This window comes from Phytohabitans sp. LJ34, assembly GCF_052068095.1.
In the GTDB taxonomy this organism is placed as follows: Bacteria; Actinomycetota; Actinomycetes; order Mycobacteriales; family Micromonosporaceae; genus Phytohabitans.
The window spans coordinates 564,099-620,739 of sequence record NZ_JBQHDG010000001.1 but is presented as its reverse complement, the minus strand read 5'-3'; the positions used below and the strand labels follow the sequence as shown (position 1 = coordinate 620,739).

Annotated in this window: 51 protein-coding genes (2 of these 51 only partly in view); 26 read left to right on the top strand and 25 right to left on the bottom strand. The window is 71.0% G+C overall.

The genetic code is table 11. The features are described from left to right. The 3 genes from ACTMTJ_RS02975 to ACTMTJ_RS02965 all read right to left on the bottom strand — a co-directional run. A protein-coding gene (locus tag ACTMTJ_RS02975; protein ID WP_441214439.1) for a DUF4097 family beta strand repeat-containing protein crosses the window boundary here: on the bottom strand, positions 1–605 show its 5' portion. The gene continues 241 nt to the left of window position 1, outside the view; 605 of the gene's 846 nt are visible here — the first part of the coding sequence; it begins with the start codon at positions 603–605; its stop codon lies off the left edge, out of view. A 99-nt stretch (positions 606–704) separates the two neighbouring features. Then, positions 705–1,532 (bottom strand): lysophospholipid acyltransferase family protein, encoded by an 828-nt coding sequence (locus tag ACTMTJ_RS02970; protein WP_441214438.1) that lies wholly within the window; start codon positions 1,530–1,532, stop codon positions 705–707. Then, entirely contained in the window at positions 1,529–2,314 is a 786-nt protein-coding gene (locus ACTMTJ_RS02965) for a GNAT family N-acetyltransferase (RefSeq protein ID WP_441214437.1), read from the bottom strand. Before ACTMTJ_RS02965 ends, ACTMTJ_RS02970 begins: the two co-directional genes overlap by 4 nt. A gap of 89 nt (positions 2,315–2,403) precedes the next feature. Here ACTMTJ_RS02965 and ACTMTJ_RS02960 point away from each other — a divergent pair, with 89 nt between their 5' ends. The 6 genes from ACTMTJ_RS02960 to ACTMTJ_RS02935 all read left to right on the top strand — a co-directional run bounded on the left by ACTMTJ_RS02960 (position 2,404) and on the right by ACTMTJ_RS02935 (position 9,744). Next, on the top strand, positions 2,404–2,793 hold the full coding sequence (locus ACTMTJ_RS02960) for a DUF3052 domain-containing protein (protein ID WP_441214436.1): 390 nt from the start codon (positions 2,404–2,406) through the stop codon (positions 2,791–2,793). A 194-nt stretch (positions 2,794–2,987) separates the two neighbouring features. After that, positions 2,988–3,899, top strand: coding sequence for an ABC transporter ATP-binding protein (locus ACTMTJ_RS02955; RefSeq protein ID WP_441214435.1), 912 nt, complete (start codon positions 2,988–2,990; stop codon positions 3,897–3,899). Next, positions 3,896–4,738, top strand: coding sequence for an ABC transporter permease subunit (locus tag ACTMTJ_RS02950; RefSeq protein ID WP_441214434.1), 843 nt, complete (start codon positions 3,896–3,898; stop codon positions 4,736–4,738). Before ACTMTJ_RS02955 ends, ACTMTJ_RS02950 begins: the two co-directional genes overlap by 4 nt. A gap of 174 nt (positions 4,739–4,912) precedes the next feature. Then, positions 4,913–8,587, top strand: coding sequence for a multifunctional oxoglutarate decarboxylase/oxoglutarate dehydrogenase thiamine pyrophosphate-binding subunit/dihydrolipoyllysine-residue succinyltransferase subunit (locus tag ACTMTJ_RS02945; RefSeq protein ID WP_441214433.1), 3,675 nt, complete (start codon positions 4,913–4,915; stop codon positions 8,585–8,587). Then, positions 8,574–8,759, top strand: coding sequence for a DUF6104 family protein (locus ACTMTJ_RS02940; protein ID WP_441214432.1), 186 nt, complete (start codon positions 8,574–8,576; stop codon positions 8,757–8,759). Before ACTMTJ_RS02945 ends, ACTMTJ_RS02940 begins: the two co-directional genes overlap by 14 nt. Before the next feature lie 7 nt (positions 8,760–8,766). After that, positions 8,767–9,744 (top strand): pirin family protein, encoded by a 978-nt coding sequence (locus ACTMTJ_RS02935; RefSeq protein WP_441214431.1) that lies wholly within the window; start codon positions 8,767–8,769, stop codon positions 9,742–9,744. Between the two features lie 1,047 nt (positions 9,745–10,791). Here the strand turns inward: ACTMTJ_RS02935 and mctP are convergent. From mctP to ACTMTJ_RS02920, 3 genes are all read right to left on the bottom strand, one after another. Then, entirely contained in the window at positions 10,792–12,477 is a 1,686-nt protein-coding gene (mctP, locus tag ACTMTJ_RS02930) for a monocarboxylate uptake permease MctP (protein ID WP_441214430.1), read from the bottom strand. 1 nt (position 12,478) lies between these two features. Next, positions 12,479–12,691, bottom strand: a complete 213-nt coding sequence (locus ACTMTJ_RS02925) for a DUF3311 domain-containing protein (protein ID WP_441214429.1) — start codon at positions 12,689–12,691, stop codon at positions 12,479–12,481. Between the two features lie 454 nt (positions 12,692–13,145). Continuing rightward, on the bottom strand, positions 13,146–14,093 hold the full coding sequence (locus ACTMTJ_RS02920; protein WP_441214428.1) for an SDR family NAD(P)-dependent oxidoreductase: 948 nt from the start codon (positions 14,091–14,093) through the stop codon (positions 13,146–13,148). A gap of 109 nt (positions 14,094–14,202) precedes the next feature. Here ACTMTJ_RS02920 and ACTMTJ_RS02915 point away from each other — a divergent pair, with 109 nt between their 5' ends. Then, positions 14,203–14,745, top strand: a complete 543-nt coding sequence (locus tag ACTMTJ_RS02915; protein WP_441214427.1) for a TetR/AcrR family transcriptional regulator — start codon at positions 14,203–14,205, stop codon at positions 14,743–14,745. Positions 14,746–14,748: 3 nt separating this feature from the next. Here ACTMTJ_RS02915 and ACTMTJ_RS02910 read toward each other — a convergent pair whose 3' ends face one another. From ACTMTJ_RS02910 to fxsA, 4 genes are read right to left on the bottom strand one after another with little or no spacing between them, the layout of a single operon-like run. Continuing rightward, a complete protein-coding gene (locus ACTMTJ_RS02910; protein ID WP_441214426.1) occupies positions 14,749–15,954 on the bottom strand; it encodes a hypothetical protein in 1,206 nt (401 codons plus the stop codon). A gap of 10 nt (positions 15,955–15,964) precedes the next feature. After that, entirely contained in the window at positions 15,965–17,692 is a 1,728-nt protein-coding gene (locus tag ACTMTJ_RS02905; RefSeq protein ID WP_441214425.1) for an HEXXH motif domain-containing protein, read from the bottom strand. Beyond that, positions 17,689–18,840: an FxsB family cyclophane-forming radical SAM/SPASM peptide maturase gene (locus ACTMTJ_RS02900; RefSeq protein ID WP_441214424.1), complete on the bottom strand. Its 1,152-nt coding sequence runs from the start codon at positions 18,838–18,840 to the stop codon at positions 17,689–17,691. Before ACTMTJ_RS02900 ends, ACTMTJ_RS02905 begins: the two co-directional genes overlap by 4 nt. Positions 18,841–18,844: 4 nt before the next feature. Then, positions 18,845–19,018, bottom strand: coding sequence for an FxSxx-COOH cyclophane-containing RiPP peptide (gene fxsA, locus ACTMTJ_RS02895; RefSeq protein ID WP_441214423.1), 174 nt, complete (start codon positions 19,016–19,018; stop codon positions 18,845–18,847). A gap of 138 nt (positions 19,019–19,156) precedes the next feature. Between fxsA and ACTMTJ_RS02890 the strand changes: the two genes are divergently transcribed. Next, a complete protein-coding gene (locus ACTMTJ_RS02890) occupies positions 19,157–20,326 on the top strand; it encodes a threonine synthase (RefSeq protein WP_441214422.1) in 1,170 nt (389 codons plus the stop codon). Continuing rightward, positions 20,323–21,108: an SDR family NAD(P)-dependent oxidoreductase gene (locus tag ACTMTJ_RS02885; RefSeq protein ID WP_441214421.1), complete on the top strand. Its 786-nt coding sequence runs from the start codon at positions 20,323–20,325 to the stop codon at positions 21,106–21,108. Before ACTMTJ_RS02890 ends, ACTMTJ_RS02885 begins: the two co-directional genes overlap by 4 nt. Here the strand turns inward: ACTMTJ_RS02885 and ACTMTJ_RS02880 are convergent. The 3 genes from ACTMTJ_RS02880 to ACTMTJ_RS02870 form a co-directional block, all read right to left on the bottom strand. Further along, positions 21,077–21,964: a hypothetical protein gene (locus ACTMTJ_RS02880; RefSeq protein ID WP_441214420.1), complete on the bottom strand. Its 888-nt coding sequence runs from the start codon at positions 21,962–21,964 to the stop codon at positions 21,077–21,079. The genes ACTMTJ_RS02885 and ACTMTJ_RS02880 overlap by 32 nt on opposite strands. A gap of 149 nt (positions 21,965–22,113) precedes the next feature. After that, on the bottom strand, positions 22,114–23,304 hold the full coding sequence (locus ACTMTJ_RS02875) for a hypothetical protein (RefSeq protein ID WP_441214419.1): 1,191 nt from the start codon (positions 23,302–23,304) through the stop codon (positions 22,114–22,116). Then, positions 23,280–25,211 (bottom strand): phosphotransferase, encoded by a 1,932-nt coding sequence (locus ACTMTJ_RS02870; RefSeq protein ID WP_441214418.1) that lies wholly within the window; start codon positions 25,209–25,211, stop codon positions 23,280–23,282. Before ACTMTJ_RS02870 ends, ACTMTJ_RS02875 begins: the two co-directional genes overlap by 25 nt. Positions 25,212–25,339: 128 nt before the next feature. On the opposite strand from ACTMTJ_RS02870, the gene ACTMTJ_RS02865 reads away from it, so the two are divergent. Next, the gene (locus ACTMTJ_RS02865) at positions 25,340–25,789 is read left to right on the top strand and encodes a hypothetical protein (protein ID WP_441214417.1); all 450 of its coding nucleotides are present in this window, start codon (positions 25,340–25,342) and stop codon (positions 25,787–25,789) included. Between the two features lie 5 nt (positions 25,790–25,794). Here ACTMTJ_RS02865 and ACTMTJ_RS02860 read toward each other — a convergent pair whose 3' ends face one another. Next, entirely contained in the window at positions 25,795–26,187 is a 393-nt protein-coding gene (locus ACTMTJ_RS02860; protein ID WP_441214416.1) for a cupin domain-containing protein, read from the bottom strand. Between the two features lie 86 nt (positions 26,188–26,273). On the opposite strand from ACTMTJ_RS02860, the gene ACTMTJ_RS02855 reads away from it, so the two are divergent. Further along, positions 26,274–27,305: a potassium channel family protein gene (locus ACTMTJ_RS02855; protein ID WP_441214415.1), complete on the top strand. Its 1,032-nt coding sequence runs from the start codon at positions 26,274–26,276 to the stop codon at positions 27,303–27,305. A gap of 683 nt (positions 27,306–27,988) precedes the next feature. Here ACTMTJ_RS02855 and ACTMTJ_RS02850 read toward each other — a convergent pair. Together ACTMTJ_RS02850 and ACTMTJ_RS02845 are read right to left on the bottom strand one after the other, a co-directional pair. Beyond that, positions 27,989–29,944, bottom strand: coding sequence for a VWA domain-containing protein (locus tag ACTMTJ_RS02850; protein WP_441214414.1), 1,956 nt, complete (start codon positions 29,942–29,944; stop codon positions 27,989–27,991). Further along, entirely contained in the window at positions 29,941–31,344 is a 1,404-nt protein-coding gene (locus ACTMTJ_RS02845; protein ID WP_441214413.1) for a sigma 54-interacting transcriptional regulator, read from the bottom strand. The genes ACTMTJ_RS02850 and ACTMTJ_RS02845 overlap by 4 nt, the downstream gene beginning before the upstream one ends. A gap of 443 nt (positions 31,345–31,787) precedes the next feature. On the opposite strand from ACTMTJ_RS02845, the gene ACTMTJ_RS02840 reads away from it, so the two are divergent. Genes ACTMTJ_RS02840 through ACTMTJ_RS02810 form a run of 7 tightly spaced genes read left to right on the top strand, consistent with a single transcriptional unit; the run spans position 31,788 to position 38,338 of the window. Beyond that, positions 31,788–32,891 carry a hypothetical protein gene (locus ACTMTJ_RS02840; protein WP_441214412.1) on the top strand — a complete coding sequence of 368 codons (1,104 nt, stop codon included), beginning with the start codon at positions 31,788–31,790 and terminating at the stop codon, positions 32,889–32,891. After that, positions 32,878–35,463, top strand: coding sequence for a sensor histidine kinase (locus tag ACTMTJ_RS02835; protein WP_441214411.1), 2,586 nt, complete (start codon positions 32,878–32,880; stop codon positions 35,461–35,463). The genes ACTMTJ_RS02840 and ACTMTJ_RS02835 overlap by 14 nt, the downstream gene beginning before the upstream one ends. After that, entirely contained in the window at positions 35,460–35,891 is a 432-nt protein-coding gene (locus tag ACTMTJ_RS02830; RefSeq protein ID WP_441214410.1) for a roadblock/LC7 domain-containing protein, read from the top strand. The genes ACTMTJ_RS02835 and ACTMTJ_RS02830 overlap by 4 nt, the downstream gene beginning before the upstream one ends. Continuing rightward, on the top strand, positions 35,888–36,328 hold the full coding sequence (locus ACTMTJ_RS02825; protein WP_441214409.1) for a DUF742 domain-containing protein: 441 nt from the start codon (positions 35,888–35,890) through the stop codon (positions 36,326–36,328). Before ACTMTJ_RS02830 ends, ACTMTJ_RS02825 begins: the two co-directional genes overlap by 4 nt. Further along, on the top strand, positions 36,306–36,893 hold the full coding sequence (locus ACTMTJ_RS02820; protein ID WP_441214408.1) for a GTP-binding protein: 588 nt from the start codon (positions 36,306–36,308) through the stop codon (positions 36,891–36,893). Before ACTMTJ_RS02825 ends, ACTMTJ_RS02820 begins: the two co-directional genes overlap by 23 nt. Before the next feature lie 52 nt (positions 36,894–36,945). Beyond that, positions 36,946–37,572, top strand: coding sequence for a hypothetical protein (locus ACTMTJ_RS02815; RefSeq protein ID WP_441214407.1), 627 nt, complete (start codon positions 36,946–36,948; stop codon positions 37,570–37,572). A 10-nt stretch (positions 37,573–37,582) separates the two neighbouring features. Then, on the top strand, positions 37,583–38,338 hold the full coding sequence (locus ACTMTJ_RS02810) for an aminoglycoside adenylyltransferase domain-containing protein (RefSeq protein ID WP_441214406.1): 756 nt from the start codon (positions 37,583–37,585) through the stop codon (positions 38,336–38,338). On the opposite strand, the gene ACTMTJ_RS02805 is transcribed toward ACTMTJ_RS02810, so the two are convergent. Further along, a complete protein-coding gene (locus ACTMTJ_RS02805; RefSeq protein WP_441214405.1) occupies positions 38,322–38,957 on the bottom strand; it encodes a hypothetical protein in 636 nt (211 codons plus the stop codon). The two genes, ACTMTJ_RS02810 and ACTMTJ_RS02805, sit on opposite strands and share 17 nt — an antisense overlap. Positions 38,958–39,075: 118 nt before the next feature. Between ACTMTJ_RS02805 and ACTMTJ_RS02800 the strand changes: the two genes are divergently transcribed. Continuing rightward, entirely contained in the window at positions 39,076–39,792 is a 717-nt protein-coding gene (locus tag ACTMTJ_RS02800; RefSeq protein WP_441214404.1) for a cellulose binding domain-containing protein, read from the top strand. Here ACTMTJ_RS02800 and ACTMTJ_RS02795 read toward each other — a convergent pair. The 7 genes from ACTMTJ_RS02795 to ACTMTJ_RS02765 are packed head-to-tail and all read right to left on the bottom strand — an operon-like array spanning position 39,764 to position 46,666. Beyond that, a complete protein-coding gene (locus ACTMTJ_RS02795; RefSeq protein ID WP_441214403.1) occupies positions 39,764–40,672 on the bottom strand; it encodes an N-acetylglucosamine kinase in 909 nt (302 codons plus the stop codon). The genes ACTMTJ_RS02800 and ACTMTJ_RS02795 overlap by 29 nt on opposite strands. Before the next feature lie 7 nt (positions 40,673–40,679). Then, complete coding sequence (locus tag ACTMTJ_RS02790; protein WP_441214402.1) at positions 40,680–41,867, bottom strand: family 16 glycosylhydrolase; 1,188 nt, start codon at positions 41,865–41,867, stop codon at positions 40,680–40,682. 19 nt (positions 41,868–41,886) lie between these two features. Next, the gene (locus tag ACTMTJ_RS02785) at positions 41,887–42,705 is read right to left on the bottom strand and encodes a carbohydrate ABC transporter permease (protein WP_441214401.1); all 819 of its coding nucleotides are present in this window, start codon (positions 42,703–42,705) and stop codon (positions 41,887–41,889) included. Beyond that, complete coding sequence (locus ACTMTJ_RS02780) at positions 42,702–43,586, bottom strand: carbohydrate ABC transporter permease (protein ID WP_441214400.1); 885 nt, start codon at positions 43,584–43,586, stop codon at positions 42,702–42,704. The genes ACTMTJ_RS02785 and ACTMTJ_RS02780 overlap by 4 nt, the downstream gene beginning before the upstream one ends. Positions 43,587–43,602: 16 nt before the next feature. Next, a complete protein-coding gene (ngcE, locus tag ACTMTJ_RS02775; RefSeq protein ID WP_441214399.1) occupies positions 43,603–44,991 on the bottom strand; it encodes an N-acetylglucosamine/diacetylchitobiose ABC transporter substrate-binding protein in 1,389 nt (462 codons plus the stop codon). Between the two features lie 22 nt (positions 44,992–45,013). Then, on the bottom strand, positions 45,014–45,748 hold the full coding sequence (locus tag ACTMTJ_RS02770) for a sugar isomerase domain-containing protein (protein WP_441214398.1): 735 nt from the start codon (positions 45,746–45,748) through the stop codon (positions 45,014–45,016). Positions 45,749–45,763: 15 nt separating this feature from the next. Beyond that, positions 45,764–46,666 carry a MurR/RpiR family transcriptional regulator gene (locus ACTMTJ_RS02765; RefSeq protein ID WP_441214397.1) on the bottom strand — a complete coding sequence of 301 codons (903 nt, stop codon included), beginning with the start codon at positions 46,664–46,666 and terminating at the stop codon, positions 45,764–45,766. Between the two features lie 395 nt (positions 46,667–47,061). On the opposite strand from ACTMTJ_RS02765, the gene ACTMTJ_RS02760 reads away from it, so the two are divergent. The 4 genes from ACTMTJ_RS02760 (at position 47,062) to ACTMTJ_RS02745 (ending at position 52,862) form a co-directional block, all read left to right on the top strand. Further along, positions 47,062–47,619, top strand: coding sequence for an RNA polymerase sigma factor (locus tag ACTMTJ_RS02760; protein WP_441214396.1), 558 nt, complete (start codon positions 47,062–47,064; stop codon positions 47,617–47,619). 2 nt (positions 47,620–47,621) lie between these two features. Next, complete coding sequence (locus ACTMTJ_RS02755; protein WP_441214395.1) at positions 47,622–49,481, top strand: EAL domain-containing protein; 1,860 nt, start codon at positions 47,622–47,624, stop codon at positions 49,479–49,481. Positions 49,482–49,710: 229 nt separating this feature from the next. Then, positions 49,711–51,756 carry a phosphate acetyltransferase gene (gene pta / locus ACTMTJ_RS02750; RefSeq protein WP_441214394.1) on the top strand — a complete coding sequence of 682 codons (2,046 nt, stop codon included), beginning with the start codon at positions 49,711–49,713 and terminating at the stop codon, positions 51,754–51,756. Further along, positions 51,753–52,862 (top strand): acetate/propionate family kinase, encoded by a 1,110-nt coding sequence (locus ACTMTJ_RS02745; RefSeq protein WP_441214393.1) that lies wholly within the window; start codon positions 51,753–51,755, stop codon positions 52,860–52,862. The genes pta and ACTMTJ_RS02745 overlap by 4 nt, the downstream gene beginning before the upstream one ends. Here ACTMTJ_RS02745 and ACTMTJ_RS02740 read toward each other — a convergent pair. Then, positions 52,836–53,003 carry a hypothetical protein gene (locus ACTMTJ_RS02740; RefSeq protein WP_441214392.1) on the bottom strand — a complete coding sequence of 56 codons (168 nt, stop codon included), beginning with the start codon at positions 53,001–53,003 and terminating at the stop codon, positions 52,836–52,838. The two genes, ACTMTJ_RS02745 and ACTMTJ_RS02740, sit on opposite strands and share 27 nt — an antisense overlap. A 38-nt stretch (positions 53,004–53,041) precedes the next feature. Between ACTMTJ_RS02740 and ACTMTJ_RS02735 the strand changes: the two genes are divergently transcribed. The 3 genes from ACTMTJ_RS02735 to ACTMTJ_RS02725 form a co-directional block, all read left to right on the top strand. Further along, positions 53,042–55,318: an MMPL family transporter gene (locus tag ACTMTJ_RS02735; RefSeq protein WP_441214391.1), complete on the top strand. Its 2,277-nt coding sequence runs from the start codon at positions 53,042–53,044 to the stop codon at positions 55,316–55,318. An 80-nt stretch (positions 55,319–55,398) separates the two neighbouring features. Then, a complete protein-coding gene (locus ACTMTJ_RS02730; RefSeq protein ID WP_441214390.1) occupies positions 55,399–56,247 on the top strand; it encodes an alpha/beta hydrolase family protein in 849 nt (282 codons plus the stop codon). Between the two features lie 31 nt (positions 56,248–56,278). Then, positions 56,279–56,641 carry the 5' portion of an Hsp70 family protein gene (locus tag ACTMTJ_RS02725; RefSeq protein WP_441214389.1) on the top strand. 990 nt of this gene lie beyond the right edge of the window, so only the first 363 of its 1,353 coding nucleotides appear in the window; the start codon lies at positions 56,279–56,281; its stop codon lies beyond the right edge, outside the window.

Genomic DNA, 56,641 nt, shown 5'->3' with positions numbered 1-56,641 from the left:
GTCACGCTGCCCGACGTGCTGCCGAGCCGGATCTCGCTGCGCCGCGGGTTGTCGAGGTCGCACGTGATCGAGCCGGAGACGGTGCGGGCGTGCACGCGCTCGGCCGGGCTGTCGGCCAGGATCAGCTCGCCGGAGACCGTCTCCATGGTCAGGTCGTCGGCGACGCCGAGCGCCTCGACCGGCCCCGAGACGAGCTTGGCGACGGTGCGACCGCCGAGGCCCATCAGCGTGATGCGGCCCGAGGTCACGTCGACGTGCGTTTCCCGGCGCAGGCCCGAGGCGATCACCGTGCCGTCGACGAGGTGGAGGGCGGCGCGGACGTCGACCGGGACGGCGACCGAGACGTCGACCCGGTGCTCCCGGCGGAAGTAGAACAGCCAGCGGAGGAAGCCGGGCCACTTGAACATCCGCTCGTGCCGCACCGAGAGCCGGCCGCCAACCTCCTCCACGATGATCGGCTTGCGGCCCGCGTCGGCGATCTCCACACGCGCGGGACCGTCGGTGCCGACCACGTTGAGCCGGCCGGATACAAGATGTACGTCGAGGCGCGAGACCGGCTCGTCGAAGGTGAGCCGCTGCGGAGCTTCGACAGTCCAGGTGGGCATGGCGCCGAGCCTAACGCGATACATCGCGATATGCCAGAGCCCTGTCGCGACACAAGCAGGGCGCCCCTTCCACCGGAAGAGGCGCCCTGATCAGGGAAGCTATGCCGCCAGGCCCATCGCACCCTGGTAGACCGGGCCCTCGGTGCGCACCGCGGCCTCGGCCACGCGGGCCAGCTGCCGCCGGGTCGCCACCGCCTCCGGGTGCAGCGCGGGCGTCGCGGTCACCGACACGACAAGCCGCCGCACGGCCAGCACCCGGCGCAGCGACACCCAGAGGCTGTCCTCACCGAGGAAGGCGACCGTGGTAGGCCGCTCGCCGTAGTTGATCGCCACCGGCACCACCTGGGCGCCGGCGTCGAGCGCCGCCTGGAACATCGCCGGCCGGAAGTGCCCGGCCATCGCGCCGCACCAGGTCGTACCCTCCGGAAAGACCGCGACCACCCCGCCACCGCGCAGCGCCGCGGTCACCTCGGCCACCGTGCCAGGCAGGGCCCGCGGCCGCGTGCGGTCCACGAAGATCGTGCCGGCCGACGCGGCCAGCCGGCCGATCACCGGCCAGGCCCGCACGTCGTGCTTGGCCAGCATCTGGGCCGGCGCCACCGCGAGCACCGCGATGATGTCCAGCCACGAGATGTGGTTGGCCACCAGCAGCGCCTTCTCCGCGGGCAGCCGGCCCTTGGTGACCAGCCGGACCTCCAGGGCCGCCAGGATCGACCGGGCCCAGGCCCGTCCGGCGGCGCGGCGTCCACGCGAATTCATCAGAGGGAGTACCGGCAGCAAGGCCACCCCGCCGACCAGTGCCCCGATGAGCGCGAAGAAGCGGGCCACCTGTCGCACGCGCGAGACGCGCGCGCTCGCCTCCGGGCCGGGCAGGCACTCCGGCCCGCAGTCCGATCGCGGCTGCCAAAGCGTGCTCATGGTGGTCATGCGCTGTCCCCAAGGAAATGCTTCAGGTAGCGGGGGTCGACCCGGTCGAGCGAGAGCAGCACGTACAGGTCGGCGACCGCGAAGTCCGGGTCGTACGCCGGCTCGCCGCAGATCCACGCGCCCAGCCGCAGGTAGCCGCGGAGCAGGGGCGGGACGGCGGCCCGACCGGTGTGTGCGGCGACCGCCTCGGCGGCACCCGGCTCGGCCAGCCACGGGCGGCGCGGCCGGACCCGCAGCGCGGGCGGCGACATGTGCTTGGCGCGGGCCAGGTCCCATACGCCGGCGACTGTCTGCGGCCCTTCCGCGAGCGGCACCGAGGCGCAGCCGCCCAGCCAGCGCAGGTTCTTGAGGTGCAGGTACCGGGCGATGCCGGCCCACATCAGGTTGATCACGGCGCCGCTGCGGTGGTCCGGGTGCACGCACGAGCGCCCGGTCTCCACAAGGTGGTCGCGCAGCGGGCTGAGCGCGCTCATCTCGAACTCGGTGTCGGAGTACCGGCGGCCGGCGCGGGCGGCGGCCTGGGGCGGGAGCATCCGGTACGTGCCGACCACCGCGCCGGTCGAGTCCTCGCGCACGATGAGGTGGTCACAGAACTCGTCGAACTCGTCGGCGTCGAGCCCTGAGTCAGCGGTGGGCAGGTTGGCGCCCAGTTCCGCGGCGAAGACGTCGTAGCGCAGCCGCTGTGCGGCGGCGACCTCCGCTCCGTCATCGGCGATCAGCAGCGAGTATCCGCTGGTGCCGGTGGACCCCGCGGATGCGGCGCTGGTGAGGAGTACAGCCATGCTTTCTGTGTAGGCATCCACGGTGATCAGCGAGTATCCCGAGTGTGTCTCGCGCGTGGCGCTTATCTGGAATGTGAGACCGTGTGCGTGTGGCCGGCTACTCAGCGACCCCACTGGCCCGCAAGCTGGGGATCAACGCCGACTCGCGGGTGCTGTTCGACGGCGCGCCAGACGGGTTCGTGATCGAGGGGGTCGACCCCGACGAAAAGCCCGGCGCCGGGCCGTACGACGTGATCCTCTGTTTCTGCCTCGACCACGCGCGCCTGGCCGCCCGCTGGCCGGTGCTGCACCCGCTCACGACGCCGGCCGGCGCGCTCTGGATCGCCTGGCCCAAGCGCTCCTCGGGCGTGCCCACCGACCTGGGCGAAAACGCGATCCGCGACTACGCGCTGAGCAACGGGCGGGTCGACGTCAAGGTGTGCGCGATCGACGACACCTGGTCCGGGCTGAAGCACGTCATCCGCACCGCTGACCGCTAGCCTCGAGGTTCTTTTAGGCAGATTTACCCGCGTCCGCGGAAAATCCTCCAAATCCCTTCAAGAAGGCGTCGCGACAGGTGAACACGACGTGGACGGATCTCCAGACGACGCGGCGGGATTGAAAATCCTCTTCACACCCGTCACCCTGTGTGCGCGCGGCGCGGGCTTCGTGCCGTGTCCACGGGAGGAGAGAGATGTCTAACGGACAGATTGTCGTGTCCGGGCTGACGAAACATTACAAAAACGTCAGAGCGGTCGACAACTTGTCGTTTACCGTCCAGCCCGGCCGGGTGACGGGCTTCCTCGGCCCCAACGGCGCGGGCAAGACGACGACGCTGCGCATGCTGCTCAACCTTGTCACGCCCACCGCCGGCACGGCCACGATCGGCGGTCAGCGGTACGCCGACTTGAAGGACCCGCTCCGCACCGTGGGCGCGGTGCTGGAGGCGTCCAGCGCGCACAAAGGACGCACAGGCATAAACCACCTACGGATGATCTGCGCCGCCGCCGGACTCCCCCGCAAGCGGGCGGACGAGGCGCTGGCCATGGTCGGCCTCACGCCGGCCGCCAAGCGCAAGTTCAAGGGTTACTCCCTCGGCATGCGCCAGCGGCTGGGCATCGCGGCGGCGTTGCTCGGCGACCCGCAGGTGCTGGTGCTCGACGAGCCGGCGAACGGGCTCGACCCCGAGGGCATCCGGTGGATGCGTGACCTGCTCAAGGCGCTCGCGTCCAACGGCCGCACCGTCCTGGTCTCCAGCCACCTGCTCTCCGAGATGCAGCTGCTCGCCGACGACCTGGTGATCATCGCGGCCGGCAAGCTGGTCCGCCAGGGCACGGTCGACCAGGTGATGGACTCGATGTCGCACAGTGCTCAGGTGCGTGTGCGCACGCCGCAGGCGGAGGAGCTGACCGCCGCGCTCACCGCGCTCAACGCCACCGTCACTCCGAACGGCGAGGGCGCCCTGCTGGTCGCCGGCATCGACGCGCCGGGTGTGGGGCGGGCCGCCCTCAAGGCCGGCGTCGAGCTGCACGAGCTCACCCTCGAGCGACCCGACCTGGAACGCGTGTTCCTAGAGCTCACCGCGGGAAAGGCGGCCATCCGATGAGCCACGCTCTCAACCTGGTGCGGAGCGAGTTCATCAAGCTCCGGACGACGAACGCGTGGTGGCTTTTCGGCCTCGGCGCGTTCGGCATGCTGGCGCTCGCCTTCTTCTTCAACGCGCTGGGCGCGCACTTCACGCTCTCCGAGACCTCGACGGAAGGGCTCTCGGCCGAGGAGGCGGCCCAGTTCGAAGCGACCCGCGACGTGGTCTACCAGGCCGCCAACCTGTACACCTCGGGCCAGTTCTTCGGTCTGCTCTTCGTCATGCTCGTCGGGATCGTGCTGATCACGAACGAGTTCCACCACCAGACGGTGACCACGACGTTCCTGACCACACCGCACCGCACCTCGGTCATCCTGGCCAAGCTGGCGGTCGCGGCGCTGACCGGTGCCTTCTTCTGGCTGATCACCACGGCGATCAACATCCCGGCCACGATGATCTTCCTGAGCACCGAGCACGTCTCCAACCACTTCGGCGACTGGCCGGTCACCAGGGCGATCCTGCTCAACCTCGTGGCGTACCTCCTGTGGGGGACCCTGGGTGTCGGCTTCGGCGTGCTGATCCGCAGCCAGATCGGCGCCACGGTCACGGCCGTGGTGCTCTATGTGATCGGCACGCTCGCCGTCGGCATCTTCTTCCAGCTGATCGCCAACTGGCTCGACTGGGACTGGTTCGACGACCTTCAGTACGGCCTGCCCTCGATCGCGTCCGGCCTGATGGTCGCCGGCAGAAACATCCCGGGCCAGCCGGAGTTCTGGGTCGGCGCCGTCGTCCTGGTCGCCTGGGCCGTCGTCACGGGCACGATCGGCACGCTCATCACCCGTACGCGGGACATCTCGTAGTTACGATCGGGGCGCTCCGTGATCGGCGGGGCGCCCCGCGCCTCTTGTGGCATTTGTGAATCACGACACGGGCAGACCGCACTCACACAGCTGGTATACGCACGGCGTAGCCTTGATGCCGTCTTCTGACTTCCGCCCCAGGCGTCCACCGCGTGAAAGAGGCGATTACCGGCCGTGTCGACCCAACAGGCATCGCAGGACAACCCGCTGGCGGGCTTCGGCCCCAACGAGTGGATCGTCGAGGAGATGTACCAGCGCTACCTCGCCGATCCGGCCAGCGTAGACCCCGCCTGGCACGACTTCTTCGCCGACTACAAGCCGGAGACCCCGGCGCAGGCGACCGCCCCCGAGTCCACCGCCCCCGCCAAGCCCGCCGCCGACGGCGCGAAGCCGAGCGCGGAGGCCAAGGCCGCCGTGGGCACCGCGGCGAAGACGACCGCGAAGGCCGCCCCCAAGGAGACGCCGAAGCAGCCGGCCAAGCAGGCCACCGCCGTGCCCGCCGACGCGAAGACCACCACGCTGCGCGGCGTCGCCGCCCGCATCGTGCAAAACATGGATGCCTCGCTCGCCGTCCCCACCGCCACGAGCGTCCGGGCCGTCCCCGCCAAGCTGCTCGTCGACAACCGCATCGTGATCAACAATCACCTCGCGCGCGGTCGCGGCGGCAAGGTCAGCTTCACCCACCTGATCGGGTACGCGCTGGTGAAGGCACTCGGCACGCACCCGGAGATGAACAACTCGTACGCCGAGGTCGGCGGCAAGCCGGCGCTCGTCGAGCCGGCCCACGTCAACCTGGGCATCGCGATCGACCTCGCCAAAGCCGACGGCTCGCGCACGCTCGTCGTGCCGAGCATCAAGGGCTGCGAGCAGATGGACTTCCGCGGGTTCTGGCAGGCGTACGAGGACGTGGTCCGGCGGGCCCGCCGCAACGAGCTGACCATGGAGGACTACTCCGGCACCACGATCTCGCTGACCAACCCGGGTGGCATCGGCACCGTGCACTCGATGCCGCGGCTGATGACCGGGCAGGGCGCGATCATCGGCGTCGGCGCGATGGAGTACCCCGCGCCGTACTCGGGCATGTCCGAGGAGACGCTCGCCGACCTCGCGGTCAGCAAGATCATCACGCTGACCAGCACGTACGACCACCGGATCATCCAGGGCGCGCAGTCCGGCGAGTTCCTCAAGCTCGTACACGAGCTGCTGCTCGGCGAGCACGGCTTCTACGACGAGATCTTCACCTCGCTCCGCCTGCCGTACGAGCCGGTGCGCTGGGTGCGCGACGTGCAGGCGACCTCCGAGGGCCAGATCAACAAGACCGCCCGGGTGCACGAGCTGATCCACGCGTACCGGGTGCGCGGCCACCTCATGGCCGACACCGACCCGCTGGAGTTCCAGATCCGCAAGCACCCGGATCTCGACGTGCTGGAGCACGGCCTCACCCTGTGGGACCTCGACCGCTCGTTCCCGGTCGCCGGCTTCGCCGGCAAGCAGCGGATGAAGCTGCGCGAGATCCTCGGCGTGCTGCGCGACTCCTACTGCCGCCGCGTCGGCGTCGAGTACATGCACATCCAGGACCCGGAGGAGCGGCGCTGGATCCAGGAGCGGATCGAGCTCAAGTACGAGAAGCCGGACGCGGACGAACAAAAGCACATCCTCAACCGCCTCAACGCGGCCGAGGCGTTCGAGACCTTCCTCCAGACCAAGTACGTCGGGCAGAAGCGCTTCTCGCTGGAGGGCGCCGAGTCGCTGATCCCGCTGCTCGACGAGGTGCTGCAAGCGTCGGCCGAGGCCGAGCTCGACGAGGTCGTCATCGGCATGGCCCACCGCGGCCGGCTCAACGTGCTGGCCAACATCGTCGGCAAGCCGTACGAGAAGATCTTCTCCGAGTTCGAGGGGCACATCGACCCCAAGAGTGCGCACGGCTCCGGCGACGTGAAGTACCACCTGGGCCAGGTCGGCAAGTTCACCACGCCCGACGGCGAGCACGCGATCACGGTTTCGGTGACCGCCAACCCGTCACACCTCGAGGCCGTCGACCCGGTGATGGAGGGCATCGTCCGGGCCAAACAGGACCGGATCGACCTCAAGCTGGAGGGCTACACCGTGCTGCCGCTGGCGGTGCACGGCGACGCCGCGTTCGCCGGCCAGGGTGTGGTGGCCGAGACGCTCAACCTCTCCCAGCTGCGCGGCTACCGCACGGGTGGCTCGGTGCACGTGGTGGTCAACAACCAGGTCGGCTTCACCACCGCCCCCGAGTACAGCCGCTCCTCGCTCTACTCCACCGACGTGGCCCGGATGATCCAGGCGCCGATCTTCCACGTCAACGGCGACGACCCCGAGGCCGTCGTGCGGGTGGCCCGGCTCGCGTTCGAGTACCGCCAGGCGTTCAACAAGGACGTCGTGATCGACCTTGTCTGCTACCGGCGGCGCGGCCACAACGAGGGCGACGACCCCTCGATGACCAACCCGCTCATGTACGCGATCATCGACAAGAAGCGCTCGGTGCGAAAGCTCTACACCGAGGAGCTGATCGGCCGCGGCGACATCACGGTGACCGACGCCGAAGAGCTGCTCCGCGACTACCAGTCCCAGCTGGAGCAGGTCTTCAAGGCGACCCGCGACGCGGCCATGACCGAGACCCGCCCGAGCCGCAGCCGGCAGCCCGAGCCGGAGCCCAAGGTCGACACGGCGGTCGACGCCGCGATGGTCAAGGCGGTCGGCGACGCACACGTCGAGCTGCCCGAGGGCTTCACGCCGCACAAGCGGATCCAGCAGCTGCTCGACCGCCGGGCCAAGATGTCCGTCGAGGGCACGATCGACTGGGGCTTCGGCGAGATCATCGCGTTCGGCGCGCTGCTACACGACGGCGTGACCGTCCGCCTCGCCGGCCAGGACAGCCGCCGGGGCACGTTCGTGCAGCGGCACGCGTCCATTGTGGACGCCCGCACCGGCAAGGACTACCTGCCGCTCTCCGCGCTGGCCCAGGATCGCGCCCGGTTCTTCGTGCACGACTCGCTGCTGTCCGAGTTCGCCGCGATGGGCTTCGAGTACGGCTACTCGGTGGAAAACACCGAGGCGCTCGTGCTGTGGGAGGCGCAGTTCGGCGACTTCGCCAACGGCGCGCAGTCGGTGGTCGACGAGTTCATCTCCTCGGGCGAGGTCAAGTGGGGCCAGCAGTCGTCGCTGACGCTGCTGCTGCCGCACGGCCACGAGGGCCAGGGCCCCGACCACACCTCTGGCCGGCCCGAGCGCTACCTCCAGCTCTGCGCGGAAGACAACATGCGGGTGGCCATCCCGACCACCCCGGCCAACTACTTCCACCTGCTGCGCCGGCAGGGCCTGTCGCCCAAGCGCAAGCCGCTCGTGGTCTTCACGCCAAAGTCGCTGCTGCGCCACCGCCTCGCGGTCTCCTCGGTCGAAGACTTCACCACCGGCACGTTCCAGCCGGTGCTGAGCGACCCGGGCGCGCCACCGGCCGAGCAGGTCAAGCGGGTACTGCTCTGCACCGGCAAGGTCTACTACGACCTGTTCCAGGCGCGCGCCGAGCGCAAGGTCACCGACACCGCGATCATCCGGATGGAGCAGCTCTACCCGCTGCCGATCGAGGAGATCAGGGCCGCCCTGTCGTCGTTCCCGAACGCGGAAGACTTCGCCTGGGTGCAGGAGGAGCCGGCCAACCAGGGTGCCTACTCGTTCATCGCGCTCAACCTGCTGGAGCACCTCGAGGGCGTGCGCATGCGGCGGATCTCCCGCCCGGCGGCGGCCGCACCGGCGGTCGGCTCGGCCCGGCTGCACGAGGGCGAGCAGGCGGCCCTGATGGAGGTCGCCCTCCATGTACTTCACTGACCGGGGCCTCGAAGAGCTGGCCGAGCGGCGCGGCGACGAGTCCGTGACGCTGGAGTGGGTCGCCGAGCGGCTGCGCGACTTCATCGACCTCCACCCGGAGTTCGAGACGCCGATCGAGCGCTTCGCCACCTGGCTGGCCCGCCTGGACGACGACGATCTCGACGACGAGTAGGCCCATCATGAGCAACCTGGAGGCCGAGCCGCAGGAGACCCTATGCGGCGGCACCGCGACGGTGATCGAGGCGCCGACCAGCGTGATGCTGCCCGGCCACGACGTGCCCATCGGCAAGTACACGGTGGTCCGGCGCCTGCTCCCGCACCGCGAGCGCCGCATGGTCGGCGCCTGGTGCTTCGCCGACCACTTCGGCCCGGAAGACATCGGCAGCGGGCCGGGCATGCAGGTGCCGCCGCACCCGCACACCGGCCTGCAAACCGTGACGTGGCTGCTCGACGGCGAGGTGCTCCACCGCGACAGCCTGGACAGCCTCCAGACGATCGTGCCCGGCCAGCTCAACCTGATGACCTCCGGCCACGGCATCGCACACTCCGAGGAGTCGCCGCCCGGCCACCCGCCCAGCATGCACGGGCTACAGCTGTGGGTGGCCCTGCCGGAGGACGCCCGAGCCGGCGCGGCACGGTTCGAACACCACCCGGCGATGCCCATGCTCCGCGCGGAGGGCGCCACGATCACCGTCGTGGTCGGCGAGCTCGGCGAGCTGCGCTCACCGGCCCAGGTACACACCCCGCTCTTCGGCGCCGACGTCGCGCTGGCCGGCGGAGCCAAGGTCACGCTCCCCCTCCGGCCCGATTTCGAGTACGCGGCGATCACGCTCACCGGCACCGCCCAGGTCGGCGACACCCCGCTCGACCCCGGCGCGCTGCTCTACCTCGGCAGCGGCCACGAGACGCTGACGCTGGGCGCCGCCGGCGAGACACGCCTGTTCCTGCTCGGCGGCGAACCGTTCGAAGAGCCGCTGGTCATGTGGTGGAACTTCGTAGGCCGCACCCACGAGGACATCGTCGCGGCCCGCGCGGAGTGGTCGGCCGCGTCACCCCGCTTCGGCGAGGTCCACGGCTACGCCGGCGAACGCCTCCCCGCCCCCACGATGCCCACCACCCGCCTGAAATCCCGCGACCGCCACGGCAAAACCCACTAGCCAGCCCGCCCTCGTCCACAGTGGATTACGCCCGGCGTCGGGGTGACTTCGACCACTGAATCCCTTATTTAGACAGAGATTTGAGCTACCGCGACGTCCGTCGTGGTCCGGACCGCTGCTCCCGCGGCCTCACCCGTCCGCCGCTGGTCACGCTCACCCGTGTGTGCAACCGGCGGGGAGGAAACCGGGGGGCGGAGTGATGGAGCACGCCACGCGGCGGTCGACGTTTGTCCACAATGCCTGTTCCCGGATCGGCAGTCCGGGAGAGCAACAGGAGTTTCGTCGCCGCGAGTAACCCGCTGCCACGGTGTGCGCGGTGAAAGATTCGAGATCTAGGAGAGTTAGGGCGCCATTTCAGCCCCCAAGTCTCCTAGATCTCGAAGTCCCGACCCCCGGCCGGTTACCCTGCGTCAGGGGTGGCGGGTTTGAGGTCTGCCACTGCCCGCGAAAGACCCCCGGGGCTTGTCTCGCGGGAGCTGGCAGTGGACGGCCGGGGATGTCGGCGAGCCCTGGCGAGCCGCCGGCCGGGAACCGTGCCCGCGGGAGCATACGGCCCGCCGCTGACGCGAACGCGGGAAAATCCGCCTCGACGCAATGCCACGACGAGCGGCGCGCCCGACCCCTAAAGGTCTCTAGACCCCGCCCCGCTCCCAAGAGGGCAGCCCTGTCACCGCCTGGGCGGGTATACGGGAGCCCTGCTAGGAATTCACGCCCAAGAGGGCTGCCCTCTTGGGGCAGAGTGAGGGCTTGGGGCGCGGGCGGGCGGTGGAGGCCGGAGGTCGGCGAGCGCTGCGAGCCGCCGGCCTGCGCGGTGTCCGGCGGGAACGGCGGTCTACAGCCGACAGTGGACATGGGCAATATGCCTCCCGCCACTCACGAGGGGGAAACACCCGAAGAGGGTGAGGCCGCGGGAGCGACGGTCGGGACCACGGCGGACGTCGCGGTAGCTCGAATCTTCGGCTTTGGAATTGGGGGTAGCGGCCGCGCGGAGTTGATCAGGGAGTTGGTGGTGGGCGGGCCCCCACCGACTCCCTGATCAACCGCGGGTCAGGGGCGGCGGAGGGGGGTGAAGGAGTGGCGCCCGGCGGCTGGTGCCACCGGCTCCTCGGGCAGGCTTTCGCCGTCGATCAGCTCGGTCATGCGGCGGACCGTGGGGTCGCCCTCGTCCGCCACGTAGTCGTGTTCGCGGGTCCGGTCGGTGCCGTCCGGCGCGCCGCCGCCGCGCAGGACCGGCGTGAGGAGGGCGGCGACCAGCAGGTTGACGGCCAGCGCCACCACGCCGACGTAGATGGTGCTGTCAGTGTCGATGCCGATGTTGCTGAGTGGCCATGCCGAACCGCCGAAGTGTTCCCGGAGCACCGCGCCGTTCGCGCCGCGCTGCGGGATCTGGTAGAGCATCGCCAGGCCGGTCGCGAGCCCGGCGAAGATGCCGGCGATCAACGCCCACCGGTGCAGCCACGCGGTGAAGAGTCCGATCGCCACCGCGGGGAGGGTCTGCATCACGAAGACGCCACCGATGAGTTGAAGGTCGATGGCGAACTGGGTGTTGAGCATCAGGATGCAGATGACCGCGCCGAACTTCATCGCCAGCGACGCCACCTTGCTGACGAAGGTCTCCTCCTTGGCGGTGGCCTGCGGGCGGATGAACTCCTTGTAGATGTCGCGGGTGAAGAGGTTGGCCGCGGCGATCGACATGATGGCGGCGGGCACCATCGCGCCGACGCCGATGGCCGCGAACGCGAGGCCCGCGCTCCAGTCCGGGAAGTTGGCGTCGAACCACAGCGGCACGACCGTGTTGCGGTCGCCACCGATCGGCTGGATGTCGCTCAGGATCGCGGCGAAGCCGACCAGCATCAGCACGCCCAGCGTCAGCGTGTAGAGGGGCAGTACGGAGAGGTTGCGCCGCAGGGTCGCCCGGTTGCGCGAGGCGAGCACGCCGGTGAGCGTGTGCGGGTACAGGAAGAGGGCGACCGCCGAGCCGAGCGCCAGCGTGACGTAGTTGAGCTCGGTGCCGTGCGCGAGCAGCAGGCCGTCCGTGCCGCTCGGCGAGGCGGCGTACTTCGCCTCGGCCACCCGGAAGACGCTGCCCCAGCCACCGGAGTGGGAGGCGACGATCAGGAACGCGGCCAGCACCGTCCACAGCACCAGCGCGTCCTTGACGATGGAGATGAGGGCGGGGGCGCGCAGCCCCGAGTTGAACGTGTACAGCGCCAACACGATGAACGCGGCGGTGAGCGGCCAGCCCTCCGGCAGGCCCATCACCTTGAAGACCGCCTCGATGCCGATGAGCTGGAGCGCGATGTACGGCATCGTGGCGAGGATGCCGGTCACCGCGATGGCCAGCGCCAGAAACTTCGACCCGAAGCGGGCCCGGACGAACTCGGCCGGCGTCACGAACCCGTGCACGTGGCACACCGACCAGAAGCGGGCGAGCACCACGAAGAGCATCGGGTAGACGATCACCAGGAACGGCATCGGGAAGAAGCCGGAGGCCCCGACGCCGAAGACCAGCGTGGGTACTGCGACGAACGTGTACGCCGTGTAGACGTCGCCGCTGAGCAGGAAGAACGTCACCCAGTTGCCGAACGCGCGGCCGCCGAGGCCCCACTCCTCCAGCGTGTGGATGTTGTCCGGGCGGCGCCAGCGCGCGGCCGCGAAACCCATGATCGTGACCAGGCCGAACATGAACGCGAAGATCCAGAACTCGACCTGGTGGTCGGCGAAGCTGGGCATGTCACCGCCGTTCCTTGGTCGCCACGTGGACGATCGCGGTGGTGGCGGCGGCCACGCCGGCGAACGCCAGCTGGCACCAGTAGAAGAACGGCAGCCCGAGCAGGCGCGGCTCCATGCGGTTGTAGATCGGCGGCAACAGCGGCAGGACGATCGGGATCAGGAGCAGCCAGTGCCAGGGGCTCGCGTCGGCGCGCCGCTTTCGCTTGGTCGCCACCGGAACGCCGACGTTGTGGTCGGGGTGGCGGGGTGGCCAGGCCCCGGGCACCTGCGCACGACCTGGTGGCGTCCAGGAGTGACTTGTTTCGGAAGGTCCCCGACGCGGTGGAGGCGATTCTGCGGGGCCGCGCCACGGAGGCGGTGATGTGGGTGGACCTGGCGGGCCTGGTGGCCAACTGTCCTGAGTACGCCGATCCGCGACCATCCCTGCCTCCGTTGGGGTGGTTTGCCCCGTGACGGGCGTCACGGGACAAACATCCTCTGGCGACTTGGACCTCCGCCGGATCCTCCGATCGACCGATCGGTACTCATCTACCTGTTCGAAATGTTTCCGTACAATTTCACCCATTGGTGAGACCGGCATTTTTGCTGACATTCCGCAATGACGGTGCTGCGCGCCGTAAGGACGTAGCCAATCGATGCGTGCATCAATATCGATCTCTGTGGATTCGTCAGCGGGCGAGCAGCTCCTCGCTGACCTCCCACAGGCGGGCGGCCGCCTCCGGATCCAGCGCGTACGCCGCCACGCCGCGACGTGAACCGGGCTGGTGTGCCACGGCCTCGTTGCAGTCTTCGAAGTAGCGGCCACCCACACCGTCGAGCAGCGGCGAGGTGGCGACCAGCACCGAGGTGGCGGCACCTCGCTCCGGCGTCTTCCAGGCCACGGCGGGGTCGTTGCCGGCCTGGGCCCGGAGGCGGTCGAGCTCCTCCTCGCTCACGTGCCGCTGGAGGGCGGTGCGGATGCTGCCCGGGTGCAGCGCGTTGACGGTGATGCCGTCGCCGGCCCACCGCTTGCTGGCCTCGACCGCGAAGAGGATGTTGGCGGTCTTGGACTGGCCGTACGCCGACCACGGCTCGTACTCGCGCCGCTCGAAGTTGATGTCGTCGAAGACGACCGGGGAGCGCTGATGCGCGGACGAGCTGACCGACACGACCCGGGCACCGCCCGCCTCGGCCAGCGCGCGGCGCAGCCCGGTGGCGAGGCCGAAGTGGCCGAGGTGGTTGGTGGCGAACTGAAGCTCCCACCCCTCGACGGTGCGGGTCAGCGGCGACGCCATTACGCCCGCGTTGTCGACGAGGATGTGCAGCGGTCCCTCCCAGGCCGTCACGAGGGCGGCGACGGAGGCGCGGTCGGCGAGCTCGAGCGGCGCGACGTACACGTGCTTGTTGCCGGTGGTGGCGGTGATGTCCTCGGCGGTGCGCTCGCCCGCTTCGAGGTTGCGGACCGCGAGCGTGACCTCGGCGCCCGCGCCGGCAAGTGCCCGCGCGGTCTCGACGCCGATGCCTGACGCGCCGCCCGTGACGATGGCCCGGCGGCCGCTCAGGTCGATGCCCGCCACCACCTCGGCGGCCGTGGACTCGGCGCCGAACGGCGTGGTGATACGTGTGGTCCCAGTCATGATCTCACCCACCCTGTAACCTACAAACGGAGGGTCCTCCATTTCACCGCAACCCTAAGCGGAGTTCCCTCCGGTTACCAAGTGAGCTACACCACGGGGAGGAACCACCGTGCGCGCCGACGCACAGCGCAACCGGGACCGGCTGCTCGACGCCGCCGTCCGCGCGTTCTCGCAGGACGGGCCGGAGGTCACGCTCGACGCGATCGCCAAGGACGCGGGCGTGGGCATCGGCACGCTCTACCGCCACTTCCCGACCCGCGAGGCGCTGATCGAGGCGGCCTACCGCAGCGAGCTCGCCCGCCTCTGCGACTCGGTGGGTGAGCTACTCGCCGCCCAGCCGCCCGACGCGGCGCTGCGCACCTGGATGGACCGGTTCGTCGACTACATGGCCACCAAGCGGGGCATGTCCGACGCGCTGCGCGTGGTGATCGCGTCCGGCGTCAACCCGTACGCCCAGAGCCGCGACCGGCTCACCGCCGCGATTGCCGCGCTGCTCGAGGCGGGTGTCGAGGCGGGCACGATCCGGCCGGACGCGCGGGCCGGCGACGTGCTCCTCGGCCTCGGCGGCGTCACGATGGCCGCCGGCGAGCGAGACCAGGCCGGCCGCCTGCTCGACCTGCTGCTGGACGGCCTGCGCTATCGAGCGGGCTGAGGCTCAGCTCGGCCTGGGGCCGGAGATCGACGGGTGCTCGGTGGTGCCCAGGTAGAAGATCCCGGGCAGCGTCTCGAACTTGTCGCTCGGGTTGCGCCGCAGCGTCGAGCTTTCGATCCGCATGCTGCCGGTGCGGTCGTTGCTGACGAAGAAGACCGCCCCGCCACCCTCTCGGGCGTGGTTGCGCTCCATGATCGTCCCGGCGATCCGGACGGTGAACTTGGCCCCGTCGAAGTACATCGCGCCGCCGTTGCCGCCGCCGGGCGTGCCCGCGGGCGCCCCGTTGGCGCCGAAGCCGATCGCCTCGTTGTGGCTGAACAGGCTGTTGAGCACGATCCACGAGACGCCGATGCTGCTGAGCGCGCCGCCGTTGGAGCAGCGCCCGCCCTGGCCGGACGCGCCGCCGAAGGTGCTGCTCACGATGTACACCGGGCCGTCGTTGTCGAGGTCGAGCGCCCGGATGGCCGCGCCGCCGAGATCAGGGCCGCCGTTGTCGCACTTGTTGCGGACGAACTTGGTGTTGACCACCTTGAAGTTTCCGCCCCGCACGTAGAGCGCGCCGCCGCCACCGCCGTTGGTCACCTCGGGGTCGGGGTCGACGCCGATCGAGCTGCCGTCGGCGAGCGTGATGTTTTGCACGGTGAGCTGCGGATGGTCCTGGGCGGTGCAGTTTCCGCTGGTCGCGCCCTGTGCCCGGTCGCAGGTGTTCTGGTAGATGATCCGGCGCTTGCCCGCGCCGCTGAGCGTCACCTTGCCGCCGCCGTCGATGACCACCTTGCGCACGCTGCTCTTGATCTTCGCGGTCTGCGCCATCTTGATCGTGATCGGGTCGGGCCCGCAGTCGAACGTGATGACCCCGCCGGCCGCCACCGCCGACACGACCGCCTTGGAGGTGCAGCTCGCCTGCGTGCCGTTGCCCACCACGCGATCCGGCTTGCTGGTGTCGACCGCGCGCCCCGCGGCCGGGACCGCGGCCTTGCCCTTGGGGTTGCCCGCGCGCAGCACCGCCGCCGGCGGCTTTTTCGAGGCCGGCGGCTTGGTCGTCGGCGCCGCACCCAGCCGCGCCGTGCCGCCCGGCGTCTCGGTGGCCGCCACGCCGCCCGGCGTCGTCAGGGACCGCGGCGGCTCGTCGTCACCGGCGTCGCCACCTCCACCACACCCCGCGAGGAGTGCGGCGGCGAGCAGCAACGAGCCGGCCTTCAGGCGCACCCGCCGAATGCTAGCGGCTGCGCGCCGTCGCGTCGGTCCCCCGTACGGGCACCAGCCACCGGGCCAGAGCGACCGGATCGGGCGGTGATTCGCCGGATTCGCACAGATGGCGGTGAACCGCCAAGCACAGCTCCGGGAAGTCGAGCAGCCGCGTCGCCTGCCGCTGGCAGGCCAGCGACAGGCCGATCCAGGCATCCAGCCGGTCCGGGTCCGCGGCCACCTCGGCCGCGTAGGCATCGCGCGCCGCCGCGAGATCTCCGCCGGCCAGCGCGAGGTCCGCGGGCGTCGCATCGGGTACGAACCGGTGCAGTTGCACCGGATCAGCCACGACACCCGCGAAGCGGCTCGGATCGACGATGCGCAGCTGCACGAGGTCGAGCCGCACACTCTGGGCCAGTGCCCGCGGGCGCGGCTCGATCTCGACCGCGACCGTCTCCACTGGACAGTCGTGCCCGGCCCGCCACGCGCCGGCCAGCCGGGCCACCGCCGCGGGGTCGGGGCGGGCGTTGCGCAGCCGCCAGCCGACCCAGTGGTCTTCGGCCGCCTCGCGGGCCAGCTCCACGGTGTCGGCGGGCGCCGGCTCGCCCTGCCACTCCGCCTGCACCGCGCGCATCCGGTCGAGCAGGTGCCGCCCCACGCTGGTGAACCGGTCGGACTCCGCCAGCACGCCCAGCGTGCGCCACACCCGGTCGCGCCACCGGACGAACTCCACCTGCGCGAACCTGGCCCGCCCGCCGCTTAGCGCGTGTCGCTGCACCCGCCAGAAGTCGGTGACCCCGTGAAAGGCGTACACGCCCTGGAGCAGCGCGCCGAGCGGACGGGGGTCGTCGCGCCAGGGCGCGTAGTAGCGCGGGCGGTCGTCCCGCTCGTACAGCGGCACGAGGTCGATCAACGCGCCGAGCTTCGCGTGCTGGAACTCGTGGAGCAGCCCGACCGCGAGCGCGACGCCGTCGGCCGGGCGGGTCAGCGAGACCGCACCGAAGGCGTCCATACTCGTGACGTTGACGCCGACGTTGGTGCGCTCGGTGTGCAGCGGCACGAGCGTGACGAGGCCGGCAGCGATCCCCTCGGCATACCGGCGGTGGTGCGCGGTCAGCACCGGCCACGCCTCGTCGAGCAGGCGCTGCCACTCCTCGACCTCCGCGCTCGTCAGCCGCTCCGCCGCGGACAGGCGGTGGCAGTCGCGAAACGGGTCGATGTCGTCGAGGCGCACCCGCAGCTCGAGGTCGTCCGCCTTGCAGTGCAGGACGCGCAGCTCCTGCCAGTCTTCGCCAACGGCCAGGTGCTCGCCCGCATAGCGCACCGTCCCGACGCCCTCCGCCCGCGCACGCCCCAGGGTTGGCAGCATCAGCCAGCCGTCCCGCGCGGGGATGTCCACTGTGAACTCGACGCCGGCCCGGATCGCCGCGGCGGCCGCGATGGCGCCGAGGTGGGCCAGGTCGGTCTCGATCGGCTCGACGCCGGTCCAGGCGCCGCGCAGCCGCCGCAGCGACGACGCCAGCCAGGCGCCCACGTGCGGCTCGGCGAAGACCTCGGCCACCGTGTCCGGCGCGTGGCGCTGCGCCTCGACCAGCAGCTGGAAGTAGTCGTCGAGGCGTGCCTCGTCGAGAAGTGTGCGGAGCAGCAGCAGGCGCTTGCTCACCTGGCCGGCCCGCAGGCGGCGGATCGTCTCGGCGTCGCCGTGGCCGTCGCCGAGCGCGTCCACCATGGACGGTGCGAGACTGTGTACGGCCGTCATGCCGGCTGCTTCAGGCGCTCGACGTCCGCGCGCAGCCGCCCGGCCGCGTGTGTGATGAGCCGCCGCAGGTCGGCGCAGTAGACCGACGGGTTGCGAAAGCCCTCGCCGGGACGGTAGCGATGCGGGTAGTAGCCGCCGCCGCAGACCTGGTGCAGCGGGCACGAGCGGCACGTGCTGGAGAGTGCCGCCACACCCACCTGGCGGGCCATGACGGCCGGGTGGCGCAGCGCCTCGTCGAGGTCGTGCGCGAAGACGTCGAGCCCGGTGTCGACCGCACCCGGGTACGCCGAGCGGAGCGTGTCGACCTGCTCGTAGGAACCGTCCACATTGACCACGATCGTGGCGACCGGGCTCAGCCCCACGACCTCGGTGTGGCTCTGTCCACCGAGGACGAGGTTGAGCACCTCTTCGAAGAAGCGCACCCGGGTCTCCCGCACCGGCGCGCCGTACCACCGGTCGAACGCGGCTACCAGCCAGTCTCCGTAAGGCGCGCCCCCGCTGACGGACCCGGGCGGCGGGCTGCCCCAGTTGGCGTGCGGCAGCAGGAAGTCGACCATCGGCGGCTCGTACGGCAGCAGCGCCTCGTACGTGCCGACCGGATCGTTCGCAAGGTCCACAACGGACAGGATGCCGGCGAACGCGGCCGGACGGTCGCGCAGCCGCCGCAGCGCCGCGTCGACGGCCGCGAAGCTGCTGCGCCCGCTCGCGTACCGGCGGTGGCGGTCGGTGGCGGCCCGGTCACCGTCGAACGAGACGCCGATCCTGATGCCCGCACCGGCCAGCGTCGCGAGCGCGGCGTCGGTGAGCAACACGCCGTTTGTCTGGACGAGAACGTCCACTGTGGTCGAAGTTGGTGCGGCGGCGCGGAGGCGTTCGGCGACACGGGCCAGCCGCGCCGCGCCGAGCAGCATTGGTTCACCGCCGTGTAACACGATGCGGAGGGTGGGGATGCTATAAGCCGTGGCGTGCGCCGCGATCCGCCGGCAGGCGGCGTCCAGCACCTCGTCGCTCATCACGGCGGTGGCCGCCCGCCAGCTCTTGTCGGCGAGCTCGTACATGTAGCAGTAGTCGCAGGCGAGGTTGCACCGGGAATGCACCTTCAGCACGAACTCCCGGAATGGGGTGGGACGCCAGGTGATCCCGTGCATGAGCTCAGCCGATGGCGGCGTTCCAGCCGGCGACCGCGTCCTGCGGTCGGTCGATGTCGTCGAGGATGCGGCGGAGCGACTGGCCGAAGGCGGACCCGTCAAGCGCTCGTAGATCGGCCAGACTGATTGCGTTAAGATCAATCAGGTCAAATTGGCTGTCGTCGGCGGTGGCATCCATCCCGGCCGGCATCCCTCTGTGGACGAATAGTGCGTTGTCGACGGCAGTCCACCGGACAGCGTCCTTGGCGTCGCCAACGTACTCCCCCGTTCAGCCAACGTCCAGACACGACGATGCGTGTCGGACCAAGATTGGCTGGTGACCGCCTCGTATCTCACCGACCTCGAATGCCCGCGCTGCGGCACCCGTTACGACGCCGACCGGCCGCAAAACCTCTGCGCGTGCGGCTCGCCGCTGCTCGTCCGGTACGACCTGGCGGCGGCCCGAGCCGCCCTCGACCCGGCCGCGATCGCCACTCGAGCGGCAGACCTCTGGCGCTATAGCGAGCTGTTGCCGGTCCGCGACGCTGCGCACATCACGACGCTCGGTGAGGGCTGGACTCCGCTGCTTCCCGCCGCCCGGTACGGCGCGCGCATCGGCGTACCGAGGCTGCTCGTGAAGGACGAAGGGCTCGTGCCGACCGGCTCGTTCAAGGCGCGCGGCGCCGCCGTCGGGGTCTCCCGCGCGAGCGAGCTGGGCGTCCGGCACGTGGCGATGCCGACGAACGGCAACGCCGGTGCGGCGTGGGCGGTCTACGCGGCCCGAGCCGGGCTGCGCGCGACGATCGCGATGCCCAAGGCCGCGCCCGCCATCACGCGTAAGGAGTGCGCGGTCGCGGGCGCGGAGCTGCACCTCGTGGACGGCCTCATCGGCGACGCCGGCCGGCTCGTCGCGGGCCTGATCGGCGACGGTGTCTTCGACGTCTCCACGCTGAAGGAGCCGTACCGGCTCGAAGGCAAGAAGACGATGGGGTACGAGATCGCCGAGCAGCTCGGCTGGCGGGTCCCCGACGTCATCCTCTACCCGACCGGCGGCGGAGTGGGCCTGATAGGCATTCACAAGGCCCTGGCCGAGCTGCGCGAGCTGGGCTGGATCGGTGACAAGCAGCCGCGGCTCGTGGCCGTACAGTCCTCGGGCTGCGCGCCGATCGTCGCCGCGTTCGCCGCCGGCGCGCGGCGGGCCGAGCCATGGCCGGACGCGCACACTGTCGCGTTCGGCATCACGGTGCCCGCGCCGCTCGGTGACGAGCTCATCCTCGACGCGCTCTACGCCACCGGCGGCACGGCCATCTCCGTCGACGACACCGACCTGCTGGCCGACCTGCGGGTCTTCGGCGCCGACGAGGGGCTGTGGCTCTGCCCGGAGGGCGCCGCCTGCCTGACCGCCGCCCGCACGCTGCGCGCGGCCGGCTGGCTGGGCGAACACGAGGAGGTGGTGGTGCTGAACACGGGCACCGGGCTCAAGTACCCGGATAGCGTGGACGCATGACACGGACCTTGATCACGGGTGCGTCGGACGGGCTCGGGCGCGCGCTCGCGTACGCGCTGGCCGATCGGGGGCACGAGCTGATCGTGCACGGCCGCGACGCCACCCGGCTCGCCGAGGTGGCCGAGCGGACGGGCGCGCAGGCGATCCGGGCCGACCTCTCCTCCCTCGCCGAGGTGCGCCGGCTGGCCGCGGCGGTCGATGGTGAGCTCGACGTGCTGGTCAACAACGCGGGCATCGGCTTCGGGCCGCCCGGCGAGGCCCGGCAGCTCTCCGCGGACGGATACGAGCTGCGGCTGGCCGTCAACTACCTGGCGCCGTACCTGCTGACCCAGCTCCTGCTCCCCCGGCTCAAGCGGTCCGCGCCGGCCCGGATCGTCAACGTCGCCTCCATCGGCCAGCGACCGTTCGATGTGGACGATCCGATGATGCTGCGCGGCTACGACGGCACGGAGGCGTACCGGCGCGCGAAGCTGGCCCTCATCGCGCACACGTTCGACCTGGCCGAGGAGCTGTCCGGCACGGGCGTGACGGCCAACTGCCTGCACCCGGCGACGCTGATGCCCACGACGATGGTGCGGCAGGCCGGCACCGGCGAGATCGACTCCCTGGAGCGGGGCCTCGCGGCGACGCTGCGGCTCGTCGTCGACCCCGAGCTGGAGGGCGTGACCGGCCGCTACTTCGACCGCGAGCGCGAGGCGCGGGCGCTCGACCAGGCGTACGACGTGGACTTTCGCAAGCGCCTGCGCGAGCTCACCGAGTCGCTAGTCGGGGCACGAGCCTGAGGCGGCTGGGGGCCCGGCTGACGGTGGCGGAGCGGTCGGCGGCAGCGGTCTTGGCGCGCACGAAACACAGGTCGGCCTGCCGCTCGCGGACCGCGTCGATGCGCGGCAGGAAGTCGGCGGCGCTCGCCGCGGCCCCCACCCGCAGGGCCCGCCGCACGAAGTCGTCTTCGTCGATGAGCACGAGGTCGACGTCACCGTATCGGGCGAGGTAGCGCGGCATCACGTCACCGCGCAGCCAACTCGACCGGCAGACCAGCTCGTTGTTGACCGGGAAGACCCGCGGGCGGATGAAGTGGGTCTTGACGGCGGCGGCGACGTCGAGCAGCCGCTCCGGCCTGTCTTCCCGCGCCAGCACCTGCCCCATGAGATCGCGGAAGAGCCGGGCGAACCCGGCGCGGAACACCAGCGGATCGGGCGCACCCGCGCTGTGGAACTCTTTTGCCAGGCGGCGGGCCCGGCCGCGCCACGGCTCGGCTCGAAGCGTGAACCCGAGCACCCGGGACACCCGGTCGGGGATGTAGTCGGGCCGCACGTTGAGCCCGGTCACGAGCAGCAGTGGGTCTTCGACCACGCCGGTGATGGCGTCGGCGCCGAGCACGATGCGGCCCTCGGGGCTCAGCTCGTCGATCCGCTTGTGGTGCACGCCCTCCAGGTCGGCGAAGTCCTCATCGGACAGTCGCGCGTCGAGCAGCGACTTGGTGAAGACGCGGGTATTGCCCGCCTGGTCGAAGCGACCCACCTCGGTGTTGTGTGCGAAGGGCCAGCGGTTGAGGTCGTGGTGGAGACAGAGGCGCACGACGCGGTCGACGTCGACGCCGGGCTGGCGCTCGGCGAGCCGCCGGGCCACCCAGGTCATGCGGCCGACATGCCAAATCCGGGCAAATGCCGACGAACGCGGATCTCGCTCTTCTCCGTATACCGAAACAAAGCCCGTGATGCGACGGAGCCGACGAAGCGCCCGAACGGTGGTGAAACCGGTGGGCGCCCGAAGGGGTGGGTCGACCGTCACGCCGCGCGCCCCCCTCCGGTAAACGACCCCAGCCACGCCTTTTGCCTGCGCACACCCTGGGCTCGAATCGCCAAATGCCGGCCGTAGCCGTGCAACAGTGTATTGTAGTCAAACTCGTCGATCATGTCACCGATCACCAGTTCCCCCCGGGTGACCGATACCAATCCTGCGTCGAGACTCAGGAAGGTGGCCACCTTGGCAGCCAGGGTCGCACCATCCGTCCACTCCCCGGCCGCGGCGACCGCGCAGCGCCCCCGCTGACCGAGCGGGCAGGCGGCCGGCAGGCAGCGGTGCTCGGCGTACGGCAGCCGCCACGTGCCCAGCGCCTCCGGCTGTCCACTGAGGAGCGCCAGCGCGCAGGACGTGTTGCGGTACAAGGGGTATCCGACCGCCGCCGCGGCGTCCCGGGCCTCCGCCCAGCCTTCGTCGTCGAAGACCTCCCACTGCTCCGCCGGCGCCGCCATCGACCGGTCGAGCAGCGTGACGAGGCGCTCGTCCGCCAGCGGTACCCCGGGGCCCCGGGTCAGCCCGACCACGACGGAGCAGGACAGGCCCGAGGAGGCCAGCCGCCCGACCAGCTTTTCCAGGTCGCCGCGGCTCGGCCGCAGCTCGGCCACGAACGGCCGCCAGAAGTGCACGGCCTTCTGGTGGGCGGTGCGGGACACGAGGCGGGCGTTTTCGAGCGTGGTGTCCAGATCGGCGATCGGGCCGCGCTCCAGCGGCAGGCCGGTGAGCCGCCCCATGGACTGGCTGAGAAACCAGAAGATCGGGAAGCCCGGCCCGTCGAGCGCGTTGAGCAGCTCCTGGTCGAGCCGCCCCTTCGTCACCACGACCACCGGGCGGCGCGGGATGCGCTCGGCCAGCAGCTCGACGATGCGCACCAGCGCCTCGCGGTTGGGGCGGGTGAGCACCATGTCGGTGTAGTTGCCCACGCAGAGCGGCGTCTGGTCGTGCGCTGGGTCGATCACCCGGGCCCGCCGCCCGTACAGGTGCTCCTCGACGGCCGCGACCACCGCCTCCGGCGTGGCCCGCAGCGCGGGGCGGGTGGCCCGCAAGCCGAGCGGGCCGAGGTAGCAGTAGGCGCAGTCGGCCGGGCAGCCGACGATCGGGTCCACTGTGATCCACGAGTCGTGCTCGGCCACCAGCGGGACGGCGGCCCGGATCAACTGCTGCTCGTCTCCTGCCACGCGTCGAAGACCGCCGTGCGCGCCCTCCTGCATCGCTCCTCCAACTGGCTCACGTCGGTGACCGCGTCCGCGTTGTTCCAGTGGAACGAGAACGTCTCTTCGAGGAGCCGCTTCATGTGCAGGCCACCCGGCTCGAACTGGAGCTCGAACGTGTCGAACAGCACCCTTTCGCGACGGTTGCGCGAGGCGTGGAAGTACGGCTCGAAGAAAGACGCCTGCTCGGTCAGCAGCACCGTGGCGCCGATGCCGAACCGTGCGAGCCTGACCTCCACCAGGCTCTTGTACTCCTCCCGGAGGATCTCGTAGCCGCGCAGGCTCGCCTCGAACTTGCGAGCCAGGTCGGCGTGCAGCTCCAGCCCGTCGGGGACCACCGCGCCGAGCCGCCGCCCGTCCGGGTCGTAGCTGGCGGAGATCCCGTACGCCTCCAGGAAGTACGGGTTGCAGATGACCATCTGGAGGCTGGCGCCCGCCGCGAGCAGGCGCAGGATCCGGGAGTTGAACACACCGCGCGTCGCCAGGTACGAGTATCCGGTCTCGGCGGTGATCCGGACGGACGCGCCCCGGGCGGCGGAGGCGTGCAGCGCGGCCTCTTTGACGCGGTTGCGCTTCTCGTTCGTCAACAGCTCGTGGCCGTGCATCGGCACGTACGCCGCGGTGCACCGCAGCAGTGTCAACGCTTCGGCGGTGGTCGATATCACTGCCTCCGGAGCGTAGCGATGTCCGTCAAGCATGCGGCGCAACGCGGTAATCATCCGGAGCACCGAGAGCATGTCGACGCCGGCGGCGACGGGGCCGTTGTTGGTCACCCAGCGGATCCGCTTGAGGCACTCGCTGAGTAGGAACCAGCGGTACATCATCGCGGCGCCGGGCAGCGACGTGCCGCGCAGCACCGCGCACAGCTCCTGCCGCCACATCCGCAGGCACCGGCGGTGGCGCGGCTCGTCGGGCGAGTCACGGAGCGCGAAGTCGTCGTCGCCGACGAGGTTGACGGTCTCCAGCAGCTCGTCCTGCACGAGCGCGCCGCTGTGCGCGTGCCGGGGCGTGGTGTGCAGGATCAGGTCGACCTCGAAGCGGGCCAGGTCTTCGAAGACGTGCGCCTGCCGCCCCTTGCCGAAGTCGATCAGGTCGACCTCCGCGCGCACGCTGTTGACCAGGATGTTGGCCAGGTGGGCGTCGCCGTGGATGAGCCGCCGGTCGGCCACCGGCGCCACCCGCACCGCCGCGGCCGCCTCGGTGTACCAGGCGCGGAAGTCGCGCAGGTCTTCGATGTCCGACCACAGGGCGGCGGCCGTGGTGAGGCTGGCGTTGATGTCCCGCTCCCAGTCGACGTCCGGCAGGTAGTCGCCGAGCGCCCGCCCCTCCTCCTCGTTCTGGAGGTCGGCGTTGCGCACCAGCAGGCTGGCCACCTTGTACAGGCAGGCGCGCACCGTGCGCTCCGGCGGCGCGCCCTCGACCGGCGGCATGCGCACGAACGACTGGAGAAAGCCGCCGAACTCGCTGTAGTCGGCCAGCTCGCGGTAGGTGCGGCTGCCGATATAGCGGTACGCCATCGCGCTCCAGCTCTCCGACTGGTCGCGGATTTCCACGTCGACCGGGCCGTAAATGCCGTCGAGCTGGTTGGTCACGAGCCATTCGTCCGCGGAGCCGAGAAATGCCGCGCGGTTTTCGTGCTCCAGCTGAATCTCGCCGGTCGGGCCGCCTTTCAGAATGAACAGGCCACGCCGCGGCGCGTACACGAGGGCGACCAGGAGGCCGCTGTAACCGCCTTGCAGCACGCGTACGTCGATCGTCGCGCCCGCTCTCGAATCAGCCTTCGGCTGGTCACCCACCACGAGGTGGACGAGGCGCCGGACATCGCCGGCCGTCAGTTCGGAATGCTTGCCGATCACGGTCAGCCGGGGCGGCACGAAGTCTCCAGACGACAAAGAAACGAGGGGTCACGGCCGATGCTAGCCGCGCCCAGATTGTCTGGTCTACCGGCGTGGCGTCCGCTTCGCTACTCTGCGGATCGGCGTACGGGGAGGGATCACCAACAATGGGTGTCGGCGAGTGGGCGGCCTTCACAGCCGCGTTCATCAGCGGCGCGAATATCATCGTCACCGCGATCCTGACCCGCAACCGCGACCGCACGAGCTGGTCGCGTGAGGCGCTGTCGGACACGCTCGTCGCCCTGCTGGAGGCGAGTTGGCGCAGCTCGGACGCGGCCCGCGACCGCTTCGAGCTGGGCCCGCAGCCGCCCGACCCGACGGCCGCGGCGCGCCTGGAGGACATCGTGCAGACCGCGTTCGGCGAGCTGCGCACCAGCCTCACGCGCCTGCGTCTATTCGCGTCGGAGTCGGTCGGCGCGGCCGGCGTCGACCTACTGATCAAGCATCGCGAGCTGCGTGACGGCCAGCTCGCCGATCACCCCGCACTGCTGGACACGGTGGCCGCCGCGCGCCGCAAGCTGATCCAGGCGGCACGCCGCGATCTCAAGACCGACTGAAGAAGCTACTTGCCGGGCGGCTCGTCGGCGCCCGACTCCTCCGCCTTGTCCGCCTCTTCCTTCGTCTTGTGTACCGCGCCGTCGGCGTGCTCGGGCGGCCCGTACACGGTGTAGAGCACCAGCGGGTTGGGGCCGGTGTTGACGAAGTTGTGCTTGGTGCCGGCCGGCACCGCCACGAGGTCGCCCTGGGCCACCTTCCGCGTCTTACCGCCGACCTTGGCCTCGCCCACGCCGCTGACGAACGTGAGGATCTGGTCGGTGTCCGGGTGGACCTCCTCGCCGATCTCACCGTCCGGCGGGATCGTCATGATCACTAGCTGCGCGTGTTGCCCGGTCCAGAGCACCCGCCGAAAGTCCGGGTTCTGCTCGGCGACGGTCGCGATCGTGAAATGCTCCATGCCGCCTTCGTACCCATTTCCACCTCGATCAACGCGGGTCCCCGACGGCTGATCTATCGTGTAGGCGTGCCGGCCCGAGATCTGTCGTGATCCACCTACCTTCCCCGCCCCGGGGACCATTGCGAGCCCTCAGCTCGCGCCTCGTCGCGGCGGTCGCCCTGGTATTGGGCATCGTCTGCGTGGTCTACGCCGACCGCGACGGCTACCGCGACGTCAACGACGACGGGCTCACGCTGCTCGACTGCTTCTACTACGCGGTCGTGTCGCTGTCTACGACGGGCTACGGCGACATCACCCCGACCTCGGAAAGCGCCCGGCTGATCAACGTCATCGTGATCACGCCGGCGCGGGTGCTCTTCCTGATCATCCTGGTCGGCACGACACTTGAGGTGCTGACCGAGCAGTACCGCACGAACGCTCGCCTTACGCGGTGGAGAAAACTCTTGAAGGACCACGTGATCGTCTGCGGCTACGGGACGAAGGGACGCAGTGCCGTGGCGGCGCTGCGCGAAAACGGCTTCGACGGCAAGCGCATCGTCGTGGTGGAGTCCGACCGCGCGGCCGTACGCCAGGCCACCGCCGACGGGCTCGTCGCGCTGGAGGGCTCGGCCACCCGCTCGTCCCTCCTGGCCGAGGCGCATGTCAAGGACGCCAAGGCAGTCATCATCGCGACCGACACCGACGAGGCCAACGTCCTCGTCACGCTCACCGCGCGCCAGATGACCGCCGGCAAGGTACGCATCATCGCCGCCGCCCGCGAGGCGGAAAACGCCCCGCTGCTCAAGCAGAGCGGCGCCCACCAGGTGATCGTCTCCTCCGCGACGGCCGGCCGCCTGCTCGGCCTCTCGACGTCGGCGCCGCCGCTCATCGACGTGGTGGAAGACCTGCTGACGCCCGGCCGCGGCATGGCTCTCGCCCTCCGCTCGGCCGACCGCGCCGAGGTGGGCAAGTCGCCCCGCAAGGTGAGCGAGCTGGTCATCGCCCTGGTCCGCCACGGCCGCGTGCTGTCCCTCGCCTCCCCCGAATGCGCCATGATCGAGACTGGCGACATGCTGGTCTACATCCGGGACGACGCCGCCGTCCCCGTCGAGTCCACGTTGACCCGCGACAGCGCCTAGAGACCTTTCGGAGTCAGGGGCGCCGCGGTCTCGGGTTCGATTCAAAGGCAGATTTGGGCTACCGCGATGTCCGTCGTGGTCCAGACCGCTGCTCCCGCGGCCTCACCCGTCCGCCGCTGGTCACGCTCACCCCGCGCGTGGTTCGTTGTCCCCAATGCCCCGTGCCGAAGCGACGGGCAACAGACCGGACAGAGGCGCTGTCACCGCGAGTAACCGCCGCGGTGGCGTGAACGGTGTCCGGTGCGAGATCTTGGAGAGTTAGGGCGCTCTGCGAGCCGCCGGCCGGGAGCGGTGCCCGCGGGAGCATACGGTCTACCGCTGACGCGGACCTGGGAAAAGTTCTGCCTTGAATTTGATCGTGCGTTGTGGCCGGGCCGCGAACCCTGACTCCGAAAGGTCTCTAGACCCGTCGCCGGCCGGTTGGGTGGTGTGTGCGGGGATCCTTTGCTCTGCTTCCCCATAGGAAGCGGCCTGACGGTTCAACCCGCGCCAAGGGTGGGTGCTCACCATAGGGAAGCAGAGCAAAGGGATCCACGCGCACATTCGTCTAGCCGGCGCGCAGGGCCTGGTCCGGTCGCCCTCGACGTGCAACTCCCCGACATTGCCCACTCGGCGGACCGCCCCGGGCGGCGGTAGACGCGTTGGTGCCAGCAAACTCGACAGGTCCGGCACCGAGCAAGGCGTCAGCGGGAGACGCGGCCGCGGCGGGCGCGGATGTAGTCGTTGACCACGTAGCTGCCCAGGTCTTCGGTGTCGGGGGTGAAGACGCGGCCGCCGCAGCGGCGGGCCACCGCGTCGACGAAGCGGCGCAGGCCCTCGTCCTCTCCGAGCATGAAGAGGTTGAGCGTGGCGCCGTACCGCGTCAGGTTGTCCACCTCGGCCACCGTCGCCTGGATGGTCTCGGACAGCGGGGGCCAGAAGAAGACCGCCTCGCCGTCCTCCTCCAGGTGTGCCGTCGGCTCGCCGTCGGTCACCACCAGCACCACCGGCTCGGAACCGGAGTGCTTGCGCAGGTGGCGGCCGGCCAGTTGGAGGGCGTGCTGGAGGTTGGTGCCCTGCACGTAGTCGGGGTCGACGGAGGCCAGCTCTTCGGTGGTGAGCCGCATGGCGTAGCGGCCGAAGCCGATGATCTGGAGGGCGTCCTGCGGAAACTTCGTCGCGACGAGGTGTGACAGGGCGAGGGCGGTCTGCTTCATCGGGCCCCAGCGGTCTTCGGCCACCATCGAGTACGACAGGTCGACGCAGAGGGCGACGGCGGCCGACGCGCGGCGTTCGGTCTCCACCACCTCGAAGTCGTCGACGGTGAGCGAGACCGGGCCGGCGCCGGTGCGGCGGACCGCGTTGGCCACCGTGCGCACCACGTCGATGGGCTGCTCGTCGCCGTACTCCCAGGGGCGGGACGCGCCGGTGGTCTCGCCGGCGGCACCCGCGTCGCGGAGGTCGTGCTGGCCGCGGCGGCCGGTCTCCAGCGAGGCGAAGACGCGGCGCAGGGCCGTGCCGCCCAGCCGGCGCAGGGCCTTGGGGCTGAGCGTGAGGCCGTCGGTGCCGCGGCCGAGCCAGCCCTGCCGGCGCAGCTCGCGCTCCAGCTCCTGGAGCCGCCGCACGTCGCCGGCCGCGCCCCGGCCGAGGATCCGCTCCACCGCCTCCACGTCGATGTCGTCCAACGTGGCGCCGGGGTGCTCCTGGCCCAGCTGGTCGAGCAGCTCGTCCAGGTCGCCGATCTCGGCCAGCGCGCCGGCCGCCTCGCCGTACCCGAGTCCCTGCTGACCGCGGACCTGGGCGCGCCGCTCCCAGCCCAGGTCGGGGCGGAGCGTACGGAGGTTCGCGGTCAGGCGGGCCAGCTGGTCGGCGAGGCCCGCGTTGCCGAGTGCCTGTGCCATCAGCCGGGACAGCTCCTCCTGCTGCTGCGGCGACAGCGACCGCATGAGCCGCTCGCCGGCTGCGGCCCGGCGGGCCAGCGCGTCGATCAGCTCCTCGACCGAGCCGGGCTTTTCCGGGAAGAACTCGCCGTGCCGCCGCATGAACTCGGCGAACGTGTCCGTCGTGTCCTCGCCCCGGGCGTGGCGGTCGAGCAGGTCGTTGAGGTCGCCGAGCATCTCGGCCAGCCGGCGTTGCGCGGCCGGGTCGGGGTTGCCGAGCGCCTCCCGCAGCCCGGCGAAGCGCTGCTCCAGCACCTCGTCGCGCAACCCGTCGAGGATCTGCTGGTACGTACGGCGGGCCTCCTCGCTGGCCCACTGGTAGTCGGACAGCTCCTCGACCGCGCGGGCGGTGGAGCGGGGCAGGCTGTCGAGCCGCGTCTCGCTGAACCGGGCCGCGTCGTCGGTGCGGCGGGCCAGTTCCTCGCGTTCGGCGGCGAGGGCCTGGTCGAGCAGTGCCTGCGCGCGGGTGACCGTGCCGTCGAGGTTGCCCCGGCGCATCGCCTCGCGGCGCATCCGCCGGGCCCGGGCGGCCAGGTCGTCGAGCCCGCGGCCGCCGTCGGGACCGCGGCGGAGCAGGTTGCGCAGCGCCTCGCGCAAGCTGCCGCCGGCCAGCACCTCGGCGCCGACCTGGTCGACCGCGGCCCGCACGTCGTACGGCGGCGCGAGCGGGTCGGGCCCGCCGCGCCACGCGCCGTACCGGTAGCGGTTGGGGCGGGTCATTCCCGGCTCCCGTACAAGGTGCGGCCCTCGTCGGTCATCGCCTTGGAGAGGCGACGGGTCAGGTGCAGCCCTTCCAGCGCGAACTCCACGCCGGCCGCCGCCTGTGCGGGCGTGGGCGCGTCGTCGAAGCCGAGCCGTTCGAGCACCTTGGCCAGGCCCGGCACGGTGCCCACCTGGCGCAGCAGGTCTTCGGCACCGACCAGCTCGCCGGTCTCCACGATGTCGCCCTCGGCCACCAGGTCGGTGAAGCCGGAGAGGTCGAGCCCGGCCAGCCGCGCCCGGAACGTCTCGGCGGTCGCGGTGCGGAGCAGGTGGGCGAGTACCTCGATCTCCCGCCCCTCCTCGCCGCTCTCGAACTCGACCTTGCCGCGCAGTGTGCTGGTGATCGAGGTCGCGTCGCCGATCCGGGCCGTGGCCCGCGGCTCGCCGAGGAGGCCGCCGCGGCGCAGGGCGGAGGCGGCCACCGTCTCGGCGGCCGCGATCGCGAACCGTGCCGAGACACCCGACCGGGCGTCGACCGACGGCGACTCGCGGACCGCGCGGGCGAAGCGGGCCACCACCTCCAGCACGTGCTCGGGCACCTCGGCGACGAGCCGCGCCTCCTGGCGGATCAGGTCGAGCTCAAGGTCGAGCTCGAGCGGGTAGTGGGTGCGGATCTCCGCGCCGAACCGGTCCTTGAGGGGCGTGATGATGCGCCCCCGGTTTGTGTAGTCCTCGGGGTTGGCGCTCGCCACGAGCAGCAGGTCGAGCGGGAGCCGCAACTGGTAGCCGCGGACCTGGATGTCGCGCTCCTCCAGCACGTTGAGCAGCGAGACCTGGATCCGCTCGGCCAGGTCGGGCAGCTCGTTGACCGCGAAGATGCCCCGGTTGGTGCGGGGTACGAGTCCGAAGTGGATGGTCTCCGGGTCGCCGAGGGTGCGGCCCTGCGCGACCCGGATCGGGTCGACGTCGCCGATCAGGTCGCCGACGCTGGTGTCCGGAGTGGCCAGCTTCTCGCCGTACCGCATCGAGCGGTGCAGCCAGCGGACCGGCAGGTCGTCGCCGAGCTCTTCGGCCTGCCTGCGGGAGGAGGGGCTGAGCGGCTGGTACGGGTGCTCGTTGAGCTCGGAACCGGCGATGACGGGCGTCCACTCGTCGAGCAGGCCGACGAGCGAACGGATGACCCGGGTCTTGCCCTGGCCCCGCTCACCCAGCAGGACCATGTCGTGGCCGGCCAGGATCGCGCGCTCCACCTCGGGCAGCACCGTGCCGTCGTATCCGACGATGCCGGGGAATCGGGGGCTGCCCTCGCGCATCCGGGCCAGGAGGTTTTCGCGGAGCTCTTCTTTGACCGTGCGGTGCCGGTGGCCGCTGGCGCGGAGCTCACCGACCGTCCTGATGTTTTCAGGCGTTGATGTCACCGGCCAAAGCTAGCTCGACTCTGTTACCGGCGGTCGAAAGTGCAGGTGCCGGCGGGCATCGGGGCAAGGCCGGATCGGGCGACCCCCCGTCCACCACCTGGCCGGACTAGAGTGACGGGTGGGGTGTAACGGATCAACTCGCGGCGCATCCCGACTGACCGGACACTCAGCCCGTGCCAGAGCAATTCGGATGTCGCACATTCCGACGTTTACTGACGAACCAGGTGCAGCAAACCTTTGCTCACCCCCTCTGGCGACGCTGTGATCAAGGTGTATTCACGCTCCGCATTGGGAGCGCTCCCGTCTACAACACGCGCTGGATGAAACGGTTCCATAAGCGCCGTCAGCAGGCCTAAGTTCCTCGGCGGGTGGCACCGCGAGATCTCGCGCGAGCTTTGGGGGCCCTGCCATCCCATCCGTCGCTGCCGCCGGGAGGGTGGACGATGACCGCTGCCACGCCGAACGCGCCCACGAGCGTTTCCCTGCTGAGACCGCTGCTCGTGTTCGCGCTGCTGATTCCCATCGGGGTGCTCTTCGGGCAGGCGTGGCAAGGCCAGTCGGACCGTCTCTCGTTCGCGGCCAAGGAGCGGCACGGCATCGAGTACCTCACCACGCTCGGCCAGGTGACGACCGCGCTGACCGACGCGCAGTCCGCCGCCGTGGCCGGGCGCGCCGTGGACCGCGCGGCAGTGACCCGGGCGGTCGACGCCGCCACCGCGGTCGACGAGCGGCTCGGCGACGAGCTACGGACGAGCGAGCGCTGGTCCGGCCTGCGCGTCAAGATCGAGGCGCTCTCCTCGGTGCCGGCGGGTGACAAGACCCGCGCGTACGAGGCGTACGGCGAGGTGACCGACCTGCTGCTCGCCCTCTACGGCAAGGTCCGGGAGAACTCCCAGCTGATCCGCGACCCGGAGGCGGACACGTACTTCCTCCAGGACGGCGCCGCCGAGGAGCTGCCCGAGTCGGTGGTCGCCGCGGGCAAGTTCGCCGACCTGATGGTCATCGCCGCGGCGCGGCCGGCCGCCGAGCGCGCCTCGGCGATCGCCGACCTCACCGTGGCACGCGGCTCGGTGCTCGACCCCGCCGCCGACCTCGCCGACGGCCTCCAGTCCGCTGTGGACAGCACGGAGAGCCGCACGCTCGGCGGCAACCTGCTCAGCCGGCTGGACCGCTTCCGCCGGAGCATGGACGCCCTGGCCGCCTCGGCGGGCACGCTCGACGGCCGGTCGCCGCTGCCCCCCGCCGACCGGCTCAACACCGCCCGCGTCGAGGTGCAGTCGGCCGCGTCCGAGCTGTCCAACTCGATCCTCGCCGAGCTCGACGTGCTCATCGCCGACCGCCAGTCGGGCATCCGCACCGAGCGGATCCTCTCGCTCGTCGCGTTCGCGGTGGCGGTGCTCGGTTGCGCGGTGCCAACGGTGCTGGCGCTGCGGAAGCGGCGGCGACGCCGGCGGCCGTTCGGCGGTCCACACCGGACGCTCCCGCCGCGGGCCGCGGGCCCGGAGCAGAGCGAGAGCCAGTGGGAGCCCGTCGGTGCTTCTCGGTAGGCTGCGCATCCGCGGCAAGCTGGCCGTCCTGGTCATGGTGCCGCTGCTCCTCGTCGGTGTGCTCACCGTCCCGCTCGTCGTCAACCGGGCCGGTCTCGCCGGCCGCGCCGCGGACACCGCCCGCACGGTGCGGATCGCCAGCGAGGTCGGTGGCCTCGTCGGTGACCTCCAGCAGGAGCGCATGCTGTCGGTCGGCTACCTGGTCGGCAGCGTCGACGCCGCGGACCTGACGCTCCAGACCACCGCGGTCGGTGACCGCACCGCCGACCTGCGCGCCTCGCTCGGCGACGACCTGCCGCAGCCGGTCTCGGCGGCGATCGGCGGGATCAGCGCGCTGGAGCAGGTGCGCGTCGGCGTGCTCGGCAGGTCCGTGCGCAGCGACCAGGTGATCACGGCCTACGGCGCGGTGACCGCGCGCATCCTCGAGTCGTTGCGGCTGCTCGACAACGTCGACGTGGCCACCACGCAGGGCCGGCAGGTGGTCGCCCTCGACGCCGTGCTTCAGATGAACGACCTCATCAGTGCCGGCGCCGCGCTCATGGTGATCATGGTGGCCGAGCGCAGTCCCGCGTCGATGACCGCGTACACCGCCAACCTGGCCGCGCTCCAGGCCATCATCACCCGCTTCAACGGGTACGCCACGCCGGAGCAGAGCGGCCTCTTCCAGCTCGTCCAGCAGGCGCTGAACGACCGGGTCGGCGCCGAGTTTCCGGTGACCGTGCAGACCAACCCGCTCCAGGCGCTCTCGCGCTTCACGGTGGAGCGGCTCTATCCGTCGCTGGAATCGTTCATCGTCCTGGGCCGGTTCGTCGAACGCAAGATCGTCACCGACGTCACGGCGCAGGTCGACCGGCAGCAGACGGTCGTCCTCACCACCGCGTACGGCGTCATCACGGTCGCGCTCCTCGTGCTCGTCGGCGTCGTGCTGATGAGCGTCGTCGTGGCGCGCGCGGTGGCCCGGCCGCTGACCAGCCTCACCCGCTCCGCCGAACGGGTGGCCACCGTCGCCGAGACCGAGCTGCGGCGCGTCGCCGACGAAGACGCCGACGACGAGGCCGAGCCGATCCACCTGGAACCCGTCGACGTCCGCTCCGCCGACGAGATCGGTGACCTGGCCCGCGCGTTCGACCGGGTGCAGACCACCGCGGCCCGGCTGGTCGAGCGGCAGGTCAGCAGCCGGCGCAACGTGGCGCAGATGTTCGGCCACGTCGGCCGCCGCACGCAGAACCTCGTCGGCCGGCAGATCGCGCTCATCGACCGGCTGGAGCAGGAGGAGACCGACCCGCAGCGGCTCCAGCAGCTCTACCGGCTCGACCACGTCTCCAGCCGCCTGCGGCGAAACGCGGGCAGCCTCGTCGTGCTCTCCGGCTCGGCCGGCGTCTCCGGTGCGGAGGAGCACATCACGCCGCTGCCGCTCGCCGACGTCGTCCGCCTCGCGCTCGGTGAGATCGAGGAGTACACGCGGGTCGACGTGCAGGTGTCCGGCGGCATCGCGGTCTCGCCCGCGCTCACCGGCGACCTGGTGTTGCTGCTGGCCGAGGTGATGGAGAACGCGACGGTCTTCTCGCCGCCGCACACCCGGGTCACCGTCAACGCGATGGCGACCGGCCACGTCGTGCGGCTCCGCGTCGTCGACCACGGCCTCGGCCTCTCCCCCGAGCGGATCGCCGAGGAGAACGCCCGTCTCGCCCGCCGCGAGCGGCTCGACCTCGCCCCGACCGAGGTGCTCGGGCTCTTCGTGGTCGGCCGGCTGGCGCGCAAGCACGGCCTCGCCGTGGCGCTGTCCGAGACGCCGGGCGGCGGCGTGACCGTCACCGTCGACGTCGGACAGGACCATCTCGTCCGCAGCGCCATCGCGGAACCGGCGCCGGTGGCCCCGCCGCAGCCGCCGAAGCCCGCGCGGGGCCTGGCCTCCGTGCGGCACCTGCACGCCGCGCCGCAGGGCGGCGACGAGCCGGCCGTCGTGGAACGGGCGGTGGCCCGCGCCATCGTGGCCACGTCCGAGGAGGACACGCCGTTCAACGTGCTCGCGCTCGACCGGGCCACGCGCACGATCGGCAGCGGCCGCACCTGGAACGCTTTCGCGCCACGTCCCGCCACGGAGCCGGTACCAGTGATGGAACCGGCACCGGCGGTGGAGCCGGCGGCCGCGCCACGTCCCGCGACCAACCGCGGCGGCCTGCGTCAAAGGGTTCCGGGAGCGCAGCTGCCGGAGGGGACAGCCCCCAGTGCGGACCGCGCGGCGGCGCCCACGGGCGTCGACGCCGAGACGGCCCGCGCGCTGGTGGAGGAGTTCGAGGCGGGGGTACGCCGCGCCGAGTCCACTGTGTCCGACCAGCCGGTCGTCCACAGTGATGTTCCACCCGTCATCGCACCGCCGGCGGCTGGGCCGCGCGCCCCGCTGAGCCGCCGGGTGCCCGGCGCCACGCTCCCGGCGAACCTCCCGGCCCAGCCGCCGCCGCAGGTGCTGCCCGACCAGTGGTCGCCCGACCCCGAAGCGGCCCGCGACTCGCTCGAGCAGTTCGAATCCGGCGTCGCGCGCGCCTTGCAGCAGGAAGGAACCCAGCAGTGAACAACTCACTCCAGTTGAGCCCCGAGGCGCAGACCTTCAACTGGCTCCTGGACTCGTTCACGTCCAGCACGGCCGGCGTGCGCGAGGCCATCGCGGTCTCCGCCGACGGCCTGCTGATGGCGATGTCCAACATCGCCGACCGCGCGAACGCCGAGCGGCTCGCCGCCGTGGTCTCCGGGATGACAAGCCTCGCCGGAGGGGCCGCCAACTGGTACGCCCTCGGCGGCCTCAACCGCGTGGTCATCGACATGACGGGCGGGTACCTGCTGGTCACGGCCATCAGCGCGGGCTCAGTGCTGGGTGTGATCGCGGACCGGTCGGCCAGCCTCGGCACCGTCGCGTACGAGATGACGCTCTTCGCCAGCCGGGCCGGCGGCGCACTCACCCCGCGCCTCATCGCCGAGCTGAAGAACGCCGCCCAGTCGTGACCCACGTGCCTCCCGAGGAATCGGCGGGGCCCGCCCGCATCCGTCCGTTCCTAGGCGTCTCTGGACTGGGCTCGCCGTCGGCGGACGCCACCCCGGCCGGGCTGCGGCCGTTCGTGCTCACGTCCGGCCGGGTCGACGGCGTGGACCCGGACATCGGCCTGGAGACGCAGGTCACAGCCCGCTCGGACGGGCCGCTACGGACCGGCGTGCCGGTGGCGAACCTCTCGCCCGAGCTGCGCACCATCATGGCCCTGTGCGCGGAGCCGATCTCGGTCGCCGAGATCTCCGCGCGGGCCCGGCTGCACCTGGGTGTGACCCGCATCCTCGTCGGCGACCTGCGGGCCGCCGGCTACCTCGACGTCCACGCGCGGGAGGCCGCGCGACCCGACCCCGACACCATCCTGCGAGTGATCCGTGGACTTCGTGCGATCTCCTGAACAGGCGCCGCCCATCCCCGTCAAGATCGTGGTCGCCGGCGGCTTCGGTGTGGGCAAGACCACGACCGTCGGCGCGATCAGCGAGATCTCCCCGCTGACGACCGAGGCGGTCATGACCTCCGCCGGCGTCGGCGTGGACGACCCCGGCCAGGCCACCGGCAAGACGACCACCACGGTGGCGATGGACTTCGGCTGCGTCACGATCGACCGCAGCCTCAAGCTCTATTTGTTCGGTACGCCCGGACAGTCCCGCTTCGGCTTCATGTGGGATGACCTGTCCCACGGTGCGCTGGGTGCGCTGGTCGTCGTCGACAGCAGCCGGTTAGATGACTGCTACCCTGCGGTGGACTATTTCGAGCGGGCGCGCCTACCATTCGTAGTCGCGGTCAACGCGTTCGACGGAAAGCTCGCCCACGACCTCGACGAGGTCCGCTGGGCCCTCGCGATCGACGAGCGGATTCCCGTTGTCGCCTTCGACGCCCGAAACCGGATATCCGTGAGAGACGCACTGCTGGTCCTACTGGATCGGGCTCTGGATGATGCGGTGAGAGGGCAGACCGCATAGCGGTGCGGCGCTTGCCGTGCCGGCAGGCGGCCGCCTAGGGAGGTGTTCGAGAGTGCGCGGTGGACTCGACGACGCACTGGAACGCTTGGCGCGCATGGACCAGCTGCGCCGGCGGACCGAGGGCGCGTCCGGCGGTCTGCCCACGGCACACGGGCTGGCCGAGGCGATCGAGGCGGTGCGCCGGGTGGTCGAGCGCTATCCCGATCTCAACATCACGCTCTACGGCGAGCAGGGCGAGGGCAGCGCCGAGGTGCGGATCGGCTGGGAAGAGGGCGTCGTGCGCGCCAAAATCGTCTCGGTCGAGGGCCCCGAGGGCGCGACCTTCGGGCCGAGCGACGGGCCGATGCCGGTGCTGCCGGCCGAGATCCCGCCGATGACCGACCTGCCCAGGCCACTGCCCGAGGCGAGCCGGCCGCGGGTAGACGTGTACCCGGCCGCCCGCCGCCCCGAGCCCGCACCGGTGCCCGAGGCGCCCCGGCTCGTCGACCCCGGCCGCCTGCGGTCGCCCGGCTTCCTGCCCGACCCGGGCGGGCCGGCGCCGGCCGAGCCCGAGCTTCCGGTCCGCGGCGCGCCGCGGGTCTGGCACGCCGACCACGAAGACAACCCCGGCGCCGCCGCCCGCCTGGCCGCGATGATCCGCGAAGACCCGTCGCTGCTGGCCACCCCCGAGGAGCGTTAGCCTGCGGCGCGTGCCGGATGACGTCGACGCGGTCTGCGCGCGCTACCTGGAGACCGCCGATCGCCACGAGCCGGGCCTGGTCGAGGGCCTCTACTTGCAGGGTTCTGTAGCCCTGGGCGACTACCACCCCGGGGTCAGCGACATCGACTTCGTCGCCGTGACCACGCTGCCGCCCGACCCCGCCGCCGTCCGGGCGATCCACGCCACGCTCCCCCGGCGCCCCTTCTTCGACGGCCTGTACGTCACTTGGGACGACCTGCGGCGCGACCCCGCCCAGGCGCCGCCCGGCGTGGCGGTGCACGAGCGGCGGGTCGATCCCGAGTCGCGCTTCGAGCGGAGCCTCGTCACCTGGCATGTACTGGCGCAGAGCGGAGTGGCCGTGCGCGGGCCGGCCGTCAGCGCGCTCGGCGTGCACACCGACTGGCCGGCCCTCGCCGAGGCCACACACCGCAACCTCGACGACTACTGGGAGCCCTGGCTGGCCCGGGCCGGGCGCGGGCCGGTGGGGCTCACACCGTGGGCGACGGCCTGGGGAGTCCTCGGCGTCGCTCGGCTGCGCCACACGCTCGCGGCCGGCCGGGTCACCTCGAAGTCCGAGGCCGCCGGGTACGCGCTGGAGACCGCCGACCCGCGGTGGCACCGGGTGATCCGGGAGGCATCGCGCATCCGGGTGGGCGGGGCACCGCTGTATCGCAACCCGTGGCGGCGCCGCGCCGACCTGGTCGGCTACGTGCGTGCGGCGCTGGACCTCAGACCTTCTCGATGACGGCCCGGCGGATCAGAAACTTGCCCGGCTCCCGCACCCGCTCGAACGCCGCGTTGTTGAGCAGCACGCAGCTACCCGACACGCCCGTCACCTCCACGGTGATCGACTTGTTGTTGTCCAGGTTGGTGACCTTGAGCCGCGTACCGGCCGGGAACTGGCTGCTGGACGCGGCCGGGGCACCCGCCTCGCCGGAGAGCGTGACGGTCGAGCCCGCGCAGACGACCTCACCGTCGCCGCCGGCAGCCGGCGGGTTGGCGGGCTGAGCAGGCGGGTTGGCGGGCTGAGCAGGCGGGTTCGCGGGCTGGGCGGGTGGTTGGGCCGGCTGGGCCGGTGCCGCTGGGTTGTCCGCCGCCACGTCGGCCGTGCAGCCCGCGGTGGCGCGGCGCTGCTGGATGAGGTCGACGACCGCTTGGCGGTTGGCGATGCGGGCCGTGGACAGGGCGTCGGGGTTGCGCTGCTGGTCGGCGATGAAGTTGAGGTTGTTGCGCAGCGCGTTGTCCAGGCCCACGCAGGACTCACCCGCCTGGCCGAGGCCCGTGCCGACCGCGATGCCGCCGCCGACCACCACGCCGGCACCAACGATGATCGCTAGCCGCCGCTTCCATCCACTCCACCGCATCATTGGAAACAAACCTTTCTGTTGGCTGTGGCCCTTGGTACGGGCCCGCCGAGCGGACGGTTCAATCGGACCGAGCACTCCTGGACGGCAGAGCCCTCGCCCACCTACATTGATGTCCATGCATATCAGGGTTGGGCGGATCGCCGTTGTCGCGGCGTTGGTGGGTGCCGCGGCGGCGATCGCGCCGGCGTCTGCCGCGCAGGCAGCGGTCGCGTGCGAGGTCACCTACACGGCGAGCAGTTGGAGCGGCGGCTTCTACGCCAACGTCCAGATCAAAAACCTTGGTGACCCGTGGAACGGGTACACCGTCGACTTCCGGTTTACCGGCGACCAGACCGTCACCCAGGCGTGGAATCACTCCTGGACGCAGTCCGGGCAGGCGGTGACCGTCCGGAGTGGACCCTCCGTGCCGCCGGTGCCGACCGGGGGCAGCATCTGGCTCGGCTTCCTTGGGCGCTACACCGGCACCAACACGCCGCCAACCGGATGGCGGGTAAACGGCGTGGCTTGCTCGGTCACCGGCCAGCCGGCGGCCGTCGTGGCCGAGCCGGATGTCGTGACGATCCCGGAGGGCGGCGGTGGCACGTTCAGCGTGCGGCTGAGCCACCCGCCTGCGCAGCAGGTGGCGCTCGGCATGTCCATCACCGGCACCGGCACCTGGGCCTCGCCACCGGTGGTCCTCATCTTCACGCCGACAAACTGGAGCACGCCGCAGATCTATCCGGTCATGAGTCCGGACGATCCCGACGCCGTCGACGACCGGGCGGTCGTCACGCTCTCCGCGACCGGGTACACATCGGACACGGTCATCCTCCAGCAGGTCGACGGCGACTGACCACTTCGCGGGTCGCCAGCCTGGCGGCCCCCTCCTCGCCCGGCCCGGCGACCAGCACCGGCGCTTCCGGCCAGGCGGCCGCCAGGTGTCTGGCCACCCGCGCGTGCAGCGGTGAGCAGTGGCGGAGCACGCCACCGGCCAGGACGATCGGTGTCCGATCGGCCGGCTCGCGGGCCTCGGCCAGCGTCCGGCAGAGGTGGTCGGCCGCCTCGTCCAGGATGGACAGTGCGAGTGGGTCGCCGTCCGCGGACGCCGCGGTCACGAGCGGGGCCAGGGAGGCGAGCTCGCGCGGTGGCCGGTCGTGCACCGCCGCGACGAAGGGATCTGCCTCCGCGGCGCCCACCGACTCGGTGACCAGCCGCACCAGCGCGCCCGGTGGGGCGCCGCGGTAGAGGGCGCGGGCGGTCGCGGTCGCGGCGGCGCGGCCGATCCAGAAGCCGGAGCCCAGGTCGCCGAGGAGCCAGCCGAGACCGTCGGCGGTCCGCGCGATGCGCCCGTCGCGGATCTCGGCGGCGATCGCGCCGGTGCCGGAGATGAGCACGCTCCCGGCCGGCTCGCCGGTGCCGGCGGCGAACGCAACCACCGCGTCGCCGACCACGCGCAGCGGGCACCGTACCCCCAGGGTGTCGAACGCGGCCTGGAGCACCGCGGGCCGGGACGCGCCGGCGGCGCCGGCCACCGCGGCGCCGATCCGCGCGATGTCCACCGTGGACAGCGCGGCGACGAGGGCGGCGGTCACGTTGGCCACGACCTCCGCGGCGGGCACCGTGACGGGGTTGGCGGCACCCGCGCGGCCGAAGCCGGCACGGGTGCCGCCGAGGGTGGTGACGACCGCGCGGGTGGCGGTGCCACCGATGTCGATGCCGAGGACGAGAGTCATGTACCGGTCAGCAGCGCCCGAGGTCTTCCCACTGCTGGGTCCAGCCTGGCTCGCTGCCCTGTGTCCACCAGCGGGCCCGCCACAGGTGAACGCCGTCGCCGGACGGCGGGCCGCCGGGCACGCCGTTGGCGCTGCGCTGGTGCCGGACGGTGTTGCCGCCCGGGTAGACCGCGTTGATGTTCCAGAAGGGTGCGCTGGCGCAGCCCGTGCCGCCGGTCGGGGTGACCGAAGGCGACGGGGACGCCGTGGGAGACACGGACGGCGAGACAGAAGGCGTGGGGCACGATCCGCCTGACCCGACCGTGTCGGTGTGGGTGGTGCCGGCCGAGCGGAAGGCGGCCACCCGCGCCGCCGCCTCGGCGGGCGTGAGCGCCTCGTTCACCGTGTGGTAGAGGTAGTCGACCTGCTGGCGGTAGGTGGCCATGCCGCCCGAGTGCGCCGCCGTGTCGATGAACCACAGGTTGAAGTTGATCGACATAGGGGTCTCGGGGTAGTAGATGCCGCTGTGGTCGGCGACGAGCGCACCGTCCACGTAGTACATCACGTGGCCGCCCGAGACGGTGAACATCAGGTCGTGCCAGCCGCCGAAGCTCTGCCGCTGCGCGGTGTGCGTGTTGACCGCCTCCCACGGATCGGGGCGGTAGGTCTCCCAGGTGGTCTGGTAGAAGATCGGGCCCTGCTCGCCCCACCCGCCGTTGGGCAGGTACTCGAAGTCGATCTCCCCGTAGTTGGGGTCCATCGGCGCGTTGAGCGGAGTGATGGTGAAGAACGTCTCCACCAGGTGATCGCCGTCGGTGCCGCTCACCGGCGCGTCGGCGAACTTGACCCGGGCCGCGTACGTGCCCTCGAAGAACTTGCGCTGGTGCAGGAACTCCGACTGGCTTGTGCCGCCGGCCGTCCCGTCTGTGGCGGCCTGGAGTTGTAGCGACTTGGCTCCGTCCACTGTGGGGAACGAGACGTTCGACGCGGGCCAGGAGGCGCCGGGCACGCCCGGACCACCCGAGTTGGTACGCACGGTCCAGCCCCGCTGACTGATCAGTGGGTCAGCCGGGCCGCTGTAGCTGAAGTCGTCGAAGAGCACCTGGCAGGGGGCGAGGGCGGCGGCGGGGGCGGGGCCGCCACTGGCCACGACGGCGACGGCGCCGGTGGCGAGGGCCGCGGCGGTCACGGCGAGGGCGGCTGGGAGGCGTTTCACGGCGTGCTCCTTTCTGGAGTCACTTCACCGCGCCGGCGGTCAGGCCGTCGCGGATCTGGCGCTGAAACAGGATGTACGCGACGAGGACGGGCAGGATCGCGATGACGAGTCCCGCGAACAGGCCGCTCCAGTCACTGCGATAGCCCTGGCTGACGGCCAGAAACGCGAGTCCCTGGGCCAGGACGTACCGGTCCGGATCCGGGTTGAGCACGAGGGGAAGCAGGTACTGGTTCCACAGGCCGAGGAAGTTGAAGATGCCCACGCTGACCAGGCCGGGACGGGCCATCGGCAGCATGATGCGGAAGAACACCGCGGCGTGCGAGCACCCGTCGATGAACGCCGCTTCGGCGACGGCGGTCGGCAGGGTACGGAAGAACGCGTGCAGGAAGAAGACGGTGAACGGCAGGGCGTACGCGGCGTACACGAGGATCAGCCCGTGATAGGTGCCGAGCATGCCGAGTTGGTCGACCACGAAGAACAGCGGCACGAGCGCCAGGAACACCGGAAAGAGCATCCCGGCGACGAGCGTGTAGTAGATGACCCGGTTGCCCGGAAAGGGATAGCGGGCCAGGCAGTACGCGACGAGCGCGCCGAAGAGCATGGTGAGCAGGAGCGCGCCACCCACCACGACGACGGTGTTGAGCAGGTAGCGGCCGATGGAGGCCTCGGCCCAGGCGCGGGCCCAGTTGTCGAAGCGGGGTGTTGCCGGCAGCGACCACGGGCTGTCGAAGATCTCCGCGTCGGTCTTGAGCGAGGATACGACCGCCCACAGTAGAGGGAGTGTGACCAGCAGCGCCCAGGCGAGGAGCACCACGTGTACGACCCGGCCGGGTTTCATGCCAGCTCCACTCGCTCGCGGCGGGTGGCGCGGAGCATCAGCACGGTCAGCGTCAGCGTGAGGAAGAAGAGCGCGACGCCCATCGCCGACGCGTAGCCGTACTTGCCGTAGGTGAACGCGTTGCGGTAGAGCGACAGGCCCATCACCTCGGTGCTGTTGTCCGGCCCGCCGGGCCCCACCGTCATGATCTGCACAAGGGCGAAGCCGTCGAGCGCGATGATTCCCAGGTAGACGAACGCGACCTGCACGCTGTCCCAGACGAGCGGGAGCGTGATCCGCCAGAAGAGGGTGAGCTGCCCGGCGCCGTCGATCAGCGCCGCCTCGGTGATGTCGGCCGGGATCGACTCGATCGCCGCCGCGAAGAGCACGACGTAGAAGCCGACCGCCGACCAGATCAGCGCCGCCATCACGCACCAGAGCGCGAGCCGCGGCTCGGCCAGCCACGAGCGCTCCAGTGTGGACAGGCCTATCCCGTCGAGAAAACCGTTGAGCAGGCCGCTGTTGGGGGTGTACACGAACTGCCACAGCACGGCGATGATGGCGACGGAGAGGAGTTGAGGGAAGAAGTACAGCACCCGGTAGGCCCGCAGAAGGCGGCTGCCCCGGGTCGAGGAGGCGAAGAATAGGGCGAGCGCGATGGTGACCAGCGGCACGACCACGAGCATCAGGGCGTTGTGGCGCAGCGCCGACAGAAACAGCGGATCACTCCACAGTCGAGTGAAGTTGTCCAGGCCGACGATGTGCACGTCGCTGGAGACGCCGTTGAAGTCGGTGAAGGCCAGGTAGAACGCCTGCGCGTACGGCGACACGACGAAGACGGCGTAGAGCAGCAGGGGCGGGATCATCGCCCCGGCCAGAAACCGGTACCGGCCGTGCCGCATGGGTCACCTCCCGCGCTCAGCGCTTGTGCTTGGCGACCGAGGAGTCGGCGGCGACCGCGTCGGCCGCCTTCTGCACGCGTTCCGCCCACTTGTCCGGCGTGGTGCGCTTGGTGAGCAGCTCGCCCGTGGCGTCGTCGAGCGCCTTGGACAGCGGCGGGTACCAGGTGCGGAAGCGGTACCCGAACATGTTGGCGCCGGCGGCCTTCGCGGTCTCGGCGGTGGAGGCGAGCCCGCTGCTGAGCGTCAGGCCGTCGGTGGCACCGCCCACGACCGGCAGCGCCTTGGAGTTCTGCGCGAAGCCGCGGGCCACCTTCTTGGAGAAGAGGATCCGCAGGTACTCCAGGCCGCCGCGGGCGTTGCCGGCCTTGGCGGGTACGAGGAACGACTCGCTGCTCGCTGCCATCACCGCGCCGGCGGGCAGCTTGTCCGCGCCGGTCAGCGCGGGGACGGTGCCGAGCACCATGTCGAAGCCGGCCGGGGTCACCTGCTGCTGCTCACCTTCCAGCCACGAGCCGCAGGGGATGAACGCCGCCTGGCCTTTGCTCCACGCGTTCTGCGCCTCGGTGTGGGACAGCGCCTCGGAGCCGGCCATGATGTATCCGCGCACGGCGAGCTGGTAGACGGCGTCGGCCGCAGCGAGCATCGAGGGGCTCTTCCAGATGCCCGGCTCGAGATTGTCCACCGACTTGACCAGGTCGTGCCCGCCCGCCTTGGCCGCCAGCGACATCAGCGGGTCGTTCATGTACTCGGGAAACTTGCCCTGCCACGTCCACGGCGCGACGCCGGTCTTCTTGATCTGCTCGCAGAGCGTGAGCATCTCGGCCCAGGTGGTCGGATACGTCCAGCCGTTCTTCGCGAAGAGCGATTTGGAGTACCAGATTCCCCATAGGACGGACGAGTAGTTGAGCACGAAGACCTTGCCGTCGAACGTGCCGTCCTCGACCACGCCCGGCATGAGCGTGTCCCGAACCGTCTTCGCCGGATCGTCGAGGCTTGGCGCGTCGAGCAGCTCGGTGAGGTCGGTGAGCTTGCCCGACGACACGAGCGTCACGAGGTCGAGCCGGCCGGCGCCACTGTTGTCCACGACGTCCGGCGGGTCGTCGGAGATGAAGCGGGGCTGGAGCACCTCGCCCACCCGTTGGATCCCCTTGTGGTCCACGGTGGCCTTCGGAAACCGCTGCTGGTAGACGGTGCCCGCCTCGATGGCGTACTGGTCGCCGTAGCCGCCCTTGAAGACGACCACCTCCAGCGGCGCGTCGGCCGGCGCGCCCAGCGGGTTGTCGGCGGTGGTGTCGCCCTTGGCGCTCTTGTCGTCGTCGTCGGCGCCGCCGGTGGCGCAGGCGCTGAGCGCCGTCGCCGCGACCGCCCCGAGCAGCAGGCCGCGTCTGGTGGGATGCGTATGCACGGTTGGCCTACCTTTCAAAGGACTATGCGGTGCGCCGGATACGGCCGGCGTACCGCGCTTCCAGGAGCTGGTTGTGCTCGGGCCCGCCGGGGATGTTGGCGGACAGGTAGATGGGCGGGGTCTGCCCCGCCTCGACGAGGCGGGCGACCACTTCGGCGACGACCATCTGCGCCAGCAGCGCGGCGGTCACCGAGGAGACCGCGCCGATCTGGCCGGGAAGTGCCACGTCGCCGTACGGGGCGCCGTTGTCGAGCACCACGTCGGCGATGTCGCTCAGGCGCTTGCCGGAGGGGTGCCGCGGCTCGACGCGTCCACTGTGTTCCAGCGAGGTGACCGCGATCAGGCCGTGCCCGCGCTCCTTGACCAGCAGGGCCAGCTCGACCACCACGCCGTTGACGCCGGAGTTGGAGGCGATGACGAACACGTCGCGCGGGTCGACCGGCGCGAGGTCGTAGAGCCGCCGGGCCACCTCGGGGTCGCGCTCCAGGCCCGGATCGTCGAGTACCTCCCGCGGCTGCCCGCCATAGAGGACGATGTCGCGCAGCGCGATGCGGTTGGTGGGCACCAGCCCGCCGGCCCGGCCGGCGATCTCCATGGCCAGCGCCTCCGAATGGCCCGAGCCGAAGGCCTGCACCACGCCCCCGCGGTCCAGCGCGTCGGTGACGAGAGCCGCGGCGCTCTTGACGCCATCCGCCTGGCTGGTGCCCACCTTGGCCACAAGCTCAGTGATCATCGACAGGTACGCCTGTGCCGTCATCCCCGCTCCTCGATCTCAGCCGCGGCGCCGGCGCGCCACGGGTTGGTCACGCAACCGGTGCGCCTCGACCGCGCGGGCGGTCACCTCGAACGCCTCGGTGGTGCGCTCGTACGTCCGCTGAGCGACCGCGACGTAGATGAGGTCGAGCGCGACGAGCTGGGAGTGCAGCGCGGAGAGCGCCGCCACCCGGAACGTCGTCTCGTGCACGGCCGTGGTCAGCGTGATGTCGGCCGTCTCGCCCAGCGGGGAGCGCTCGAACGAGGTGACCGCCACGGTCAGCGCGCCCTGCGAGGCCGCCTCGGCGAGCATCTCGATCACCTCGCGGGTGCGGCCGCCGTGCGAGAGGGCGATCGCCACGTCGCCGGGGCCGAGCAGGGCCGCGTTGGTGAGCGCCTTGTGCGCGTCCTCCCGGTACCAGACCGGGATGCGGATGCGCTCCAGCCGGAACGCCATCTCGCGGGCCGCCGTGCCGCTGCTGCCGAGCCCGAAGAGCTCGACCCGGCCCGCGGTCGCGATCGCGTCGGCGACCTGGGCGACCTTGTCGAGGTCGAGGCCGGCCGCGGTCTCCTGGATCGCCCGGGAGTCGGCGCTGGCGATGACGCCAAGCACGCGGTCGAGCGGGTCGCCGGGCTCGATCTCGCGGTCGATGTCGGTGACCCAGCGGGCCTGCTCCTGGCGCCCGATCTCGGCGGCGAGCGCGACCCGGAGCGCGGCGTACCCACGAAAGCCCAGGACCCGGCAGAACCGCGTGATCGTGGCGGTGGACGTGCCGGCCCGCTCGGCCAGGTCCACGATGGACGCCTGTGCCGCCTCGGCCGGGTCGTCCAGGATCTGCTCGGCCACGCGCTGGAGCGCGTCGGGGAGCGTGGACAGCTCCATCCGGAGCCGGCCGATGACACCCTGGGTCTGCACCGTCACCGTAATTCCTTTCATCGTTGCCTGGTGATGAAGAAAATTACGATTGATGGGCGCTCGCGGTCAAGAGTGAGCGAAAAAATTTTGACGACTGCGGGTGGCCCGCCCCAGGTGTTTGACCACAAAGGACCAAGCGTGTGCTAGCGGCTACGTTCCGTAGAACATGACCCTAGTCCACGCCCATCCTCTTTTCGGTCCGTCTAGTTTGGCCGATCGGACCAAAGAGGGCTGGTAGAAAGCATGACCACCGATCATGCCGGGAAGTTGTGCCGCTCAACGCACCTCTCAGGCAACTCCTACCGACAGTGATATGCGGGACCATATGGCGGGGAGCGAACGATGATCAATCTTTTGACGCTTGGGGGAACGAGCGTGTCAGCGCGCGAGGTGGAAGCGGCGTGACCGTTGTCGAGCCCAGCGTGACCGCTGCCGAGCGGCGGCTGGCCGAGCTGGATGCCTCGTTCGAGGACTTCTGCCGGGAAAACATAGTGGCGGTCGAGCGGTTCCTCCGGAGCCAGTGCGGCGACCGCGAGCTGGTCCAGGAGGCCGTGCAGGAAACGCTCATCACGGCCCGGGACAAGTGGGAAGAGATCAGCGGCTACGAAAAGCCGCTCGCCTGGGTGTACAAGACCGCCCGATACAAGCTGATGAACGAGCAGGCCCGGCAGCGCCGGGAGGCGACCGCGACGCTCGACGAGGTGCCGACCGACCGCCTCGTCGCGCCGCCGGCCGACTCCCGCGAGGCGCAGGAGTGGTTGCTCGGCTGCCTGCGCCGGCTGCCGGAGCGCCAGGCGGCCGTGTTCGCGCTCGCGTTCGAGGGCTGGACCGATCCGGAGATCGCGCGGATCCTCGGCATGGCCGACAACACCGTGCGGTCGTACAAGGCGGCCGCCCGCCGCCGCCTGAAGGAACTTGCCAAGGAGGCGGGCTTCGTCACGCCCGCCCGGGGGCGGTGACGGTGGACCTCGACGACATCCTGGCCCTGGCCGGCAGCCACAAGCCCACGGTCTTCGAGCGGGCCAGCGCCAGCCGCAACACCCGGTGGGTGCAGCAGCAGTACGCGCGGGCCAAGGCCGACGGCCGCGACCTGGTGGGCGACGTCGACATGCACGACCCCCTGCGCGGCGACACCGGCGAGGTCCGCCGCATCACCCGCGCGGCGCAGCTCGCCAAGCAGGGCACCGTGCGGTGGGACGCGGCGACCGGCGAGCTGACCTGGTCCGACGAGATGTCCCTGATCTTCGGCCGGCCGCCCGGGGCGGTCCGCCAGACCGTCGACGCGCTCTACGGGCTCACCCACCCCGACGACTCCTACCGCGTCCGGCTGGCGGCGACAGCGGCCTGGCGGGATCGCACCGCCACCGAGCTGACCTGCCGTGTGGTGCAGCCGGCCGGGATCACCAGGTGGGTGCACTGCTACATCGAGGTCCTCACCGGCGACGACGGCGAGCCCACCGGCATCATCGGCACCGCGCAGGACGTCACCGAGCTGGAGCTGGCCCGCAGGGAGCACGACCGGCGGGCCCGCCGCCGTGCGATCGTCGAGCGGGCGTCGGGCTCCCTCGGCCCCGGAGACGGGCTGCGCGACCGCACCGGCTTCAGCGACGAGATCGACCGCGCACGCCGCGCCGGCACCGGCGTGCTGCTGGTCCTCGCCACCGAGCCGCAGGGCGCCACCGACTCCGAGCGCCTCTCCGCGGTCGTGGCCACGTTCATCATGAAGCTGGCCCGCCGCAACGACATCTGCGGCATCCTCGGCCCGGGCGAGTTCGGCGTGCTCATGCCCGACATCGGCCTGAGGCCGGCCACGTCGCTGGCGCAGACCATCGTGGAAAAGCTGCGCGCGCAGCGTTTCGTCGCCGGCCCGCACGGCCTGCGGCTCGACGCGTGGGGTGGCCTCGTGCGCTTCGAGGCGCACGACGAGAGCAGCAGCATCGACCTGCTCATCGACGCGGAATCGGCGTGGCGGCACGCGAAGGAGACCGGCGCCGCCCTCAAGGCGTTGGCCCGCCCGGCCCCGGCCGACGAGCGGCAGGAGGCCTGGCGCACGCGGGTCCGCGCGGCGGTGGCCGGCAACGGGTTCACGCTGTATACGCAGCCGATCCTCGACCTGCGGCTCAACCAGATCACCCGGCAGGAGATCCTGCTCCGCACGCTCAACGACGCGGGCAACCCGGTGCCGCCCTCGCCGCTGCTCGACATCGCCGAGCACGTCGACGAGACGCTGCCGATCGACCTGTGGGTGATGGACAACGCGTTCGAGCTGATCGCGCAGGGCCCGCCCACGCCGCACTACCAGATCAACCTCTCCGGTCGCTCGCTCGGCGAGCCCGGCCTGCTCGGCCGCGTGCAGGACCTGCTGCACAAGCACGACGTCGACCCGCGCCGCATCACGTTCGAAATCACCGAGACCGCGCGCATCGACAACCGCTCCGAGGCGATGTACTTCGCACGGGCGATCCGCGAGCTCGGCTGCCAGCTCGCACTCGACGACTTCGGCGCGGCGTACAGCTCGTTCATCTACCTCAAGTCGTTTCCGATCGACCTGGTCAAAATCGACGGCGCCTTCATCACCGACATCGTCAACTCACCGACCGACCAGGCGCTCGTGCGGTCCATTGTGGAGGCCTGCCAGGCGCACGGCGTGCTGACCGCCGCCGAGTACGTGCGGGACGCCGCTACAATCGAGCTGCTGCGCGGCTTCGGCGTCGACTTCGCCCAGGGGTACGAGGTGGGCGCCCCGATGCCCATCGCCGGCGCCCCGGCCTCCTCCGGCACGTCGATCGAGTTCGACCTGCGCATCGACTCACCCGCGTAGCCTCTGATCCTTTTCCCGCGTCCGCGTCAGTTGTAGACCGTATGCTCCCGCGCGCGGGCCTGGCAGCGGAGGTCGGGGATCTCGGCTCGCTCTGCGAGCCGCCGGCCGGAGCGGTGCCCGCGGGAGCATACGGCCAGCAGGTGACACGGACGGGGGCAAATCTGCTCTGGAGAGCTCGTCATCTCTGCCTCTGGAAAGCTCGTCGTCGGATCATGAATAGGCTGGGCGCGTGGGACGAAGCGTTTACGTCGCTGGGCTGGGGCCGGGTGGCGGCAAGTCGACGATCGCGCTCGGGTTGGCTGAGCTGCTGTCGCGGCAGGTGGAGGGGATCGGCGTGTTTCGGCCGCTGGCGCCCTCCAACGGCCGTGACGCGATCCTCGAACTGCTGCGGGAGCGTTACCGGATCGAGGATCCGTACGAGGATCTCTACGGCGCCACGTACGCCGAGGCGGGTGAGCTGATCTCCACTGGTCGGCGGGAGGAGCTGATCGCGCTGATCGTGGGGCGCTTCCGCGAGGTGGAGCGCCGGCACAAGGCGATGGTGATCGTCGGCAACGGGCTGCGGGCGGACGACGAGACCGACGAGCTCGCGTTCAACGCGCGGCTGGCCAACGAGTTCAGCAGCGTGGTCGTGGCGGTGGTCGACGGCCAGGAGCAGGAGGACGTGGGGGCGGCGTCGAGTCTGGGCTACCACGGGCTGAGCGATCTCGGGGCGACCGTGCTGGCGGTGATCGCCAACCGGGTGCGGCCGGGCACCGCGATGCCTGAGCTGCCCGTGCCGGCGTACGCGATCCCGGAGGTCCCGACCGTCTCGGCGCCGACCGTGGCGGAGGTGGCGGCCGGGCTGGGCGCGAGCCGTCTTGCGGGTGACGACGCGGCGCTCGACCGGGACGTGCTGGACTTCGTGGTGGGCGCGGCACACGTGCCGCTCGTGCTGGAGCACATGACCGACGGGTGTCTGCTGATCATGCCGGGCGACCGCGACGACCTGCTGGTGGCGGCCGGCGCGGCGCGGGCGGCGGGCTCGCCGGCGATCTCCGGCGTGGTGCTGACGCTCGGTGTGCGGCCCGACCCGCGGGCAATGCGGCTGGTGGAATCGCTCGGCGCGGGGTTGGCGGTGCTCTCGGTGCCGACCGACAGCTACCACACGGTGGAGGCGATCGGGCGCATCGAAGGGCGCCCCACGGCGGCCCACCCGCGCAAGGTGGAGGCGGCGATCGGCGCATTCGAGTCCAGTGTGGACAACGAGGAGCTGATGCGCCGGCTCGACGTGGCGCGGGCGCCGCGGGTGACGCCGCTGATGTTCGAGTACGAGCTGATCGACCGCGCCCGCCTGGAGCGGCGCCACCTGGTGCTGCCGGAGGGTGCCGAGGAACGGATCCTGCGCGCCACCGAGACGCTGCTGCGCCGCGGGGTCGCCGACCTCACGCTGCTCGGCGACCCGGACGAGATCGCCCGCAAGGCCAAGGACCTCGGGCTCGACGTCGACGGGGCGTCCATCGTGGATCCGGCGGCGAGTCCATGGCTGGAGGAGTTCGCCGGGTTGTACGCGGAGATCCGCCGCCACAAGGGCGTCACGCTCGACCTGGCTCGTGACGTGGTGCGCGACGTCAGCTACTTCGGCACGATGATGGTGCACACCGGGCGGGCGGACGGCATGGTCTCCGGGGCCACACACACGACCGCGGCGACGATCCGGCCCGCGTTCGAGATCATCAAGACCGTGCCCGGTGTCTCGGTCGCCTCCAGCGTCTTCCTGATGCTGCTCGCCGATCGGGTGCTCGTCTACGGCGACTGCGCGGTCAACCCCGACCCGGACGCGGCCCAGCTCGCCGACATCGCACTGTCGTCCGCGGACACCGCGGCCCGCTTCGGCATCGAGCCACGGGTGGCGATGCTTTCGTACTCGACCGGCTCGTCCGGCGCCGGTGCGGACGTGGAGAAGGTCGCGGCGGCCACCGCGCTGGTGCGCGAGCGGCGGCCGGATCTGCCCGTGGAGGGGCCGATCCAGTACGACGCGGCGGTCGACCCGAGCGTGGCCCGCACCAAGCTGCCCGGCAGCACGGTCGCCGGCCACGCCACGGTCTTCATCTTCCCGGACCTGAACACGGGCAACAACACGTACAAGGCGGTGCAGCGCTCGGCCGGCGCGGTCGCGGTCGGCCCGGTGATGCAAGGGTTACGGCGGCCGGTCAACGACCTCAGCCGGGGCGCCACCGTCAAGGACATCGTCAACACCGTGGCCATCACGGCGATCCAGGCGGCCACGTCATGAAAATCCTCGTGCTCAACAGCGGGTCGTCAAGCGTCAAGTACCAGCTTTACGACGGCGACACCACCCTCGACGAGGGCACGGTGGAGCGGGTCACCGACCACGATGCCGCCCTGGCCGAGGTGACACAGCGGCTCGATCTGTCCGGGTTGGACGGTGTCGGGCACCGCGTGGTCCACGGTGGAGGGTTGTTCAGCGAGCCGGCTCTCGTCACCGACGGGGTCGTCGCGGCGATACGGCATCTGATCCCGCTCGCGCCCCTGCACAACCCCGCCAACCTCGCCGGCATCGAGGTGGCCCGCAAGCTGCTGCCCGGAGTGCCGCAGGTGGCCGTCTTCGACACGGCGTTCCACCGCACGCTCCCCGAAGAAGCGGCCACCTACGCGATCGACAAGGAGCTGGCGGACTGGCACGCCGTGCGCCGGTACGGCTTTCACGGCACCTCGCACGCGTACGTATCCCGGCGCACCGCCGCGCTCCTCGGGCGTCCACTGGAGACGGTCAACACGATCACGCTGCACCTCGGCAACGGTGCCAGTGCCTGCGCCGTCGAAGGTGGACGGTCGGTCGCCACGTCGATGGGGCTGACGCCGCTGGAGGGCCTCGTGATGGGCACCCGTTCGGGTGACGTCGACCCCGGCGTGCTGATCTACCTCGCGCGCAACGCGGGGATGAGTATCGACGACCTCGACAACATGCTCAACCACCGCAGCGGCCTGCTCGGGCTGGCCGGGGTCGGCGACATGCGCGAGGTGCTGAGCCGCCGCGCCGCGGGCGACCGGGCCACCGCACTCGCCCTCGCCGTGTACTGCCGGCGGATCAAGGAGTACGTGGGCGCGTACTACGCGGTGCTGGGGCGCCTCGACGCGATCGCGTTTACGGCCGGGGTGGGCGAGCGTGCGGCGGTGGTGCGTGCCGAGTCGCTGGCAGGCCTGTCACGGCTGGGCATCGAGATCGACACGGAGCGCAACGAGCGGGTCGAAGAGGGGATCATCTCGCCGGACGGTGCGCCGGTCGCTGTCTTCGTGGTGCCGACCGACGAAGAGTTGGAAATCGCCACGCAGGCGCGCGGCGTGATCGCGTCAGCCCGCGGCGAGGAACGCGATTAGCACGACAAGGATCACGGCCAGCACCGCGACACCGATGATCAGCGGCAGGCGGGACGGCGCCTTCTCGGCCTCCGCCGGGGCCTGCGCGAAGGAGCGGAAGGCCTCCGTGTTACCGCTCGGGTCCACGTACTCGTCAGACATGGCCATGACCATAGCGTGGTAGGGCAGGCCCTACCACGATGGCGCGGTGTTCCCCACCAGAAAGTGGGGTGTGCGCTGGATCGAGACGGATCAGCGCCGCTCATAGCGTCTTCGTCATGACGACATCCATGTTGCGACCGCCGGAGAGCCGGCCGGACGAGACCCTGACGAGCCACCGGCGGCCCCGCAACCTGGCCGCCTCCGTCGCCCGCTTCAGCGCGCGGCACCGCGCCACCGCCATCGTCGGCTGGCTGCTCTTCGTGATCGTGGCGACCGCGCTGAGCGCGGTGATCGGCACGGTCAGCGCCGAAGACAGCGACTACGGCAACGGCGAGTCCAAGCGCGCCGAGCAGATCATCGACGCGGCCGGCTTCCCGGACCGGGCCGGCGAGATGGTGATCGTGCAGAGCGGCACGCTCACCACCAACTCGATCGAGTTTCGCAACGCCGTCCGCGAGGCCGCCAGCGCCGTCGAGGCCACCGGCCAGGTGGAGAACGTGAACGCCGACGCGGTCTCCGAGGACAAGCGCTCGGCGCTGGTCACGTTCGACATGAAGGGCGACCCGGAGACGGCCGTCGACCGGATCGACCCGGTGTTCAAGGCCGTCGAGGGCGTGCAGGACAAGCATCCAGACCTGATCGTCGCGCAAACCGGCGAGGTCAGCATCGACAAGGCGATCGACAGCCAGGTGGAAGGCGCGCTGGGCACCCTGTCGATGCTTTCGCTGCCGGTGACGCTCGGCATCCTGCTCGTGGCGTTCGGCGCGTTCCTGGCCGCCATCCTCCCGCTGGGCTTGGCCGTCACCGCGTTCCTCGCGTCGCTCGGCCTGCTGGCCGCGAGCAGCCGCTTCTTTCCCGCGGACCAGTCCGTCACCCACCTGATGCTGCTCATGGGCCTGGCCGTCGGCGTCGACTACTGCCTCTTCTACATCCGCCGCGAGCGGGAGGAGCGGGCCAACGGCGCCAGCCCCGAACAGGCACTCGCCACCGCGGCGGCCACCTCCGGGCGCTCGGTGATGATCTCGGCGTTCACCGTGATCATCGCGATGGCGGGCATGTTCCTGACCCAGGACGTGACGTTCATCAGCCTGGCCGTCGGCACGATCCTTGTCGTCGCGGTCGCGGCAGTGGGCTCGCTCACCGTGCTCCCGGCGATGCTCTCCAAGCTCGGTGACAAGGTCGACCTGGGCCGCATCCCGGGCCTGTACCGGCGCAAGTCCAACGGCCGCTTCTGGCGCTTCGTGCTCCGCCTGGTGCTGCGCCGGCCGGGTGTCTCCGCGACGATCGCGGCCGCCGCGCTGATCGCCCTGGCGCTGCCGGCGCTCGGCATGAAGCCCGCGTCCGACGGCATCGAGGGCGTCAAGCACGACGAGGCCGCGATCCAGACGTACGACCGGGTGCAGGCCGCCTTCCCGGGCGGCGCCGACCCCGCCACCGTCGTGGTCAAGGCGGCGGACGTCACCGACCCGGCGACGACCGCGGCGATCGCCGACTTCAAGGCCAAGGCGCTGGCCACCGGCCAGCTTCACGAACCGGTGTCCGTCGAGGTCAATCCCGACAAGACGGTCGCCCTGATCAGCATCGGCCTCTCCGGCACGGGTACCGACAAGGTCTCCGAGGACGCGGTACACACCCTGCGCGACGACGTCATCCCGCACTCGCTCGCGGGTGTGGCCGGTGCCGAGGTAGCGGTCACCGGGGACGCGGCCCAGTCGGTCGACTTCAACCACGCGCTCACCCGCAGCGTGCCGCTGGTGTTCGCGTTCGTGCTGGGCCTGGCGTTCGTACTGCTGCTCGTGTCGTTCCGCTCGGTGGTCGTGGCGGTGACCGCGATCGTGCTCAACCTGCTCTCGGTGGCCGCCGCGTACGGCGCCCTGGTGCTGGCCTTCCAGCACGGCTGGGGCTCCGGCCTGATGGACTTCCAGGAGCGCGGCACGATCACGAGCTGGATCCCGCTGTTCCTCTTCGTGATCCTGTTCGGCCTCTCGATGGACTACCACGTGTTCGTCCTGAGCCGGATCCGCGAGGGGTACGACCGCGGCTGGCCGACCAAGCTCGCGGTGTCGCGCGGCATCCAGAACACGGCCGGCACGATCACCATGGCGGCGGTGGTGATGGTCGCGGTCTTCGCACTCTTCACCACGGCCCCGCTGACCGCGATGAAGGAGATGGGCTTCGGTCTCGCGATCGCGGTGCTCATCGACGCCACGATCGTGCGGGCGGTGCTCCTCCCCGCGGTGATGGCCATGCTGGGTGAGCGCAACTGGTACCTGCCCCGCTGGCTCGGCTGGCTGCCCCGCCTCTCGCACAACTGAGGTCCTTGGTGTCCAGACGGCCGCCGCACGGGAACCGGAAAGCCGGCCCCGTGCGGCGGCCTCGTCCGTACCGTCAAAACATGAAGCGGTTTGCGGCGGGGCTCGTCGGCGTGGCCCTGCTGCTCGCTTCGGCGGCGTGTGGCGCTCCGGCGCCACACGCCGTTTCGCACGCGGCCGCGGTGTCCGCCCCGGCCGGCACCTACCCGGTCGGCGTCCGCACGCTGGCGCTCAGCCGCGGAAAGGCCAGGCCGCTGCCCACCACCGTGTGGTATCCGGCGCGCCAGGCCGGCCGGGACGCCCCGATCGCCGCCGGGCGCTTCCCCGTGGTCATCTACAGCCACGGCCTGCACAGCCTCCCCGCCTACCACGCGCAGATCGTCACCCGTTGGGTGGCGGCCGGCTTCGTGGTGGCCGCGCCGGCCTACCCCCGCACCCGCGAGGGCACTCGCCGCTTCAGCCGCGCCGACGTGCGCAACCAGCCGGCCGACGCCTGGTACGTGGTGCGGAAGGTGCTCGCCCTCCCCGCCTTCGCCGGTCACCTGGACGGCAGCCGCATCGGCGCGGCGGGACACTCCGCCGGCGGCTATACCACCGCGGGCCTCTTCACGGCCGGCCACGACCGCAGGCTGCGCGGCGGCATCGTGATCGCCGGGGCGGGGATGGCGGGCGCTTTCGCCGGCCCGAGCGCGGCCATGCTCTTCGTACACGGCACCGCCGACCCCACGGTCCCGATCGAGGCCGCCCGCGCGGCGTACGACCGCGTGCACTGGCCGAAGTCGTTTCTCGCGCTGCCCGGCCAGGACCACGGCGCCTACCTGACACCCGGCCAGCCCGGCTTCACCCAGGTGCTGGCGACGACACTCGACTTCCTGAGGTGGATCCTCTACGACGACGCCGGCGCCCGGAGCCGCCTGGAGCTGGCGATCTGACCGCTGGCGTCTCGGCGCTACGGTGTGGGCCGTGGCAGGGCGATCCGGCGTGGTTCTCGGCGTCGACTTCGGCACGTCCCACACCGTGGCCGCGCTCTCCAGCCCGGCCGGGCCGGGCCGGCCGCTTCAGTTCGAGTCGAGCTTCCTGCTGCCGTCCGCCGTGTACGCCGAAACCGACGGCCGGCTGCTCGTGGGCCGCGACGCGGAGCGCAGCGCGCGACTCGACCCGGCGAGCTTCGAGCCCAACCCGAAGCGAAGCGTCGACGACGGGGTGATCCTGCTCGGCTCCCGCGAGTACCAGGTGCCGGATGTGATCGCCGCGGTGCTGCGCCGCGTCGTCGACGAGGCGTCCCGCGTTGCCGGCGCGATGCCGGCCGAGACGGTGCTGACCTAC

Coding starts and splice junctions, on each gene's coding strand:
- ACTMTJ_RS02970 (WP_441214438.1), bottom strand. CDS start 1,532: ATGACCACCATGAGCACGCTTTGGCAGCCGCGATCGGACTGCGGGCCG.
- ACTMTJ_RS02965 (WP_441214437.1), bottom strand. CDS start 2,314: ATGGCTGTACTCCTCACCAGCGCCGCATCCGCGGGGTCCACCGGCACC.
- ACTMTJ_RS02955 (WP_441214435.1), top strand. CDS start 2,988: ATGTCTAACGGACAGATTGTCGTGTCCGGGCTGACGAAACATTACAAA.
- ACTMTJ_RS02950 (WP_441214434.1), top strand. CDS start 3,896: ATGAGCCACGCTCTCAACCTGGTGCGGAGCGAGTTCATCAAGCTCCGG.
- ACTMTJ_RS02940 (WP_441214432.1), top strand. CDS start 8,574: ATGTACTTCACTGACCGGGGCCTCGAAGAGCTGGCCGAGCGGCGCGGC.
- ACTMTJ_RS02935 (WP_441214431.1), top strand. CDS start 8,767: ATGAGCAACCTGGAGGCCGAGCCGCAGGAGACCCTATGCGGCGGCACC.
- mctP (WP_441214430.1), bottom strand. CDS start 12,477: ATGCCCAGCTTCGCCGACCACCAGGTCGAGTTCTGGATCTTCGCGTTC.
- ACTMTJ_RS02920 (WP_441214428.1), bottom strand. CDS start 14,093: ATGACTGGGACCACACGTATCACCACGCCGTTCGGCGCCGAGTCCACG.
- ACTMTJ_RS02905 (WP_441214425.1), bottom strand. CDS start 17,692: ATGACGGCCGTACACAGTCTCGCACCGTCCATGGTGGACGCGCTCGGC.
- ACTMTJ_RS02900 (WP_441214424.1), bottom strand. CDS start 18,840: ATGCACGGGATCACCTGGCGTCCCACCCCATTCCGGGAGTTCGTGCTG.
- fxsA (WP_441214423.1), bottom strand. CDS start 19,018: ATGGATGCCACCGCCGACGACAGCCAATTTGACCTGATTGATCTTAAC.
- ACTMTJ_RS02885 (WP_441214421.1), top strand. CDS start 20,323: ATGACACGGACCTTGATCACGGGTGCGTCGGACGGGCTCGGGCGCGCG.
- ACTMTJ_RS02880 (WP_441214420.1), bottom strand. CDS start 21,964: ATGACCTGGGTGGCCCGGCGGCTCGCCGAGCGCCAGCCCGGCGTCGAC.
- ACTMTJ_RS02865 (WP_441214417.1), top strand. CDS start 25,340: ATGGGTGTCGGCGAGTGGGCGGCCTTCACAGCCGCGTTCATCAGCGGC.
- ACTMTJ_RS02860 (WP_441214416.1), bottom strand. CDS start 26,187: ATGGAGCATTTCACGATCGCGACCGTCGCCGAGCAGAACCCGGACTTT.
- ACTMTJ_RS02850 (WP_441214414.1), bottom strand. CDS start 29,944: ATGACCCGCCCCAACCGCTACCGGTACGGCGCGTGGCGCGGCGGGCCC.
- ACTMTJ_RS02840 (WP_441214412.1), top strand. CDS start 31,788: ATGACCGCTGCCACGCCGAACGCGCCCACGAGCGTTTCCCTGCTGAGA.
- ACTMTJ_RS02805 (WP_441214405.1), bottom strand. CDS start 38,957: ATGCGGTGGAGTGGATGGAAGCGGCGGCTAGCGATCATCGTTGGTGCC.
- ACTMTJ_RS02800 (WP_441214404.1), top strand. CDS start 39,076: ATGCATATCAGGGTTGGGCGGATCGCCGTTGTCGCGGCGTTGGTGGGT.
- ACTMTJ_RS02795 (WP_441214403.1), bottom strand. CDS start 40,672: ATGACTCTCGTCCTCGGCATCGACATCGGTGGCACCGCCACCCGCGCG.
- ACTMTJ_RS02785 (WP_441214401.1), bottom strand. CDS start 42,705: ATGAAACCCGGCCGGGTCGTACACGTGGTGCTCCTCGCCTGGGCGCTG.
- ACTMTJ_RS02780 (WP_441214400.1), bottom strand. CDS start 43,586: ATGCGGCACGGCCGGTACCGGTTTCTGGCCGGGGCGATGATCCCGCCC.
- ACTMTJ_RS02770 (WP_441214398.1), bottom strand. CDS start 45,748: ATGACGGCACAGGCGTACCTGTCGATGATCACTGAGCTTGTGGCCAAG.
- ACTMTJ_RS02745 (WP_441214393.1), top strand. CDS start 51,753: ATGAAAATCCTCGTGCTCAACAGCGGGTCGTCAAGCGTCAAGTACCAG.
- ACTMTJ_RS02740 (WP_441214392.1), bottom strand. CDS start 53,003: ATGTCTGACGAGTACGTGGACCCGAGCGGTAACACGGAGGCCTTCCGC.
- ACTMTJ_RS02735 (WP_441214391.1), top strand. CDS start 53,042: ATGGCGCGGTGTTCCCCACCAGAAAGTGGGGTGTGCGCTGGATCGAGA.
- ACTMTJ_RS02730 (WP_441214390.1), top strand. CDS start 55,399: ATGAAGCGGTTTGCGGCGGGGCTCGTCGGCGTGGCCCTGCTGCTCGCT.